Here is a 55,802-nt window from a genome sequence, read left to right as displayed (position 1 = left end):
CCAGTCTTCGCCAGTAGTGATTTCGGCACCGGCTTCGCGCAGTTTTTCCAGGACCGCTTCCAGGATGGTCGGATCGGTGTCCTTGACCTTGACGCGGCCACCGGTCACGGCGGCGGCAACCAGGTAGGTGCCGGTCTCGATGCGGTCCGGCATCACTTTGTAGGTTGCGGTGTGCAGGCGCTCTACACCATCGATGGTGATGGTGTCGGTGCCGGCACCGGAAACCTTGGCACCCATGGCGTTCAGGAAGTTGGCCAGGTCGACCACTTCCGGCTCGCGCGCGGCGTTCTGCAGCACGCTGCGGCCTTTGGCCAGGGCAGCGGCCATCATGATGTTCTCGGTACCGGTCACGCTGACGGTATCAAAGAAGAAGTTCGCGCCACGCAGGCCGCCTTCCGGCGCCTTGGCCTTGATGTAGCCGCCTTCGACGTCGATGACTGCGCCCATGGCTTCAAGGCCACGGATGTGCAGGTCCACCGGACGCGAGCCGATGGCGCAACCGCCAGGCAGGGCGACTTCGGCTTCACCGAAACGGGCAACCATAGGGCCCAGCACCAGGATCGACGCACGCATGGTTTTCACCAGTTCGTACGGGGCGATCAGGGTCTTGATGGTGCGCGGGTCGATTTCGACGGCCAACTTCTCGTCGATCACCGGCTCAATGCCCATTCGACCGAACAGCTCGATCATGGTAGTGATGTCGTGCAGGTGCGGCAGGTTGGCCACGGTGACCGGGCCATCGCACAGCAGGGTCGCTGCCAGGATCGGCAAGGCGGAGTTTTTTGCACCGGAGATGCGAATCTCGCCATCAAGGCGGGCACCGCCGGTAATAATCAATTTATCCATAAGAATCTCGACGCCTTGGGGGCTCAGGTGCGCTCGGCCCAGGCCGCGCGGCTGAAAAATTTCATAGTGACCGCATGGATGCTGCCATCGGTGATCCACGGGTTCAAATGGGCATAGATCTGCTGTTGACGCTTGACCGGGCTCAATGCCGCCAGTTCATCGCTAATCACGTTCAGCTGGAAGTTGCAGCCTTCGCCTTCAACTTCAACGGTCGTTTCCGGCAGCTTTCCTTCAAGAAAGCTCTTAACTTCTAGGGCCTGCATGCTCAACCTCTATCGGCGCCCAGTGCGCGCGGGTCGCACATCATACAAAAAAGCCCCGCGCCTGCGAACCCCGCATAGCAGGACTCTGACGGGGGGCCTCTCTAATAATGTGTATTAAGGATGCGCCAGCAGCTCGGTCAACCCGGAAACTTCGGCGATTTCACGCATGTCTTCGGGCATTGCACGAATGCTGACCGGCTTTTTGGCCGCCTCAGCATCGCGTAAGAAGCACAGCAGCAACGACAAACCCACGCTGCTGGACTTGGTCACCGCCGAACAATCCAGCACCAGCGCGGGGGCGGAGCTGGTCTTGATCAGTGCCTGACCCTGCTTGCGCAGGTCAGGCCCCGTGCGGTAATCCAGCACGCCGCTGATGAACAGCTCGCCGGCATCGCCTAGACGAACAGCCGCCTCGGTCATTGCGCAGGCTTCCCGGCAGCTTGTTTGTCGGTTTCTTCCTTGGCCTTGGCGACTTCACCGGCCCAACCATTGATGGTCTTGTCCAGGTCGTTGCCATTGCGCTGCATGGCGTCGGCGAACTGATCACGGAACAGCTTGCCGATGTTGATACCGTTGATGATCACGTTACGCAGCTTCCACTCGCCGTTGACCTTCTCCAGGGTGTACTGCACCGGGTAGACGGCGCCGTTGTTGCCCTTGACGCTCATGTTGACGCTGGTGCGATCACCGGACTCATCACCGGCGGGAGCGACGGTAATGCCCTGGTTGTTGTACTCAAGCAGCGCATTGCCATAGAACTGGAACAGGCCACGCTTGAAGTTTTCCTGGAAGGTCTGCATCTGCGCCGGGGTCGCCTTGCGCGAATACTTGACGGTCATGATACTGCGGGAAATGCCCTCGGCATCGACGACCGGGCCGACAATGGTGTTGAGCGCGTCATAGAACTTACTCGGATCTTGCTTGTACTGCTCTTTATTGGCAGTCAGGTCAGCCAGCATTTTGCTGGTCGTGTCCTGCACCAGGTCGTGGGCAGAACCTGCAGCGTTAGCCATCAGCGGCAGCGCTGCCAACAACACCAGCAGGCCACGTCGCAAGGTAGAGATCATGAACAGATTCCTCATTTGGCGTCTTTATTGACCGTATTAAGCAGGAATTTACCGATCAGGTCTTCAAGCACCAGCGACGACTGTGTGTCGTGGATTGTCGAGCCATCCTTGAGCAGGGCTGTTTCCCCACCCACGCTGACACCGATGTATTTTTCGCCCAGCAGACCCGCAGTGAGGATAGATGCAGTGGAGTCAGTCGGCAGATTATCTACCTTCTTGTCCAGTTGCATGGTCACTCGCCCGGTGAAGCTGTCGCGGTCCAGATCGATTGCCGTGACCTTGCCGATGGTCACACCGGCCATGGTCACTTTAGCTCTGACAGTCAAACCGGCGATATTGTCGAAGTAAGCGTAAAGTTTATAAGTATCGGCGGTGGGGCTCGCCGACAGGCCACTGACGCGCAGGGCCAACAACAATAAAGCCAGGATGCCAGCCAGCAAGAAAAGGCCGACACCGATTTCTACAGTGCGGTTTTGCATCAGAAATCTCCAAACATCAAGGCGGTCAAAATGAAGTCAAGGCCCAGTACCGCCAGCGAGGCGTACACAACGGTCTTGGTGGTGGCGCGACTGATCCCTTCTGAAGTGGGCTCACAGTCGTAGCCTTGGAATACGGCGATCCAGGTGACGACGAAGGCGAAGACGATGCTCTTTATGATGCCGTTGAGCACGTCACCGCTGAAGGTCACGCTGTTTTGCATGTTGGCCCAGTAGGAGCCGTCGTAGACGCCCAGCCAGTCCACCGCCACCCACGAACCGCCCCAGATACCCACCACGCTGAAGATCATCGCCAGCAGTGGCAGGGAAATGAAGCCGGCCCACAGGCGTGGGGCAACAATGTACTTGAGCGGGTCCACGCCGATCATTTCCAGGCTGGACAGCTGTTCGGTGGACTTCATGTTGCCGATTTCGGCAGTCAGCGCCGAACCCGCACGCCCGGCGAACAGCAAGGCGGTCACCACCGGCCCCAGTTCACGCAACAGCGTCAGGGCGACCATCTGCCCGACCGCTTGCTCCGAACCGTAGCTGGAAAGAATATTGAAGCCCTGCAACGCCAGCACCATGCCGATGAACACCCCGGAGACCACAATGATCACCAGGGACATCACGCCGACCGAATGCAGCTGCTTGATAAGCAGGCCAAAGCCGCCACCAATGCCGCCGCGACCGAGCAGGGCGTGGAACAGGAAAATCGTCGAACGGCCGAGCACTTCGACAATGTCGATACCCGAGCGACCGAAAAGGCGAACCTTCTCGATAAGAGATGTCTTGCGCATCAGCGCTTCCCCAGAAGATCTGAGCGGTAATCCGCTGCCGGAAAGTGAAAAGGCACCGGGCCATCGGGATCGCCGGTCATGAATTGGCGAATGCGCGGGTTGTCGGCGTTCATCAGCTCTTCAGGCGTGCCCTGCCCCAGCACCTGGCCATCGCCGACGACATAGAGGTAATCGGCAATGCTCGCGGTTTCTGCAAGGTCATGGGAGACCACGATGCTGGTGATACCCAGCGCATCATTGAGCAGGCGGATCAAGCGCACCAGCACGCCCATGGCGATGGGGTCCTGGCCGACAAAGGGCTCGTCATACATGAGGATTTGCGGGTCGAGGGCGATGGCGCGCGCCAGGGCCACACGGCGCTTCATGCCGCCGGACAGTTCGTCAGGCATCAGGTCGATGGCACCGCGAAGCCCTACGGCCTGCAGTTTCAGCAACACAATGTCACGAATCATTTCATCGGACAGTTGGGTATGCACCCGCAGCGGAAAAGCCACGTTCTCGAACACGTCGAGGTCGGTAAACAGCGCACCGCTCTGGAACAGCACGCCCATATGCTTGCGCGCATCGAACAGGTCGCTGCGCGACAGCGTCGGCAGGTTCTGGCCATTGACCCACACTTCGCCGGCACTGGGCCGCAATTGCATGCCCATCAGGCGCAACAGGGTGGTCTTGCCGCAACCGGAAGGCCCCATGATGCCCGTGACCTTGCCGCGCGGAATGCGGATATCGACGTTATTGAAGATGCTGCGCGTCCCGCGCTTGAAGGTCAGTCCCTTCAGCTCGACCGCGTAGGCGTTATCGGCACTCATCTAAACTCCTTGGGATGCAGCCTCTCACTCAGACACCACGCTTGCGACAAACGTTTGCAACCGTTGTGCAATAGTTGGCACGTGGGCTGGGCGGACCGAACTGGCGGCGAACTATATCACTGCTGGTACAAGGCGCCCAAGGCCGGAACAGCGCTTGTTCAGATTGGGGACAGGGAAAAATCGTTGCTTAGGATGAATCTCAGGCGCATTGCGAACAAACCCTGACGAACTAGCGTGAGGGAATTGATCATTACCGCTATAATCGCCGACTTTTCGTCAGGCTATACGATTTCAGACATGAGCCAATCCAGCGACCTTATTCAATCCGCACAACGCACCATCCGCCTCGAGCTTGAAGCCGTAGAAGGCTTGCTGGCGCATATCGACGCAGATTTCGTACGCGCCTGCGAGATGATTCTGGCCAGCAAAGGCCGCGTTGTCGTGGTCGGCATGGGCAAGTCGGGCCACGTCGGCAACAAGATCGCCGCCACCTTGGCCAGCACCGGGACCACCGCTTTTTTCGTGCACCCGGCCGAAGCCAGCCACGGCGACATGGGCATGATCACCAAGGATGACATTATCCTGGCGCTGTCCAACTCCGGCACAACCAACGAAATCGTGACCCTGCTGCCGCTGATCAAGCGCCTGGGCATCCAGATGATCAGCCTCACCGGCAATCCGGATTCGACGCTGGCCAAGGCCGCCGAAGTGAACCTGAATGTTCACGTGGCCCACGAAGCCTGCCCGCTGAACCTGGCACCTACCTCCTCCACCACCGCCGCACTGGTGATGGGCGACGCCCTGGCCGTGGCGCTGCTGGAAGCCCGCGGGTTTACCGCGGAAGACTTCGCGTTTTCCCATCCGGGTGGCGCCTTGGGCCGTCGCCTGCTGTTGAAAGTGGAAAACGTCATGCATTCCGGTGATGAATTGCCCCACGTCCAGCGCGGCACCTTGCTGAAGGACGCGCTGATGGAAATGACCCGCAAGGGCTTGGGCATGACCGTGATCCTGGAAGCCGACGGCCGCCTGGCCGGGGTCTTCACCGACGGCGACCTGCGTCGCACCCTGGACCGCACCATTGATATCCACACCGCCACCATCGACGCGGTGATGACCCCCCACGGCAAGACCGCCCGTCCCGAGATGCTGGCAGCCGAAGCCTTGAAAATCATGGAAGACCACAAGATCGGCGCACTGGTGGTGGTCGATGGCAATGACCACCCGATCGGCGCCCTGAACATGCACGACTTGCTGCGTGCGGGAGTGATGTAAATGACCAGCGACCTGCTGCAACGCGGCAAGAACATCAAACTGGCGATTTTCGACGTTGATGGCGTGCTGACCGATGGCCGCCTGTACTTCCTCGAAGACGGCAGCGAATTCAAGACGTTCAACACCCTCGACGGCCAGGGCATCAAGATGCTGATGGCGTCGGGCGTGCAAACGGCGATTATCAGCGGCCGGAAAACCCCCGTTGTGGAACGCCGCGCACAAAACCTGGGGATTCCTCACCTGTATCAGGGCCGCGAGGATAAACTGGTGGTTCTGGACGAGCTTCTTGGCCAACTCAACCTAAGCTATGAGCAGGTCGCCTATTTGGGCGATGACCTGCCAGACCTGCCGGTGATCCGTCGAGTGGGCTTGGGCATGGCCGTCGCCAATGCGGCGGCGTTTGTTCGCGAGCACGCCCATGGCATCACCACCGCCCGTGGCGGCGAAGGTGCCGCCCGCGAGTTCTGCGAGCTGATTCTGCGTGCCCAGGGCAGCCTTGAAGCGGCCCACGCCGCCTACTTATAGAGCGTTTTATGCTGAGCAAAAAGATTCGCAACTTCCTGCTATTCGGGGTCATCGCCGCGCTGTTCCTGGCGGTGGGCTACTGGAATATCAGCCCGGAGCGCTTTCTCGACCAGCCTGCTGCGCAGGTTGACGAGGGGGCTATCGACTATTACGCCACCAATGCCAAGAGCGTGCAGTTCCTGCCCGACGGCAAGGTGCAGTACGAGATGACCTCGGACAAGGTCGAGCACGTCAAGGCCAGCGAAATCACCCTGCTGACCAACCCGGACATGAATATTTACCGCGGCACCGAGTTCCCGTGGCACGTCACCAGCAAGCGTGGCGAGGTCAACCCGGACGGTACCGAGGTGGAACTGATCGACTCGGTGCGCGTTGCGCGCACTGACGATAAAAATCGTGAGACCGTGATTACCAGCAGTCGCATGACCGTATTCCCGCAGAAGCAATATGCGCAGACCGAGCAAGACGTTAGAATCGACGGCGCTGGCGGTGTATCGACTGGCAAGGGAATGAAAGCGTATTTGAAAGAAAGCAGGATACACCTGCTATCGAACGTAAGAGGACAGTATGAGGCTCGTTAAAACTCTCCCTATTTTGCTCGGCCTGGGCGCAGCACTGGGAAGCGTGAGCGCCTGGGCTCTGCCGAACGATAGCCAGCAGCCGATCCACATCTCGGCCGACGATGCGCAGCTGGATGACAAGCAAGGCGTTGCCACCTACACCGGCGGCGTGATCATCACCCAGGGTTCGATGAAAATCACCGGTAATACCGTGACGCTTACGCGCACCAAGACCGGCGATATCGATGTCGTGACCTCGGTAGGCAACCTGGCTTACTTCGAACAGAAGCAGTCGCCCACCGACACGGGCCCGATGAAAGGCTATGGCAAGACCATCCAGTACCACGCCCAGCAAAACCGCATCGTACTGATCGACCAGGCCAAGGTGCTCAGCCCCGATGGCAACTCCACGGAAGGTGAGAAAATCACCTATGACACCGTGAAACAGATCGCTAACGCCGGTCGTGCCAATGGCAACAAGGTCACCGCGCCTCGTCCACGCATCGACATGGTTATCCAGCCGAAGAAGAAGGCCGAGTAATGGCAACCCTGAAAGCCCAGCATCTGGCCAAGGCCTATAAAAGCCGTCAGGTCGTGCGCGACGTCAGCTTGTCGATCGACAGCGGCCAGATCGTCGGCTTGCTCGGCCCCAACGGCGCCGGCAAGACCACTTGCTTCTACATGATCGTCGGCCTGGTCCAGGCGGACCAGGGTCGCGTCCTGATCGACGACCTCGACGTGAGCCACCAGCCGATGCACGGCCGTGCGCGCGCCGGTATCGGCTATCTCCCGCAGGAGGCGTCAATCTTCCGCAAACTGTCGGTCGCCGATAACATCATGGCGATCCTCGAGACCCGCAAGGAGCTCGACCGTGATGGCCGTCGCAAGGAGCTGGAGAGCCTGCTGCAGGAATTCCACATCAACCACATCCGCGACAACCTCGGTATGAGCTTGTCTGGTGGTGAGCGTCGCCGTGTAGAAATCGCCCGCGCCCTGGCCACGGCACCCAAGTTCATCCTGCTGGACGAACCGTTTGCCGGCGTTGACCCGATCTCGGTCGGCGACATCAAGCAGATCATCCACCACCTCAAGGCCAAGGGCATTGGCGTGTTGATCACTGACCACAACGTCCGTGAGACCCTCGATATCTGCGAAACCGCGTATATCGTCAACGATGGTCAACTGATCGCCGAAGGTGATTCCGCTACCATCCTGGCCAACGAACTGGTCAAGGAAGTGTACCTGGGTCACGAGTTCCGCCTGTAAACACCGTGGTGTCACGGCCGTTTGCCGAGGTGCGCGGGAGTCAATGAAAACCTCCGGATTTTTATTGTTACCGCGCTCTAGGCAAAGCCCCCGACATCAGGCATATAATTTGCTTATGTTTGGCGCTCACGCGCCCTGTCGTGGATGGCGCATTGCGCCGGCGAATAAGGTGTTAAGCCCCTGCCATGAAACCATCGCTAGTCCTGAGAATGGGCCAGCAGCTGACGATGACACCGCAGCTGCAACAGGCCATCCGCCTGCTCCAATTGTCGACCTTGGACCTGCAACAGGAAATCCAGGAGGCCCTGGAGTCCAATCCGATGCTCGAACGCCAGGAAGAAGGCGACGACTTCGATAACGCAGACCCGCTGGCCGATAACATCGAGCAAAAACCCAATTCCGACGTGCAGGAACCCTCCTATCAGGAAACCGCCCCTACGGTGGATAACCTCGAGGAAGGCGAATGGAACGAACGCATCCCCAACGAGCTTCCTGTCGACACGGCCTGGGAAGACGTCTACCAGACCAGCGCCAGCAGCCTACCCAGCAACGACGATGACGAGTGGGACTTCACCACCCGCACCTCCGCCGGTGAAAGCCTGCAGAGCCATTTGCTGTGGCAACTGAACCTGGCGCCGATGTCGGACACCGACCGTCTGATCGCCGTGACCCTGATCGATTGCATCAACAACCAGGGTTATCTAGACGAGACGCTTGAAGAGATTCTTGAAGCCTTCGACCCGGAACTGGATATCGAGCTGGACGAGATTGAAGCCGTCCTGCACCGCATCCAGCAGTTCGAGCCTGCTGGAATCGGCGCGCGCACTCTCAGCGAATGCCTGCTGCTGCAATTGCGCCAACTGCCAGCCAAGACACCTTGGCTCGCCGAGGCCCAGCGTCTGGTCACCGATTACATCGACCTGCTGGGCAGCCGCGACTACAGCCAGTTGATGCGCCGCATGAAGCTCAAGGAAGACGACCTGCGCCAGGTCATCGAGCTGGTACAGAGCCTCAACCCGCGCCCAGGCTCGCAAATCGAGTCCAGCGAAGCCGAATACGTGGTGCCTGACGTGATCGTGCGCAAGGACAACGAGCGCTGGCTGGTGGAGCTGAACCAGGAGTCGGTGCCACGCCTGCGGGTCAATCCGCAATATGCCGGTTTCGTGCGTCGCGCCGACACCAGCGCCGACAACACCTTCATGCGCAACCAGTTGCAGGAAGCGCGCTGGTTCATCAAGAGCCTGCAAAGCCGCAACGAAACCCTGATGAAAGTGGCCACCCAGATCGTCGAGCACCAGCGCGGCTTCCTGGAGTACGGCGACGAAGCCATGAAACCGCTGGTGCTGCATGACATCGCCGAAGCGGTGGGCATGCATGAATCGACGATTTCCCGGGTCACCACGCAGAAATTCATGCATACCCCACGGGGTATTTATGAACTGAAATACTTTTTCTCAAGCCACGTCAGCACCTCCGAAGGCGGTGAATGCTCGTCCACGGCGATCCGCGCGATCATCAAAAAACTGGTTGCCGCGGAAAATCAGAAAAAGCCATTGAGTGACAGTAAGATCGCTGGTTTACTGGAGGCACAAGGCATTCAGGTCGCCCGTCGAACCGTCGCCAAGTACCGCGAGTCCCTCGGGATCGCGCCTTCCAGCGAGCGTAAGCGTTTGATGTGACGGGCGGGCCACAGCGTTCCAGTGGTGGGTATTCCTGCCCACCGCTTTATGCACTGGCAACGAAGGAGAAGCTGTATGCAAGTCAACATCAGTGGACACCAGCTGGAAGTCACCAAACCCCTGCGTGAATACACCGAAAGCAAGCTGAACAAGCTGGCAGGGCATTTTGACAAAATCACCAACGTGCAGGTCATCATGGAGGTCGATAAGCTCAAGCAGAAAATCGAGGCCACCCTGCACGTACCGAATGCAAAGCTGGTCGCCAATGCGGAGCATGAAGACATGTACGCGGCGATTGACTCGCTCTACGACAAGCTTGACCGCCAACTCATAAAGCATAAGGAAAAGAATCTGCACCTGATGCAAGGTACAGGTCGTTAACCCTCCCCCCATGATCCGACTTGAAACCATCCTGACCCCCGGCCGTTCCCTCGTGAACTTGCCGGGCGGCAGCAAGAAGAAAGCCCTCGAACAAATTGCCAACCTGATCGCGCGCGAAGTGCCGGATCTGGAGATGCAAGATGTCTTCGACGCGCTGATTGCCCGTGAAAAACTCGGTTCCACCGGTTTTGGCAACGGCATCGCCATTCCTCACTGCCGTCTCAAGGGCTGCGAAACCCCCGTCAGCGCCCTGCTGCACCTGGAAGCCCCCATTGATTTCGATGCGATCGACGGCGCCCCGGTTGACCTGCTGTTCGTTCTGCTGGTCCCGCAAGCCGCCACCGATGCGCACCTGGAACTGCTCCGGCAGATCGCCAGCATGCTCGACCGCAAGGAAGTACGTGACAAACTGCGCAGTGCCAGCAGCAACGAGGCGCTGTATCAGGTTGTCCTGGATGAACAGAACGGGCAGTAACCATGCGTTTGATCATCGTCAGCGGCCGCTCCGGCTCGGGTAAAAGTACCGCCCTCAATGTGCTTGAGGACAACGGTTTCTATTGCATCGACAACCTGCCCGCCGGCCTGCTGCCGGAACTGGCGGAACGCGCGTTGATCCACACCGAACTGGCGCAACCCCTGGTCGCCGTTTCGATTGATGCCCGCAACCTGCCCAGCCACCTTGAGCGATTCCCGCAATTGCTCGAGGAAGTACGGGCCAAGCACATTCATTGCGACGTGCTGTACTTGGACGCCGATGAAGAGACCCTGCTCAAGCGGTTCTCCGAAACCCGCCGGCGTCACCCCCTCAGCAGCCCTCACCGCTCCCTGGCCGAAGCCATCGAAGACGAAACCAAGCTGCTGGGCCCGATCATTGACCTCGCCGACCTCAAGATCAACACCACCAGCCTCAACCTGTACCAGTTGCGTGATGCCATCAAGCTGCGCCTGCTGAACCAGCCGGAGCCGGGTACGGCGTTTCTGGTGGAGTCGTTTGGGTTCAAGCGCGGCATGCCAGTGGACGCCGACCTGGTGTTCGATGTGCGCTGCCTGCCCAACCCTTACTGGAAGCCGGAACTGCGTGAACAGTCGGGGCTGGATCAGCCCGTGGCCGATTACCTGGCCGCGCAACCGGATGTGGAGGAGATGTTCCAGGACATCTCCAGCTACCTGCTCAAATGGCTACCGCGTTTTGCCGCAAGCAACCGCGCCTATGTCACCATTGCCATCGGCTGCACCGGCGGGCACCACCGCTCCGTCTACTTGACCGAGCGCCTGGGCCAGGTGTTGCAACAAACCCTCAAGAACGTCCAGGTCCGCCACCGCGACCTTAGCTGAAAGGAACACCTTCGCGATGCCCGCTCTGGAAATTGAAATCATCAACAAACTGGGCCTGCACGCCCGTGCCTCGGCCAAATTCGTCGGCGTGGCCGGGCAGTTTCCCTGCCAGATCCGCGCCGGTCGCACGCCAGAGTCCATGGTCGACGGTAAAAGCATCATGGCGATGATGATGTTGGCAGCCGGCAAGGGCACCAAGATTCATTTGAAGACAGAAGGTGAGCAGGAAGACGAAGCGATGGCCGCACTGGTAGCGCTGATCAATAACTTCTTTGATGAGGGTGAGTAAGCTCACCCTTTGAGACAGGCGTGAAGCCGCAACGGCTTCACCCCAACGCGGTATCCATCACCATCATCAAGCAGAACCCGATGCACAGCCCCAGGCTGGCGAGTTTTTCGTGGCCATTGCGTCGTGACTCGGGGATCACTTCGTGAGTCACCACCAACAGCATCGCGCCGGCTGCCAGGGCCAGCCCCAGCGGTAAGAGCACCTCGGCCAGGCTCACCAACCAGGCGCAGAGCACAGCAAATACCGGCTCCACCAGACCTGATGCCGCGCCGATCAGGAACGCCTTGACCCGCGACATCCCCGCCCCGGCCAACACCAACGCAATCACCAGCCCTTCGGGCACATCCTGCAAGGCAATGCCCATGGCCAGGCTGTCGGCATCCGGCATGCCACCGCCCGCCGAGACGCCGACCGCCATACCCTCCGGGATGTTGTGGGCGATGATGGCAAACACGAACAGCCAGATACGCGGCGGAATCACCGGTTTTTCCGGCGTGCCCACCAGCATTTCCGGGCTGGCGCCGGAGACCTTGCGATCCACCAGATACAGCCCGAAAGCACCCAACATGATGCCAAAACTGATCAAACCACTGGCGCCCCAGGGCGAAAGGCCCAGGCCTTCAGCCGCGGCAATGCCCGGCACGATCAGCGAAAACGCTGTCGCCGCCAGCATGACTCCAGCCCCAAACCCCAGCAGCGTATCGCTCAACGCCACCGGCATCCGTCGAATGACCAGCACCGGCACCGCACCGAGCGCCGTGCCGAGTGCGCAGATGGATCCGCCCTGCAGGGCGCGCAGAATGCGCGGTTCCAGGTTCAGCCAGGCCAGCCCATGGGCCACCAGCAATGCAGTACCTGCCAACAGCAGCAGCGAGCCAAACGCATAACGAAACATCCGCCCGCTGCTGATCGCCAGTGTTTCAGTGCCCATAGTCGGCCTTAGATCTTGTTATGAAGGTGAATATCAGGCCACGGCGGCCTGATAGCGTGCGGCGACTTCTGGCCAGTTGATAACACTGTAGAAGGCATTGATGTATTCCGGACGGCGGTTCTGGTACAGCAGGTAGTAGGCGTGCTCCCACACGTCCAGACCTAGTATCGGCGTGTTGCCGTTCATCAGCGGGCTGTCCTGGTTACCGCTGCTTTCCACCACCAAGGTCTTTTGCGGGGTGACGCTCAGCCAGGCCCAGCCGCTGCCGAAACGGGTCAACGCGGCCTTGGTGAAAGCCTCCTTGAAGCTGTCGAAGCCGCCCAGTTGTTCGTCGATGGCTTTGCCCAGTACGCCCTCGGGCTTGCCGCCGCCTTTAGGCGACATCACCGCCCAGAACAGCGAGTGGTTGGCATGCCCACCGCCCTGATTGATCACCGCTGCGCGCAGTTTTTCTGGCAGTTGCTGCACGCTGGAGACCAGCTTCTCGACCGGCCAGCCGGCGAACTCGGTGCCCTCGACGGCGGCGTTGAGGTTGTTGATGTAGGTCTGGTGATGCTTGGTGTAGTGGATTTCCATGGTTTGCGCATCGATATGCGGTTCCAGGGCGTCATAGGCGTAAGGCAATGCAGGCAGGGTATAAGTCATATCAATGTGCTCCGTAATGAGGAGTGGCGGGTTGCGCCGCAGCGCCACCCAACAGGCGATGAGTGCGCGGGTACTCGCCGTGATCGCTGATGAAATTCAATAGCTCGACGTAGGTCTTGCTGCTCTGACGCAACGCCGCTTCGCGCAATTGCGGGCTCAGACGCGAGTCCTGCATGGTCTGCAACAAGCGCTGATGGATAGCGCACAGGTACTCAGCGCTCTCCTCCGGCTGGTTCAGGCGCAGGTGCAGGTCCGCCAGGTTGTGATGGGAAATGACGCAAGCCGCCACTGCTTCGTCGGCATCCGCCCAGCGTTCGAACAACACTTGGGCCAGGGCCAGGGCTTGCAAATAGGCCTCGCGAGCGTCAACCAACTCGCCCGCCATAAAGCAGCGATTGGCCCGTTCGATCGTGCGTTTCCAGTGCTCCATGGTGAGCCTCCAAAGCAGGGTCGGTGATTACACACCGCCAGCGGTGAGCTTTTCCGGGTCCAGCAGGATCTCCAGTTGGCTGCGCGGCAAGTCCGTGTGTTCAAGGGCGACGTCAATCACCGGACGGCCTTGTTGATAGGCCTTCTTGGCGATTTCAGCAGCCTTTTGGTAACCGATGATCGGGTTGAGTGCGGTCACCAGGATCGGGTTGCGCGACAGCGCTTCCTTGAGCTTGGCTTCGTTGACCTTGAAGCTGGCGATGGCCTTGTCGGCCAGCAAACGGCTGGAATTGGCCAGCAATTCCAGGCTGCTGAGCAGGTTCTGCGCGATGATCGGCAGCATCACGTTCAGCTCGAAGTCGCCTGACTGACCGGCGACGGTGATCACCGTGTCATTGCCGATGACCTGAGCGGCAACCATTGCCGTGGCTTCCGGAATTACCGGGTTGACCTTGCCGGGCATGATCGAAGAGCCCGGCTGCAAGCCTTCCAGCTCGATTTCACCCAGGCCGGCGAGTGGGCCGGAGTTCATCCAGCGCAGGTCGTTGGCGATTTTCATCAGCGACACGGCGGTGGCTTTCAACTGGCCAGAGACTGCGACGGCTGTGTCCTGCGAGCCAATCAGGGCAAACAGGTTCTTGCCGGGTGTGAATTTCACGCCGGTCAGGCTGCTCAACTGCTGGCTGAACCGTGCAGCGAATTCCGGGTGTGCGTTGATCCCGGTGCCGACTGCCGTACCACCTTGGGCCAGTGCTTGCAGGCTCGGCAGAAGATCTTGCAGGTGACCGATATTGGCCTTGAGCTGCTGCGCCCAACCGTTGAGCACCTGGCTCATGCGTACGGGCATGGCGTCCATCAGGTGCGTACGGCCGGTCTTGATGAACGGGTGAACCTCTTCGGCTTTCCGCTCGATGACCTGTACCAGGTGCAGCAGGGCCGGGAGGGTTTGCTCATGCAGGACCAGCGCGGCACTGACGTGGATCGTGGTCGGGATGATGTCGTTGCTGCTCTGGCCGCAGTTCACGTGGTCGTTGGGGTTGACCGACTCGCCGAGCAAGCGCGTGGCCAGGGTGGCAATCACTTCGTTGGCGTTCATGTTGGAGCTGGTGCCGGAGCCAGTCTGGAAGATATCCACCGGAAAATGCGGCATGAAGTCGCCTTCCAGCAAACCTTGGGCGGCGTCGACGATGGCCTTGCCCTGCCCTTCGCTGATTTGCTTGAGGTCGACGTTGACCTTGGCGGCAGCCGCCTTGGCCAGGATCAGAGCGCGAATGAATTGCGCCGGCATGCGTTGATGACTGATCGGGAAATTGTTCACCGCGCGCTGGGTTTGCGCACCGTACAAGGCCTCGGCAGGTACTTGCAGTTCGCCCATGCTGTCGCGTTCGATACGGGTGTTACTCATCGTTAGATCCTTGCACCAGGTCAGAAACAGAAAGGGAGGGCAGCAATTCGCAGGTCGCCAATCGCCACGCAAAGGACTGCCAGCGCTTGAGGCGGCAGGCGCAGTGGGAGAGTTTTTCCAGGTCGCGCAGAGGGCGCCAGGCCTGGTCCAGGCACAGGGAGCGCCAATGCCAGGGCAGCGCGATGTCGCTGGCGGTATCGAGCAGCAGGCGGAATGAAGTTTCTGCGATCGTCCACGGATGGGTCGCCGTGCAGCACGCTAGGTATCGACCCTCATTGAGGTAATGTTCGATCAGGCGCGGCTCGTTGGGGTCGAGGCCGCAGCGAATCTGGCGACTCATCCAGCGCCAGCTCTCCAAGTAAGGATCCTCATGCAGGACAGAACTCATGATCCACGCTCATTCGGTAATGATATTTATTATTAAATGATATTGAGAATCAAAACAATAGCGGCAGATTGATCCGCTTGCAAAACGCCCACAAAAAAAGGCGCGCCACCTGATAGATGGCGCGCCTTTTTGGCTTACGCGTTAGAGGGATTAGCTGCCGGCGACAGTCATCCGCTCTATCAACACCGAACCTGTGCGAATGTTGCTGCGCAATTCCAGATCATTACCCACGGCGACGATCTGCTTGAACATGTCGCGCATATTGCCGGCGATGGTCACTTCCTGGACGGCAAACTGGATCTCGCCATTTTCCACCCAGAAACCCGCCGCGCCGCGGGAGTAATCACCGGTGACCATGTTCAGGCCATGGCCCATCAGCTCAGTCACCAGCAAGCCGCGCCCCATGCGCCGCAGCAGCGCCGCCTGGTCTTCATCGCCATGGGTAACGAACAGGTTGTGTACACCACCGGAGTTTGCGGTGCTTGGCAGGCCCAGCTTGCGACCGGCGTAGGTGCCCAACACGTAAGACACCAACTCGCCCTTCTCGACGAACGGCTTGGCATAGGTCGCCAAACCATCACCGTCGAACGACGTACTGCCCATGGCGCGCATCAAGTGCGGGCGCTCATCAATGGTCAGCCATTCCGGGAACAGCTTCTGGCCAATCGCCCCCTCCAGGAACGAAGATTTGCGGTACAAGTTGCCACCGGAAATCGCCCCCAGGAAACTGCCAAACAGCCCACCGGCCAGTTCTGCCGAAAACAGCACCGGCACTTCACAGGTCGGTACCGGGCGTGCGCCCAGACGGCTCGCCGCACGCTGCGCGGCGCGCTGGCCAATACTGACCGGGTCCGCCAGCAACTCGCCCTGGCGGTTCACGTCATACCAGTAATCGCGTTGCATCTGGCCATCAGCCTCGGCGATCATCACGCAGCTCAAGCTATGGCGGGTGGACGCATAACCACCGATAAAGCCATGGCTGTTGCCATACACACGGCAACCTTGATGCGTACTCAACGTGGTGCCATCCGCATTCTTGATGCGGGCATCGGCGTCGAACGCGGCGGCTTCGCAGATCAGCGCCTTTTCAATGGCCTGTTCGGGGGTGATGTCCCAGGCGTGAAACAGATCGAAGTCCTTCAGGTCCTTGGCCATCAGCGCCTTGTCGGCCAGGCCCGAGCTTTCGTCCTCGGAGGTGTGCTTGGCGATTGCCAACGCAGCCGCCACCGTCTCGCGAATCGCCTCCGGACCGCTGGCCGAGGTACTGGCCGAACCTTTGCGTTGCCCGACATACAAGGTGATACCAAAACCCTGGTCGCGGTTGAACTCAACGGTTTCCACTTCCCGCTGGCGCACCGACGTCGACAGCCCCTGCTCCAGCGACACCGCCACTTCACAGGCACTGGCCCCCTGGCGCTTGGCCTCGGCAAGGATCTGCTCGACTTGTTCCTGCAGTGCCGGTAACGCTTGCGGACCGACGCTTTGGGCTGCACTCATGGTTTTCTCCACTCAAATTCTGCTTTCGGTTAAGGCCATCGAGCGACCGGGCCGGACAAGCGGCCCCCGACTGGTTATCATGGCGGCGTTTCTTTGCGGACTGCCACCATGGTTGATTCTTACGACGACTCCCTCGATGGGGAGAAAAGCAAAACCCAGGTCAAACGTGAGCTGCATGCTCTGGTTGACCTCGGCGAGCGCCTTACAACGCTCAAAAAAGACTTGATTGCAAAACTGCCACTGACCGACGAAATGCGTCGTGCCCTGGCCGATGCGCCCAAGCACACCGCGAATATCGCGCGTAAACGGCACATCTCGTTTATCGGCAAACTCATGCGCGATCAGGACATCGACGCCATTCTGACCTTGCTCGATCAAACCGATGCCTCGACTCGCCAGTACAACGAACGCTTCCATAACCTGGAACGTTGGCGTGACCGCCTGATCTCGGGCGATGACGCGGTGCTGGAGAAATTCGTGGTGGACTACCCGGACGCGGACCGCCAGCAACTGCGCTCCCTGATCCGTCAGGCCCAGCACGAACTGGCGCATAACAAGGCGCCGGCCACCAGCCGTAAAATCTTCAAGTACATCCGTGAGCTGGACGAGACTCAACGCGGCCTGCGCTGATCCTCTTCCCCGGGTGGCGGTTTTCGCCACCCGAAGCTCCACCTTTCTTACGACCCCGTGCCACCCACGGTGATCGCATCAATCTTCAGCGTTGGCTGGCCGACACCCACCGGTACCGACTGCCCGTCTTTCCCGCAGGTGCCTACGCCACTGTCCAGCGACAGGTCGTTACCGACCATCGACACCTTGCTCATGGCTTCCGGACCGTTACCGATCAACGTCGCACCTTTGACCGGCGCGGTGATCTTGCCGTCTTCGATCAGGTACGCCTCGCTGGTGGAGAACACGAACTTGCCGCTGGTGATATCCACCTGGCCACCACCGAGGTTGGCACAGTAGATACCGCGCTTCACCGAAGCGATGATCTCGGCCGGGTCGCTTTCGCCACCGAGCATGTAGGTGTTGGTCATGCGCGGCATCGGCAGGTGCGCATAGGATTCACGGCGTCCGTTACCGGTGCGCGCCACGCCCATCAGGCGGGCGTTGAGCTTGTCTTGCATGTAGCCCTTGAGCACGCCGTTTTCAATCAGGGTGGTGCACTCGGTCGGGGTGCCTTCGTCGTCGACGCTCAGCGAGCCCCGGCGACCGGCCAGGGTGCCGTCATCGACGATGGTGCAGAGTTTGGACGCAACCATTTCACCCATGCGCCCGCTGTAGGCCGAACTGCCCTTACGGTTGAAGTCACCTTCCAGGCCATGGCCGACCGCTTCGTGCAGCAGCACGCCGGACCAGCCCGAACCCAACACCACCGGTAAAGTGCCGGCCGGCGCTGGAATGGCTTCCAGATTGACCAGCGCCTGGCGCAACGCTTCACGGGCGTACCCCATGGCACGGTCGTCGGTGAGGAAATAACGGTAGTCGGTACGCCCGCCGCCGCCATGACCACCGCGCTCGCGGCGACCGTTCTGTTCGACGATCACACTGACATTGAAACGCACCAACGGGCGTACATCCGCCGCCAGGCCGCCGTCGGTGGAGGCCACCAAAATGCGCTCCCACACACCGGCCATGCTCACGGTGACCTGCTGGATACGCGGGTCCAGCGCACGGGTGGCGGCGTCGATACGCTTGAGCAGCTCGACCTTTTCGGCCCGGCTGATCACTTCCAGAGGGTTATCCGGCGCGTACAACTGCGCCACGTCCTGGGTGCTGAACGCCTGCACCGTGCCATTTTGCCCGGCCCGGGAGATCGAGCGCGCGGCACGCGCCGCCAGGCCCAAGGCCTCCAAGGTGATCGCGTTGCTGTAGGCAAAGCCGGTTTTTTCACCGGATTGCGCGCGCACGCCCACTCCCTGATCGAGGTTGAAACTGCCTTCCTTGACGATGCCGTCTTCCAGGGCCCAGGACTCGGAAATCTGCCCCTGGAAATACAGGTCGGCCGCGTCGATGCCCGGCCCGGCCAGGTCGCCGAGTACGGTTTGCAAGCTTTCGATGGTCACGCCACCGGGTGCCAGGAGGTGATCACTGACTGAGGACAACAACTCGCTCATAGGTATGGCCTTAAATTCATCGTTCCGAAGCAGGTCGCTGTGCGCCCTGCGAGAAAAAGCGCCGATGGTTGACCACCGGCATGCGCGCCCTTATCGACGCTTGTTCAGTGCTATCGCGTGCGGCCAGCAACACCGCTTCGCCTTGATCCTGTTGTGCCAGCACCCGCCCCCAGGGGTCGACAATCGCCGCATGACCATGGGTTTCCCGTGGCCCCGGATGCACACCGCCTTGAGCGGCCGCCAGCAGGTAGCACTGGGTCTCGATGGCGCGTGCGCGAATCAGCACATCCCAGTGCGCCGCGCCGGTCACCGCCGTAAACGCCGACGGCGCGGTAATCAATTCAGCCCCTGCCGCGCGCAACTCGCTGTACAGCTCAGGGAAGCGCAGGTCGTAACACACCGTCAGGCCCAAGCGGCCGACGGGCGTGTCCGCCACCACCACATTGCCTCCGAAAGCATAGTCGTCGGATTCGCGATAACGGCCACGGGCATCGGCGACATCCACATCGAACAGGTGCAACTTGTCGTAACGGGCAACGATTTCACCCTGATCATCGACCAGCAATGAGCAGGCATTGGACTTGGCGTTTGGCTGGTCCTTTGGCGGCAGCGGCAAAGTGCCTGCCACTATCCATAAGGTGAGGTCGCGGGCGGTCTGTTTCAACCACGGCAGGATCGGGCCTTCGCCCAGTGCTTCGGCGCGACCGATGTCGGCCACATCGCGGCGGCCCATGGCGGCGAAGTTTTCCGGCAATACTGCCAGCTTCGCACCGCCCGCGGCCGCTTGCTCCAGCAGACGCCGGGCCTGGGCCAGGTTGGCCAGCACATCGCTTTGGCTGACCATTTGAATTACCGCAAAGGACATGGGCCGTCTCTCCGTCAAGGGCATGCGGCCATGCTACTCCACAGGCCCTCAGTTTGGCTTTTCAAATGGCTTGTCGAAGGTGATTTTCGGGTCCTTCCACGGGCCTTCCACCTTGTATTGCACACTGGCGAAGCGCGCAACACGGTCACCAATCAGCTTGTCGATCAGGAACAACGCACCGCCGATAGCAGGCGCGCCTACGATCAGCGCGGCGATCGGCAGGTTATTGGTCACCGGCAAGGTGACCAGCAGCTTGGCGTCGACACGGTCTGCGACCAGGTCCAGGGTGCCGTTGAGTTCCAGGTTCGTCGAAGGCCCGGTCATGGTGATCGGCTCACGGGTCACGAACACGCCGTTGCTCGCCGCCAGCAACCCTTTGACCCGGTCATAGCTCAAGCCCTTGCCGAGCAAGTCCGAAAAGTCCAGGCGCAGACGGCGCCCAATGGAGTTGAAGTTCAGCAGGCCAAACACCCGCAGCGCCTGGGCGCCACCTTCCACTTCGACGAACTGGCCATTGCGGAACGCTGCATCCAGGCTGCCGGAAAAACGCTTGGGCCCGACATAGGCCGGCGAACCGGGCCAGCGACCATCGACATCCAGGTGAAAATCCTGGCTGGTGACAGTGGGCGCATAACCCCAACCCTTGAGTACATCACCGATATTCTTGCCATCCAGGCGACCCTTGTACCAACTACTGCTGTCGACTGCCGTTCCTTCCCAACCGCCCGCGCCCTTGAGCTGCATGCCCTTGAGGCCGAGGTCCAGGTTATTGAAGGCCAGGCCTTTGGCTGTCGGGCGGATTTTCAGCGACCAGGCGCCTATCAGATCCGGTCCTTGGAACAGTTGATCAATGCCGATATCCAGCGCCGGAATGTCCTTGGGGTCGATGCCCGCCAAGGGGTCCGGCGCGTTTTCGTCAGCCTGCACCGTCGGATCCACCGCCGGCAGCTTCACATATTGCAGGTTGACCGCAATCGGTGCGCCCTTGGCGTCCGGCAGGTTGACCGTGCCCTTGGCCTGCTGACTGTCGAGTTGCAGGCCCCACGCCGCAGGCTTGCGGTCCAGCTGTAGATTGACCTGATCAAACTGGGTGCCGAAACCGGTCAGCTTGCCCACCTTGAAGTCAGCGCCGCTGAGCAACTGCTTGGCGCTGCCGCCCGGATCGTTGCCCGCGTAGCGGTCAACCAACTTCTTCCAGGGATCGATATCGAGTTCAGACAGCACGCCGCGAATGCGCAAGCCCTTCGCCCCAGGCAACACGGCATCGCCATCACCCAGGAAAAGCTCACCGCGCCCTTCATTGAATTTGTCCGGCGGCGCCGCAAAGGTGAAGTTGGCCAGCTCGCCATAGTCGAACCAATAACGACGCTCGGCGCCCTGCAAGGTCATGCGGAACACACTGTCACGTCCCTGGCTGGCGGGCATGCCGAACGGTGCTGGCAGGTCCACGGCAACACCCTTCAGGTTGGAGCTGACCATCAGTTGGCTATCGGCGCCGTCGAGGGTCAGTTGCAGTTGGTAGGGAATATCGCCGGACACCGGCAACGGCTGGCTGATTTTCAACCAGTCCGTCAGCCGCTTGACCGTCACCTGGCCCCTGGCATTCACACGCGTGCTGATATTGCCCGGCTTGCCATCGGCAACGATCTGCGCCGTGATCGGCCGGTCAAACGCCTGGGCCGTGATGTTCTGGCCACTGAGGCCTTTGGCGCTGTCGAAGCGGAAATCGCCCTTGAGCTGAGTGAGGTCCAGAGTCGGCTCGGCCAGTTGCAGGCGCGCTTTATCCGTCTTGAAGTCCACCACGATTTTCGGCTCGGTGCCCTTCGCCAACGGCACATCCAGGTCAAGGCTGCCTTGCAGGTCGCCCTCCCCCTTCCAGCCGGCAAAGGTCGATGCGGTGCCGATCGGCGCTTCCTGGAGGATTTTCAAACCATCGCCCAAACCACCGGCAAACCCGCCGGTCAGCAACAGATGACTGTCCTTGCCCTCCGGCGCGTGGGGGATATTGACGTAGACGTCCCTGACCTTGGTGTCGAGCAACTGGCCCTTGCTGGCCAGGATGCGTACGCCGCTTTCCTCGACAAACACTTCGCCATTGACCTTGCTCACATGCGGCCAGCCCGGCTGGAACGCCAGTTCGGCGTCATGCACCTTGAAGAACAGACTGATATTGCGAGAGGCCGGCAGTGCGTCGTGGTTCAGCGAACCCTGGTACTGGAAGAAGCCCTGGTCCACCGCGCCCTTGAGAATCGCCGTGCGCAGCCACTCATCCAACGCAGGACTTAACACCGCCGGCAGGTATTTGGGGGTGAATCGCCCATCGCCATCGACCATGCCGACCCGTAGGTCCATATAGTCTTCCTGGTTGTGGTCAAAGTGCAGGCGAATCAAGAAATCCGCAGCGACTTTGCCCTCCTCACCCAACACCTTGATGTAGGGCGCGATCAGGGTGAAGCCTTCCTTGTCGAGCTTCCATGTCAGGCGTGCGTTGGCCTGGATGTACTGCCACGGCTTGGCAAAGATCGGGTCGAGGTGCAGGGAAAAGTCCTTGCTGTCCATGCGCAACTCGCCGTGCCCCAGGTCACCGCTGATGCTGCCGGACACGTTGCGCGCGGCCGGCGCGCCAAAGTAGGCATCAAAACCGATGCGCTCGAGGTTGGCGGCGAAGCTGACTTTTTGATCGGTGGTGTCTTGAGGGCGAAAATCCACCAGCACATTACGCAGCAGGCCCGTGGCCTTGAGGTGCTGAATGGTCTTGGCAAAACCTTCCGGCAGCGGCGCCAGGGCATTGAGCAGTGGCGTGATCGGCGTCAGGTCCAGGCGGTCGGCCTGGAGCTTCCAGACTTCCTGATCCTTGTCGGTGGCCAGGGCTTGCTGAAGTTGCAGGCGCGACTCCCAGCGGGTTTCCCCCAGGTTCATCGCTAGCGAGTCGAACAGCACCTTGAGACCGCTATCGCTGCGTTGCAGGTAGGCGGTGAGCGCCAGATTCTCGATATGCACAGGTTTGCGATCGGCGTAGCTGCCTTTTACCTGCGGCGAGTTGAGGCGCACTACTGCGCTCTGCACAGTACCTTTGGCCCAGGTCAGCCAGAATTCACCGCCGGCCTTGAATTGGCTGAGCTTCCATTGCTGGGTCAGCTTGGCCGGAATCCACTTGGCCCAGTCGCTTTGCGGCAGGCTCAGGTAAGCCTGGACCTCGCCGTCCTTCCACTGGCTGGCGCGGATACGCGTGCGCAGGCTCACCGCCAAGGGCTGGCCGTCGGGCAGGGTCAGACGCGCATCCAGGCGTTGGCGGGTGACGCCGGTGTGCAGGCTCAGGCCTACATACGTCAGGGTCACAGGCGCTTGGTCAAACGGCTGCAAGGTCACTTGGCTGTCGAGCAGCGACACGCGCTTGACCTTTTGCATGTTCTTGAGCAGTTGCTCAGGGTCGACGGGTTGGTCGTCCTGCACAGGGAGGCCTTGCAAGGCCCATTTGCCGTCCTTGTCTTCCTTGACGCTGAGCTGCAAGCCACTGACCTGCAGATGAGCAATACGCACTTCGCGGGCCATCAGGCTGGCCCACATGTCCGGCACCACTTCGACCTGGTCCAGGCGCAAGGCACTGCTGCCCTCGCCTACCATCACATCATGGGCCCGCAATACCGGCGCGAAGCCGCTCCAGCGGCCCTCAAGACTGCCAATGTGCAACGGCATGTCCACCGCAGCCTGGGCCTTGGCTTCAATCTCCGCACGGTACTCGGCCACCAGTGGCGTCAACTCTCGACCCAGGCTCACATACACTGCTGCCAATACCAGCAGCAAGGCACAGAGGCCCAGGCCCCAACGGGTCAAAGCGGCAAAAAAGCGTATCAGACGCTCCATGTCAGGCGACCCTCAAGGCAGTAGTCGGACGGCAGATCAAAGCCTGCCTGTCTCATAAAAGGTAAGCGAATGGGGATCAGAGCAGCACCACGTCGTATTGTTCCTGGGAATACATGGTTTCGACCTGGAAGCGTATCGTGCGCCCGATAAACCCCTCCAGTTCGGCAACGTTACCGGATTCTTCGTCCAGCAGCCGGTCGACCACTTTCTGGTTGGCGAGCACTCTGTAACCCTCGGCCTGGTAGGCTCGCGCCTCTCGCAGGATTTCGCGGAAAATCTCGTAGCAAACGGTTTCCGGGGTCTTCAATTTACCGCGGCCCTGGCAACTGCTGCACGGCTCGCACAGCACCTGCTCCAGGCTTTCGCGGGTGCGCTTGCGCGTCATCTGTACAAGGCCCAGCTCGGTGATGCCAATGATGTTGGTCTTGGCGTGGTCGCGCTCCAGCTGTTTCTCCAGGGTACGCAGCACCTGGCGCTGGTGTTCTTCATCTTCCATGTCGATGAAGTCGATGATGATGATGCCGCCCAGGTTACGCAGGCGCAGTTGGCGCGCGATCGCGGTGGCCGCTTCGAGGTTGGTCTTGAAGATGGTTTCTTCGAGGTTGCGATGGCCGACGAACGCGCCGGTGTTGACGTCGATGGTGGTCATGGCTTCCGCCGGGTCCACCACCAGGTAGCCACCGGACTTGAGCGGCACCTTGCGTTCCAGGGCTTTCTGGATTTCGTCTTCGACGCCATACAGGTCGAAGATCGGTCGCTCGCCGGGATAGTGTTCCAGGCGGTCGGCAATTTCCGGCATCAACTCGGCAACAAACTGCGTGGTGCGCTGGAAGGTTTCCCGCGAGTCGATGCGAATTTTCTCAATCTTCGGGCTGACCAGGTCGCGCAGCGTGCGCAGGGCCAGGCCGAGGTCTTCATAGATCACGCTGGGCGCGCCGATGGTCTTGATCTGGGCACCGATCTGATCCCACAGGCGCCGCAGGTAGCGGATGTCCATGAGGATCTCATCGGCACCGGCGCCTTCTGCGGCAGTGCGCAGGATAAAACCGCCCGCCTCCTTGATACCTTCGGCCGCCACGCAGTCGCTGACCACCTTTTTCAGGCGCTCGCGCTCGGCTTCGTCTTCGATCTTCAGGGAAATGCCAACATGGGCAGTGCGTGGCATGTACACCAGGTAACGCGACGGAATCGACAGTTGCGTGGTCAGGCGCGCGCCTTTGGAGCCGATGGGGTCCTTGGTGACTTGCACCACCAGGCTCTGCCCTTCGTGTACCAGGGCGCTGATGCTTTCTACCGCTGGCCCTTCGCGCAGGGAAATTTCCGAAGCATGGATAAACGCGGCACGGTCCAGGCCGATGTCGACGAAGGCCGCCTGCATGCCTGGCAAAACCCGCACCACCTTGCCTTTGTAGATATTGCCGACGATCCCACGCTTCTGGGTGCGCTCCACGTGCACCTCTTGCAGAACACCGTTCTCTACCACCGCCACGCGCGATTCCATCGGCGTGATATTGATCAGAATCTCTTCACTCATGGCTGGGTCTCGTTCAGGCGTTTTCACAATAGTGACCGATCGCTTAAGGCTGGGCGCTGGAGTACGGCGTTCAGCGCGCGGTAAGGTTTTGCCAACAGGGTATGCCGAATTGGCCGAGCAGTTGCGCGGTTTCGCACACCGGCAGGCCTACCACGGCGGAATAACTGCCATTGAGCCCTGCGACGAACACCGAGCCCAACCCTTGGATAGCATAGCCGCCCGCTTTGTCCTGGGGCTCGCCACTGTGCCAGTAGGTGGTTGCTTCCTCGACGGAAATCTCGCGAAACCGTACACGACTGCTTACACAAACAGTCTCGCAGCGCTGGCCATCGGTGAGGGCAATGGCAGTGAGTACTTCATGCTCACGCCCCGCCAGCGCCATCAACATGGCCAGGGCATCGGCCTGATCGACGGGCTTACCGAGGATTTTTCCATCGACGATTACGGCGGTATCGGCACCCAACACACAGGCGTCGTAGGTGTTTTCGAGCACAGCCAGACCCGCCGTCGCCTTGCCACGCGCAAGGCGCTCGACGTAGGAAACGGCGGATTCGCTTGTAAGAGGAGTTTCATCGATAGCGGCACTGACCACGGTGAAAGGCACACCGATCTGGGTCAGCAGTTCACGCCGCCTCGGGGAGCCCGAGGCCAGGTAAAGCGAATTCATTGCAGACTCTCCCTGTAGGGTTCGATAACCAGGCAGAGCCTCGCAATCCATTCAATTGATTTTATAGCGACGACGCAATCCACGCAGACCGAAGCTGATCCATGGCCACAGCAAGGCACTGACCAACGCCGGCAATACCAGTGCCAGGGTTGGCTGGCGGTTACCGGTCAACGCACTCAGCCATAGCTGAACCAACTGCGCCAGGCCGAAGATCACAAGGATCACCAGGCATTGCTGCCACATCGGGAACATGCGCAGGCGTTGTTGCAACGACAGCACCAGGAAGGTGATCAGCGTCAGGATCAACGCGTTCTGACCCAGCAAGGTGCCATAGAGCACATCCTCCGCCAAGCCCAGGAACATCGCTGTGACCATGCCGACTTTGTGCGGCAGGTTCAGCGACCAGAACGCCAGCAACAGCGCCAGCCAAAGCGGGCGCAGAATTTCCATGAACTGCGGCAAGGGCGAAACGCTCAGCAGCATACCGATAGCAAAGGTGAGCCAGACGATCCAGCCGTTGCGCGAATGAGTACTGGCCATTATTCCTCCCTCTGCCGCGTGGTTGCCGGAGCAGTTGCCGGTGGCTTGGCAGCCGGGGTCGCGGCCGGTGGTTTAGTCACGGCGGGCTTGGCGGGGCGCGTGTTGTGAGCGGCCGGCTTGACCGGGGTGGCGACGGGCGCTGCCGGAGCCGCCGTCGGTGCAGGCGGCCCGACGAATGCCGGCTTGGGCACAGTCGCCGGAACAATCGGCGCTGTACCGTTTTGCTTGTCTTCCGCTTCCTGGGCCTGCGCGGCGTCGTTGGCGCGCTCTTCCGGCGTACGGTTGTCGCTGAACACCAGCAGCAGGTAGCGACTGCGGTTCAACGCAGCCGTCGGCACGGCACGCACAATGGCGAACGGCTGACCGGAATCGTGGATCACTTCCTTCACCGTCGCCACCGGGTAACCCGCCGGGAAACGCTGACCCAGGCCGGAGCTGACCAGCAGGTCGCCTTCCTTGATGTCAGCGGTGTCCGCCACATGGCGCAATTCCAGGCGCTCCGGGTTACCGGTGCCGCTGGCAATTGCGCGCAGGCCGTTGCGGTTCACCTGCACCGGAATGCTGTGGGTGGTGTCCGTCAGCAACAACACCCGCGAGGTGTAGGGCATCAGCTCAACCACCTGGCCCATCAGGCCACGGGCGTCGAGCACCGGCTGGCCCAGGACCACACCGTCGCGCTCACCCTTGTTGATGATGATGCGATGGGTGAAGGGGTTGGGGTCCATGCCGATCAACTCGGCCACTTCGACCTTTTCATTGACCAGCGCAGAAGAGTTGAGCAACTCGCGCAGCCGAACGTTCTGCTCGGTGAGGGCCGCGAGCTTTTGCATGCGCCCCTGCAACAGCAGGTTTTCGGTCTTGAGTTTTTCGTTTTCGGCGACCAGTTCGGTGCGGCTGCCAAATTGGCTGGCCACGCCCTGGTACAGACGTTGCGGCAGGTCGGTGATCCAGTATGTCTGCATCAACACCAGCGACATCTGGCTGCGCACGGGCTTGAGCAGTGCAAAGCGGGCATCGACCACCATCAGCGCGACCGAAAGCACGACCAGCACCAACAGGCGCACGCCCAATGAGGGGCCTTTGGCGAAAAGCGGTTTAATAAGCCGCTCCTCCCAGGCAAATGTTCTCTTTATTCATACGGCATCTAACCGGCCTGGATGCAGATTGAAGAAGATAAACGCCAACAGGCAGCACTGCAAAGTGCTGCCTGCGGGCGAAACATGGGCTAATCAGCAAATGCTTATTCGCTGGAAAGCAGGTCCATGGTGTGTTTATCCATCATTTCCAGTGCACGACCACCGCCACGGGCAACGCAAGTCAGCGGGTCTTCGGCGACGATCACCGGCAGGCCAGTCTCTTGGGCCAGCAGCTTGTCGAGGTCGCGCAGCAAGGCGCCACCACCGGTGAGCACCAGGCCACGCTCGGCGATGTCGGAAGCCAGTTCCGGCGGCGATTGCTCCAGGGCGCTTTTCACCGCCTGAACGATGGTAGCCAGGGACTCTTGCAGAGCTTCCAGCACTTCATTGGAGTTCAGGGTGAAGGCACGTGGAACGCCTTCGGCCAGGTTGCGACCGCGCACGTCAACTTCGCGCACTTCGCCGCCTGGGTAGGCAGTGCCGATTTCCTGCTTGATACGCTCAGCGGTGGACTCACCAATCAGGCTGCCGTAGTTACGACGTACATAAGTGATGATCGCTTCGTCGAAGCGGTCGCCGCCGACGCGGACGGATTCGGCATACACCACGCCGTTCAGGGAGATCAGGGCGATTTCAGTGGTACCACCACCGATATCCACCACCATCGAGCCGCGTGCTTCTTCAACCGGCAGGCCGGCACCGATCGCAGCAGCCATCGGCTCTTCGATCAGGAACACTTCACGGGCACCGGCACCAAGGGCCGATTCACGGATGGCACGACGCTCAACCTGGGTGGACTTGCACGGAACGCAGATCAGCACACGAGGGCTGGGCTGCAGGAAACTGTTTTCGTGAACCTTGTTGATGAAGTACTGCAGCATCTTCTCGCAGACGCTGAAGTCGGCGATCACGCCGTCTTTCATCGGACGGATGGCGGCAATATTGCCCGGTGTACGGCCGAGCATGCGCTTGGCCTCGGTGCCGACGGCAACGACACTTTTCTGGTTACCGTGCGTCCGAATAGCCACAACCGATGGCTCATTCAGGACGATACCGCGCTCGCGCACGTAAATAAGGGTGTTGGCAGTGCCCAGGTCAATGGAAAGATCGCTGGAAAACATGCCACGCAGTTTCTTGAACATGGGAAAGGGACCCTAGGCAACGCGTGGGTAAAAAAGTGCGGCAAACTCTAACAACGACAGGGATTTTGGGCAAGGCGCCAATGTGCTAAATTGGCCGACTTTCTGTGCACCTAACCCCACAATCGCGGCCGTAAGACCGTAGAAATGCGGTAGTGTTCCGACAATCTAACACACGGACAGCCTCCGTTCTGTTTTCCACTGGAGATTCCCATGACGCTTGAACGCTCCGACGTGGAAAAAATCGCGCACCTGGCCTCGCTGGGCCTCAATGATGCCGATCTTCCACAGACCACCGCAGCCCTGAACAGCATTCTCGGGCTGGTCGACCAAATGCAGGCCGTGAATACCGACGGTATCGAGCCCCTGGCTCACCCGCTGGAAGCCAGCCAGCGCCTGCGTGCAGACGTCGTGACCGAGAGTAATAATCGCGAGGCCTACCAGTCCATCGCGCCAGCGGTCGAAAACGGCCTGTACCTGGTTCCGAAAGTCATCGACTAAAGGGAAAGAGCCTGCAATGCATCACATGACTCTGGCCGAGATCGCCCGCGGTCTCGCCGACAAAAAGTTTTCTTCCGAAGAGCTGACCAAGACCCTGCTGGCGCGCATCGCCGAGCACGATCCAAAGGTCAACAGCTTCATCAGCCTCACCGAAGAGCTGGCCCTGAGCCAGGCCAAGGCCGCCGACGCACGTCGCGCCAACGGTGAAAATGGCGCGCTGCTGGGCGCTCCAATCGCCCACAAAGACCTGTTCTGCACCCAGGGCATTCGCACCAGCTGCGGCTCGAAGATGCTCGACAACTTTAAAGCACCCTACGACGCCACCGTGGTGTCCAAGCTGGCCGCCGCCGGGGCCGTGACCCTGGGCAAGACCAACATGGACGAATTCGCCATGGGTTCGGCCAACGAGTCGAGCTACTACGGCGCGGTGAAAAACCCGTGGAACCTGGAGCACGTGCCCGGCGGTTCGTCGGGTGGTTCGGCGGCCGCGGTTGCCGCGCGCTTCCTGCCGGCGGCTACGGCCACCGACACGGGCGGTTCGATCCGCCAGCCAGCAGCCTTCACCAACCTCACCGGCCTGAAGCCGACCTACGGTCGCGTTTCCCGTTGGGGCATGATCGCCTACGCCTCCAGCCTCGATCAGGGTGGCCCTTTGGCGCGCACCGCCGAAGACTGCGCAATTTTGTTACAAGGCATGGCAGGCTTCGATAAACAGGACTCCACCAGCATCGATGAGCCCGTGCCGGATTACAGCGCCAGCCTGAACACCTCGCTCAAGGGCCTGCGCATCGGCGTGCCGAAGGAATACTTCAGTGCCGGTCTCGACCCGCGCATTGCTGAGCTGGTGCACAACAGCGTCAAGACGCTGGAAAGCCTCGGTGCCGTGATCAAGGAAATCAGCCTGCCGAACAACCAGCACGCGATTCCTGCGTACTACGTGATCGCACCGGCAGAAGCTTCCTCGAACCTGTCGCGTTTCGACGGCGTGCGTTTCGGCTACCGCTGCGAAAACCCGAAAGACCTCACCGACCTTTATAAGCGCTCTCGTGGCGAAGGCTTCGGTGCCGAAGTCCAACGCCGGATCATGGTCGGTGCCTACGCCCTGTCGGCCGGCTACTACGACGCTTACTACCTCAAGGCGCAGAAGATCCGTCGCCTGGTGAAGAACGACTTCATGGCCGCCTTTGAACAGGTCGACGTGATCCTCGGCCCAACCACGCCGAACCCGGCCTGGAAGCTCGGCGCCAAGAACGGCGACCCGGTGGCTGCGTACCTCGAAGACCTGTACACCATCACCGCCAACCTCGCGGGCCTGCCGGGCTTGTCCATGCCAGCCGGTTTCGTCGATGGCCTGCCGGTCGGCGTGCAATTGCTCGCCCCGTATTTCCAGGAAGGCCGCCTGCTCAATGTGGCGCACCAGTACCAGTTGAACACCGACTGGCACACTCGCACCCCTACCGGCTTCTGAGGAGAACACTATGCAATGGGAAGTTGTGATCGGGCTGGAGATTCATACCCAGCTCGCCACCCAATCGAAGATTTTCTCCGGTAGCGCCACCACGTTTGGCTCCGAGCCCAACACCCAGGCCAGCCTGGTCGACCTGGGCATGCCCGGCGTTTTGCCAGTGCTGAACCAGGAAGCGGTGCGCATGGCGGTGATGTTCGGCCTGGCGATTGACGCCGAGATCGGCCAGCACAACGTGTTCGCGCGCAAGAACTACTTCTACCCGGACCTGCCCAAGGGCTACCAGATCAGCCAGATGGAACTGCCGATCGTCGGCAAGGGCCACCTGGACATCCCCCTGGAAGACGGCACCATCAAGCGCGTCGGCGTGACCCGTGCGCACCTTGAAGAAGACGCCGGCAAGAGCCTGCACGAAGAATTCCCAGGCGCCACCGGTATCGACTTGAACCGCGCCGGTACACCGCTGCTGGAAATCGTCTCCGAGCCGGACATGCGCAGCGCCAAGGAAGCCGTGGCCTACGTCAAGACCATCCACGCGCTGGTGCGTTACCTGGGCATTTGCGACGGCAACATGGCCGAAGGCTCGCTGCGTTGCGACTGCAACGTGTCGATCCGTCCAAAGGGCCAAGCCGAGTACGGCACTCGCTGCGAGATCAAGAACGTCAACTCGTTCCGCTTCATCGAGAAGGCGATCAACAGCGAAGTACGCCGCCAGATCGAGCTGATCGAAGACGGCGGCAAGGTCATCCAGCAAACGCGCCTGTACGACCCGAACAAAGACGAAACCCGCGCCATGCGCAGCAAAGAGGAAGCCAACGACTACCGTTACTTCCCCGACCCGGACTTGTTGCCGGTGGTCATCGAGGACTCGTTCCTCAATGACGTGCGCGCCACCCTGCCGGAACTGCCGCAGCAGAAACGCGAGCGCTTCCAGGCGCAGTTCGGCCTGTCGGTCTACGATGCCAGCGTCTTGGCCTCCAGCCGTGAACAAGCCAACTACTTCGAAAAAGTCGTGAGCATTGCCGGCGACGCCAAACTGGCGGCCAACTGGGTGATGGTTGAGCTGGGCAGCCTGTTGAACAAACAGGGCCTGGAAATCGACGAAGCCCCGGTCACCGCAGAGCAATTGGGCGGCATGCTGTTGCGCATCAAGGACAACACCATCTCCGGCAAGATCGCCAAGACCGTGTTCGAAGCCATGGCCGCAGGCGAAGGCAGCGCGGACGAGATCATCGAGCAGCGTGGCCTCAAGCAAGTCACCGACAGCGGCGCAATTTCGGCCGTATTGGATGAAATGCTCGCAGCCAACGCCGAGCAGGTCGAGCAATACCGTGCGGCAGACGAGGCCAAGCGCGGCAAGATGTTCGGCTTCTTTGTGGGTCAGGCGATGAAAGCCTCCAAGGGCAAGGCCAACCCGCAACAGGTGAACGAATTGCTGAAAAGCAAGCTCGAAGGCTGACCAGCGACACGCGCCCCTTCGGGGGCGCACTTTTTCGGGGACACCTTGCATGAAGCGTCTACTCGGCCTCCTGGCCTTGTTCTCCCTGTTGGCCGGCTGCGCCAGCGGCGTCATCAACCCCAACGGCTACGACGAAACCGGCACCGCCTCCTATTACGGCGCCCGGCACCATGGCAAAAAGACCGCCAGCGGTGAACCCTTCAACCAGAACGCCCTGACCGCTGCCCACCGGCAATTGCCGTTCGGCACCCAGGTCAAGGTCACCAATCTCGACAACGACAAATCCGTGGTTGTCCGCATCAATGATCGCGGCCCGCATACCCGTGGGCGCCTGATCGATCTTTCACGCAAGGCGGCCGAGCAGCTGGGTATGATCAGCAGCGGTACGGCGCGAGTGCGCGTACAAGCGCTAAGCAATTAAACGGAGCCCTGGCCATTTTCGGATTAACCGCCCTCTCGCCCTGGAGCCTGCTGGAATTGGTCAGCGGCCTGGTGCTGCTGATCATCGGCGCCGAAATCCTGGTGCGCGCCGCCGTGCGCCTGGCCGCGAGCCTCAAGGTGCGACCGCTGATCATCGGCCTGACGATCGTGGCCTTCGGCAGCAGCGCGCCGCAGATGACCGTCAGCCTGCAAGCCACCCTGGCCGGCAACACCGATATCGCCGTGGGCAGTGTGATCGGCAGCAGCATCTTCAACATCCTCGTGACCCTCGGGCTGTCGGCGCTGATCATTCCGTTGCGGGTCTCACGCCAACTGGTGCGCCTGGATATTCCGGTGATGATCCTGGCCGGGCTGCTGGTGTTCACCCTCGCCGCCAACGAAGAACTCACGCCGCTTGATGGCTTGCTGTTGCTGGTTGCCTTGGTCGCCTACCTCGGCGTGCTGCATTACCAAACGCGCCATTCCCGCCGCCCACGCACACTGGACACCGTAGCCCGCGCGCCCTGGCTGAGCAGCGTGTTGCTGATGCTCGGCGGGCTGCTGATCCTGGTGCTGGCCGGCCATTTGTTGTTGGGCGCGGCGGTGGATGTGGCGAGCGACCTGGGCCTGTCGGAACGTGTGATCGGCCTGACCTTGATCGGCGTCGGCACCTCGCTGCCATGCCTGGCGACCTCGCTGATTGCCGCCCTGCGCGGCGAGCGGGACATCGCCGTGGGCAACGTGATTGGCAGCAACCTGTTCAACCTGCTGGGCGTATTGGGCCTGACCGCGCTGCTCGCGCCCTCGCCGCTGTCGGTATCGCCCAATGCCCTGGACTTCGACCTGCCGGTGATGCTCGGCGTGGTGGTGCTGTGCCTGCCGGTGTTCTACACCGGGTACCGGGTGACCCGCGCCGAAGGCCTGGTGTTGCTGGGCCTGTACCTGGCGTATGGGTTGCACGTGATGGCCTTTACTACGGGCATGCCCCTGGCCACCCAGCTTGAACACCTGATGCTGTATTACGTCCTGCCAGTGCTGGTGGCTTTTCTGTTGTTCAGCACGCTGCGAGCCTGGCGCCGCCAACACAAGAGGGAATCGCAATGACCGATCAGAAAAAGCCCGGGGTTGAGATGCGTCGCCAGGTCATGGGCGATGTGTTCGTCGACCGCGCCCTGGGCAATGCCACCGAGTTCACCCAGCCGCTGCAGGATTTCGTCAACGAGCACGCCTGGGGCAGTGTATGGAACCGCGAAGGCTTGCCGCTGAAAACCCGCAGCCTGATCACCCTCGCCGCCCTGACCGCGCTCAAGTGCCCGCAGGAGCTCAAAGGCCATGTGCGCGGCGCGCTGAACAATGGCTGTACCGTGGAGGAGATTCGCGAGGCGCTGCTGCATTGTGCGGTGTATGCCGGTGTGCCGGCGGCGATTGATGCGTTCCGCGCCGCCCAGGAAGTGATCGACACCTACCAGAAAGAAGGCTAGATCCAGCCGCCGGCCTGCAACACGAAGATCCCGATATTCGTGGTCACCGCCGCCATCAAGGTGGTGATCACGATAATCGCCGCCGCCAGCTCATGATTACCCTCGGCCGCCCTGGCCATCACAAAACTGGCGGCTGCGGTCGGCGCACCGAAGTACAGGAACAGAATCCCCAACTCTGGCCCGCGAAAGCCCAGCAACCACGCGCCCAAGGTCGCCGCCACCGGCAGCCAGACCATCTTCATCAAACTCGCGCTCAGCGCCCTATTGCCGCTCTTGCGCAACGCTGCCAGGGACAAGGTGCCGCCAATGCAGATCAAGGCCAACGGCAAGGTGGTATCGGCCAGATACTGCATGGATTTTTCCAACCAGCCCGGCAGGCCAATCTGAAAATAAGCGAACGGTGCCGCCACGATCACGCTGATGATCAACGGGTTGGCCACCACACTTTTGCAGATGCTCCACGGATCGGACTTGATCACCGGGCTGTACACCGCCAGCACGATGGTCGACAGCGTGTTGTAGAACAGGATCACCAGCGCCGCGAGAATCGCACCAAGGGAAATCCCATAGTCACCGTACATGCTGGCCGCCAGCGCCAAGCCAATCACACCGTTATTGCCGCGAAACGCGCCCTGGGTGTAGATGCCCCGGTCTTCACGCGGGCAACGAAAGATCGCCCAGCCCCAGGCCAGGGCGAAGCTGAGCAAGGTCGCAACCGCAAAGTAGATCAGCAGCCCCGGCTTGAGCGCCGAGTGCAGGTCGGCATGCAAGATACCGAGGAACAGCAGCGCCGGCATGGTGACGTTGAACACCAGGGACGAGGCCGTGTGGATGAAATTGTCGTTGATCCAGTTGATGCGCTTGAGCAGCACCCCCAGAAACAGCATGGCAAACACCGGCGCGGTGATGGTCAGGGTCGTGAGGAAAATTGCCAGCATGCCGGGGAGAACCTTGGTGAGCGTCGTTAGGTGGCTAATGATAAGCCAGTGTAGGCCGCTTCGTCTGGTCTAGCGCTTGTGGCGAGGGAGCTTGCTCGCGCTGGGGCGCGCAGCGGCCCTAAAAACAGGCCTGCTGCGCAGTCCAGCGGGAGCAAGCTCCCTCGCCACAGGTTATTGCGGGTTCAGGTAATCGGCGCCGGGTTAAACAACGTGATGTCGTTGTGCAGCTTGTGATGCTCCGCCCACGTCTGCTTCTTGCCACTGGCCACATCCAGGTAAAAGTGAAACAACTCCCAGCCCAGTTCCTCGATGCTCGCCCGTCCCGTGGCAATACGCCCAGCATCGATATCGATCAGGTCCGGCCAGCGCTGCGCCAGCTCCGTACGCGTCGACACCTTCACCACCGGCGCCATCGCCAGCCCATACGGCGTACCACGCCCGGTGGTGAACACATGCAGGTTCATCCCCGCCGCCAGTTGCAAGGTGCCGCACACAAAGTCACTGGCCGGCGTGGCGCAAAAAATCAGGCCCTTGCCCTTGAAACGCTCGCCTGGGCCGAGCACGCCATTGATCGCGCTGCTGCCAGACTTGACGATGGAGCCCAGGGACTTCTCGACAATGTTCGATAACCCGCCCTTCTTGTTGCCGGGCGTGGTGTTGGCGCTGCGATCCGCTTCGCCCTTGGCCAGGTAACGGTCGTACCAGTCCATTTCCCGGACCAGCTCCTGGGCAACTTCCTTGCTTTGCGCGCGAGACGTCAGCAGGTAGATGGCATCGCGGACTTCAGTGACTTCGGAAAACATCACCGTCGCGCCGGCCCGCAACAGCAAATCCGAGGCATAGCCCAGCGCCGGGTTGGCGGTGATGCCGGAAAACGCATCACTGCCGCCACACTGCATGCCCAGGATCAGCTCGGACGCCGGCACGGTTTCCCGGCGGCGCTGGTCGAGTTTCTTCAAGCGCGTCTCGGCCAGTTCCATGATCTGCTCGATCATCTCGGTAAAGCCGTGGCTGGAATCCTGCAGCCGGTAGAGCCAGGGCTCACTCAGGTCAACCGAGTTGTCGTTGTCGTGCATCACCTGCCCGGCCTGCAATTTCTCGCAACCCAGACTGATCACCAGGGCTTCGCCGCCCAGGTTCGGGTTGCGCGCCAGGTTGCGCACCGTGCGGATCGGAATGTAGGCATCGGTGGCGGTGATCGCCACGCCGCAGCCGTAGCTGTGGGTCAGCGCCACCACGTCGTCGACGTGTGGGTACTTGGGCAGCAATTCGTCCTTGATGCGCTTGACCGCATGGTCCAGCACGCCGGTGACGCACTGCACCGTGGTGGTGATGCCAAGGATATTGCGCGTGCCCACCGTGCCATCCGCGTTGCGGTAACCCTCAAAGGTGAACCCTTCCAACGATGCCTGGGCCTCAGGCACCTCGGTGGACAGCGGCAAGCTGTCCAACGGCGGCGCAGTGGGCATGCGCAGTTGATCCTCCTGCACCCAACTGCCGCGCGGGATGGGTGCCAGGGCGTAACCGATGGTCTGGCCGTAGCGAATAATCTGACCGCCTTCGGGGATGTCTTCCAGGGTCACCTTGTGGCTCTGCGGGATGAAATCCACGGTCACCAGGCCGTCCGGGAATTCGGTCCCGGCCGGAACGCCCTGGTCATTGACCACGATCACCACGTTGTCGCGTTCGTGCAAACGAATGGAGCGCGGCGAGTCGGCATGTTCAATCAACTGCATCACACGGCCCCTCAGGAATGCGCTTCGGTTAGGTTGGTCAACTCAGGCCCTTTGGTCGGCGGCTCTTTGAGTACTACACGTTTGATCGGCCCAACGATGACCAGGTAGCTGAACACCGCCACCAGCGCATTGGCGCCGACGAACACCAAGGCCCATTTGAACGAACCGGTGGTGCTGATGATGTAGCCAATAACGATCGGCGTGGTAATCGACGCGAGGTTACCGAAGGTGTTGAAAAGGCCACCACTGAGGCCGGCGATTTGTTTCGGCGAGGTGTCAGACACCACCGCCCAACCCAGTGCGCCAACGCCTTTACCGAAGAAGGCCAAGGCCATGAAGCCCACCACCATCCATTCGATATCCACGTAGTTACAGGCCACGATGCTGCTGGAGATCAGCAGGCCACCAATGATCGGCGCTTTACGGGCGAAGGTCAGGGAATGGCCCTTGCGCAGCAGGTAATCGGAAATCACCCCGCCGAGCACGCCGCCGATAAACCCGCAGATCGCCGGCAACGAGGCGATGAAACCGGCCTTGAGGATGGTCATGCCACGGTCCTGCACCAGGTACACCGGGAACCAGGTGAGGAAGAAGTAAGTGATACCGTTGATGCAATACTGGCCCAGGTACACGCCGAGCATCATGCGGTTGGTCAGCAACTGGCGGATGTAATCCCACTTCGGTCCGTCGGTTTTCTTACCCTTACCTTTGTCCTGATCCATATCGACCATCGCGCCATTGGCGGCGATGTGATTGAACTCAGCTTCGTTGATCAGCGGGTGCTGGCGCGGGCTGTGGATAACTTTCAGCCAGATCAGCGAAAACACGATGCCGATCACACCCATCACGATAAACACGTGCTGCCAGCCGAAGCGATAGACGATCCAGCCCATCAGCGGTGCAAACAACACCGTGGCGAAGTATTGGGCCGAGTTGAAGATCGCCGAAGCCGTACCGCGCTCAGCCGTCGGAAACCACGCCGCCACAATACGGGCATTTCCGGGAAACGATGGCGCTTCTGCCAGGCCGACCATAAAGCGCAGCATAAACAGCGCAACCACGGCGGTGGAGACACCAAACTCACCGACATAGCCTTGCAGCACAGTGAACAGTGACCAGGTGAAGATGCTCAGGGCATAGACTTTTTTCGAGCCAAACCGGTCCAGCAGCCAGCCGCCGGGGATTTGCCCGGCCACGTAGGCCCAACCGAATGCAGAGAAGATATAACCGAGGGTGACCGCGTCGATGCCGAGGTCTTTTTGCAGGCTGGAGCCCGCGATGGCGATGGTGGCCCGGTCGGCGTAGTTGATCGTGGTCACCAGGAACAGCATGAGCAGGATCAAATAGCGGACGTGGGTCGGCTTGGTCGCTTGCATGTAGAAGTACTCCCACTAATTATTTTTTTTGCGGGTAATGGTTTTCTGTTTTCAGTGTGGGGACCGGTAGGCATCCGGCCCCACAAGGTGTTGCGCGTTACGAACCGATGTAGCTGGTCTTCACCACGGTGTAGAACTCTTGCGCATAGCGACCTTGCTCACGCGAACCATAGGATGAGCCCTTACGGCCACCGAACGGAACGTGGTAATCCACACCGGCGGTCGGCAGGTTGACCATCACCATCCCGGCCTGGGAGTGGCGCTTGAAGTGGTTGGCGTACTTGAGCGAGGTGGTGGCAATGCCCGCCGACAAACCGAACTCGGTGTCGTTGGCCATGGCCAGCGCCGCTTCGTAATCCGCCACGCGCACCACGTTGGCCACCGGCCCGAAGATCTCTTCACGGCTGATGCGCATGGCCGCTTCGCTGTCGGCAAACAGCGTTGGGGCCAGGTAGTAGCCTTCGGTGTCACAAGTCACCAGGCCGCCACCGCTGACCAACCGCGCACCTTCGCTTTGGCCAATGTCGATGTACTTGAGGTCCTGGTCCAATTGCGCCTGGGAAACCACCGGGCCAATGTCGGTGCCGCTTTTCAGCGCGTGGCCGACTTTGATCGACTTCATGCGTTCGGCCATGGCCGTGACGAACTGGTCGTGAATCCCGGCGGTGACGATCAAGCGGCTGGAAGCGGTGCAACGCTGGCCGGTGGAGTAGAACGCGCTCTGCACCGACAGCTCGACGGCCTGCTTGAGGTCGGCGTCGTCGAGGATGATCTGCGGGTTCTTGCCGCCCATTTCCAACTGCACTTTGGCCTGGCGCGACACGCAGCTGACGGCGATCTGACGACCGACACCCACAGAACCGGTGAAGCTGATGCCGTCGACTTTCGGGCTATTGACCAGCACGTCGCCGACCACGCGGCCGCTGCCCATCACCAGGTTGAACACACCCGCCGGGAAGCCAGCGCGGGAGATGATCTCTGCCAGGGCCCAGGCACAGCCCGGCACCAGCTCGGCGGGCTTGATCACCACGCAGTTGCCGTAGGCCAGGGCCGGGGCGATTTTCCAGGCGGGGATGGCGATCGGGAAGTTCCACGGCGTGATCAGGCCGACCACACCCAAAGCTTCACGGGTGACTTCGACGTTCACGCCCGGTCGAACCGACGGCACGTAGTCGCCGGACAGGCGCAGGCATTCACCCGCAAAGAACTTGAAGATGTTACCGGCGCGGGTCACTTCACCGATGGCTTCAGGCAGGGTCTTGCCCTCTTCACGGGCCAGTAGAGTGCCGAGTTCTTCGCGGCGGGCGAGGATTTCGCTGCCGACTTTATCCAAAGAATCATGGCGAGCCTGGATCCCGGAAGTGGACCAGGCCGGGAATGCCGCGCGGGCTGCATCGATGGCGGCGTTGACCTGGGCAACATCCGCCTTGGCGTATTCGCCAATGACATCGGGCAACTCTGACGGGTTGAGGTTGACGCAATAGTCGGCACCGGCCACCCATTGGCCATTGATGTAGTTGTCAAAACGTTGAGCTTGGGACACGAATCTTCTCCTGACGCAAAAGGCCGCTGATCTCTCAGCGGCCTTGTAGATGGGTTATTGCGCGCCTTGCTTGTCGATCAGCGCGGCCAGGGCTTCATATTCTTCCGGCAACAGGTCGGTCAGCGGCGTGCGCACCGGGCCTGCGTCGTAGCCGGCGATTTTTGCACCGGCCTTGACGATGCTCACGGCATACCCGGCCTTGCGGTTGCGGATGTCCAGGTAAGGCAGGAAGAAGTCGTCGATGATCTTGGAAACGGTGGCGTGATCGTCCTTGGCAATCGCGTGGTAGAAGTCCATCGCGGTTTTCGGGATGAAGTTGAACACCGCCGAGGAGTACACCGGAACCCCCAAGGCCTTGTAGGCAGCGGCGTAAACCTCTGCCGTCGGCAGGCCGCCGAGGTAGCTGAAGCGATCACCGAGGCGGCGACGGATCGACACCATCAACTCGATATCGCCCAGGCCATCCTTGTAGCCGATCAGGTTCGGGCAGCGCTCGGCCAGGCGTTCCAGCAGCGGCGCGGTCAGGCGGCAGACGTTGCGGTTGTAGACCACCACACCGATCTTGACCGATTTGCACACGGCTTCAACGTGGGCGGCAACGCCGTCCTGACTGGCTTCGGTGAGGTAGTGCGGCAGCAGCAGCAGGCCTTTGGCGCCGAGGCGCTCGGCTTCCTGGGCGTATTCAATGGCTTGGCGGGTCGAACCGCCGACACCGGCCAGGATCGGCACGCTGGTGGCGCAGGTATCCACGGCGGTTTTCACCACTTGGGAATATTCGCTGGCGGCGAGGGAGAAAAACTCACCGGTGCCGCCGGCCGCGAACAAGGCGGTGGCGCCGTACGGGGCCAGCCACTCCAGGCGCTTGATGTAACCCGCCTGGTGGAAGTCACCCTGGGCGTTGAAATCGGTCACCGGGAAAGACAGCAGACCGTGGGAAAGGATGGACTTCAGTTCTTGTGGATTCATTATTCGAACACCCTGGGCGAAGACTTTCTATCGAAAGGTTGTTGTTGGTTTTGATGATGTCGTACGTCATCGTACAACTATAAAAAGATTCGTCAACTGCAATTCATCAGACTTCATTGTGGGCGCTGTGGATGTACGCCTGCTTGACGTAGGAATTTTTTCCTCTATGCTCGATTTAACTGTATATGCATACAGTTATTACGGAAGATTCCTACGGCATAGCAAGGAGCTAACATGTCAGGTCTTGAACTCGCGGCACCCGAAAAAAAACCACCGACTCTGCGCTTCGAAGGCGGTGAACACACTGCCATCGGCGATGAAACTCTGTTGCGCTTCGCCAAGGACGCCCCGGCGATTCCCGCACATCAGGTCGAGCTGCACCTGCCCAACGGGCTGGCGCTGACCTATGGCCAGGTGATCGCCCTGGGCGGCGACTTCTATGGCATCCCCGGCCAACCGATCAGCGATGGCGCCTCCCCTGCCGACCGCGTGCAACGCTTTACCGCCGCCTTCAACAGCCTGGCAGTACTGCCCGCCTCACGGGAAGAAGCGCACAAGATCCTCGCGGTGATGCAAAAGGAGATCACTGCGGTCAAGCAGGCGATCAAGGACGGCAAACAAGCCCATGAAGCCTACGACGCCTTGGGTGATACGTTGTCCGAGGAATGGAACCGCATCACTGGCGGCGGCAGCGCAGTCTCGGCGCTGATTCCATTGGGACGTTATCTGAAACTGGCGGCGGACAATGCCGACCATTTCGGTGAATGGGCGCTGTCAGCCTACCTGGCGGGGCACACGGCGGCACTGCAACAAGCCGTCGTGGCGCACCAGACCGGCACCGACCAGGCGCTGGAACTGGCGTATGCGATGAACAGTTTTGCTGATCACTTTTTGACCGACCTGTTCTCGGCCGGCCATCTGCGCGTACCGCGCAAACAACTCGCCGCCGTGGTGACACCCGGTGAGCTTGGCTCGCTGATCAGCCGCTTCATGCACGACGAAGACAGCAAGTTCGGGCTCAAGGTGCGTAACGCCATGGGCGATCAGTGGCACGCCTATGGGGACAAGCGCTACTTCGACGCGATTGATGCGGACAATCGGCTGCAGGTCAAACGTGCGGTGCAGGCTTCGGCGGATGAAATTTTCGAAACTTTCATCAGCGGTGTCGCGCCGTCCCCGGCCAACTTCAAGGCGCCGTTGTATGTGCCGGACCTGAATGCAGCGCAGAACCCGGCGAATAATTTTTCGCCGCTGTTCAAGACGGAGGGAGACAAGGTGCTGCGTCGCAAGGATGTGAATGACCTGAACGACAAGCACTGGACGAATGACTGGTGGGGGTGGAGTACGTATTTGTTGTTGCAGGACTACAAGCCGAATACGCCGAAGTCTTAATAGAGTCTGTTTACCCCCAGCGTGCAATTAAGAAAAAAATACGCTGGGGGCCATTCGTCGCAACTGTCAATTCTGACAGTATCGCCCCATCTGAGATCACCCTAACGTTGCCACGGACTCCCCCGCGCTCTGCCGAGTATGGTTAAACACGGTAAGCATCGGGAGAGGCAAACATTATTCTGGTAGTCAATGAGGTGCAAAAATGGCGAACAAACCGAAGCTCACTTTTAAAGTCAATGGCATCAACCAGCCCCAAGCCCAGGAGGGTTGCGTTGACATCAGCGAGGTCATCGCGGTAGGTGATTATGTTGTTCAAGACGGCAGCAAGTTCCGTGTAATCGGCAAAACGTTTGTCATGGAGGCTGATGTCGTCGTCGGCCTCGAATACGACATGGAGCCCGCCTGAAGCCATCGCGTTACTGTCGCTGCGCCTGCGCCTCTTCATGGGCATGGCGCAGCCGCTCCCGGCTATTGGTCAAATGCAACCGCATCGCCGCCCGCGCCGCGTCCGAATCCTGACGCGCAATCGCCTCATAAATCTCTTCATGCTCACGACTCAAGCGCCCCATGTAGTGCTGCTGGTCATCATGGGCCAGGCGCGCCGAATTCAGGCGAGTACGTGGAATGATGCTGGTGCCCAGGTGCGTCATGATATCGGTGAAGTAGCGGTTGCCGGTGGACAGGGCAATTTCCAGGTGGAATGCAAAGTCGGAGGCCACCGCATCGCCGGCGTGGGCCGCGCTTTCATTCAGGGCATCGAGCGCTGCACGCATGGCGGCCAGTTGTTCGTCGCTGCGGCGTAACGCGGCCAGGCCTGCGGATTCGACTTCCAGGCTGATCCGCAGCTCCAGGATCGCCAGCACATCACGCAGGGTCACCACGGTGGCCGGGTCGATGCGGAAACCGCTCGGGCTTGGCGTATCCAGCACAAAGGTGCCGATACCATGCCGGGTTTCAACCTGCCCCGCCGCCTGCAAGCGTGAAATGGCTTCACGCACCACCGTGCGACTGACCCCATGGGCTTCCATGATCGCCGACTCGGTGGGTAATTTGTCGCCCCGCTTGAGCTGGCCATCGCGGATCTGCTCGGACAACACCGTGACCAATTCCTGGGCAAGGCTGCGGCGCTTGCGGGGAAGACGAGGGGCGGTGTTGGCGTTTTCCATGATGGATCATCTTTCTCGGTGAGCTTGAGCACGCATCATAGCCCATGGTGGTTGTACGATCACCGTCCAGGCACGACTTTCATCCTTATCCTTCGCGCAAAAAAATACCCCGACACAGGTCGAGGCATTTTCTCAGCGCATCCCGAGAGGGACGCGCGTTATTTCACCACTTTCAGGCTCGGCCGGCCGCTGGGGCGCGGTGGCTCGGAATCCGGTGGCGGCAGGTCATCGCCATCTTCGTTTTCGATCGTTTCGTCATCCTCGAAAGGCGACTCCAGATCGAACACCATGCCTTGGCCGTTCTCCCTGGCATAGATGCCGAGGATGGCGCCAATCGGCACGAACAGCGTATGCGGCACGCCGCCGAAACGCCCTTCGAAGCTCACGGCTTCGTTGTCCATGTGCAGGTGGCGCACGGCACTCGGCGATACGTTCAACACAATCTGCCCATCACTGGCAAAACCATCCGGCACCTGAACCGCAGGAAATTCGGAATTGACCAGCATGTGCGGGGTGCAATCGTTGTCCACAATCCACTCATAGAGCGCGCGGACCAAGTAGGGTCGACTGGAGTTCATCAGCGGCTCCTTAAGCCTTAGCGCATATCGCGTTCGACACCAGACAGACTCGCCTGGAAAGCCTCACGCGCAAACTGGCGCTCCATGTAATCAAGCAGCGGCTTGGCAGGCCGCGGCAGTTCAATACCGAGAATCGGCAAACGCCAGAGTATCGGTAATAGGCAGCAATCCACCAAGCTTTGTTCCTCACTGAGGAAAAAAGGCTTATCGGCGAACAACGGCGAAACGCCGGTCAGGCTCTCGCGCAATTCCTTACGCGCCTGTACCCGAACGGCTTCTTTTGTACGCGAATCCAGAATCACATCCACCAGCCCGCACCAGTCACGCTGGATCCGATGGATCAGCAGGCGGCTGTTGGCACGAGCCACCGGGTACACCGGCAGCAAAGGCGGATGCGGGTAACGCTCATCCAGGTATTCCATCACCACGGTCGACTCCCACAACGCCAGGTCACGATCGACCAGGGTGGGCAAGCTGCCGTAAGGGTTCACTTCGATCAGTTTCGGTGGGTGACGACCCGCCTCCACACTGATGATCTCGGCGCTGACACCCTTCTCTGCGAGCACGATGCGCACTCGGTGGGAATAGTGGTCGGCGGGGTCGGAGTAACAGGCCAACCGATTGGTCACGCCCATGGCGGTCCTCCTCGCTTGTTGAAATTATCGAAAGCTCAAAAACGAGCGCGCCCAGAGAGCATCCCTGTAACAACCGGTTAAACCAGGTCGCTACGTATTCAGAGATGCCGCTGGGCGCGCAAGATTAACAGCAATTGCTTACGGTTGGATCAATGCACATCCTTCCAGTATTCGCGTTTGAGCAGGTAGGCGAATACGAAGAAGAACGCCAGGTACAGCAGCACATAGGTACCAATGCGCTGATGCTCCAGTTTGACCGGGTTGGCCGAGTAGGCCAGGAAGGTCACGAGGTTCTTGACCTTCTCGTCGAACTGCTCGTCTGTCAACGAACCTGGGGCTTCTATCTTCAGTTGATCGCACGCTTCATGAGTCAAAGGCGTGCCGGTCAACGGATCGTATTGCTTCTTGCCGTCTTCAACGACCTGGATCTGCTTGCATCCTACCACTTGCTTGCCTTGCAGGCCGACCAGAACGTTAGGCATGCCGACGTTCGGGAACACACGGTTGTTCACGCCATACGGGCGTGCCGGGTCTTCGTAGAAGGATTTCAGGTAACCATAGAGCCAGTCGGTGCCGCGTACACGGGCGACCAAGGTCAAGTCAGGCGGTGCGGCGCCGAACCAGGTCTTGGCGTCTGCAGGCTTCATGCCGATGGTCATGTGGTCGCCGATCTTGGCGCCGGTGAACACCAGTTTTTCCAGCATCATTTCATGGGGGATACCGAGGTCATCGGCCACCCGCTCGTAACGCTGGAACTTGGCGCTGTGGCAGCCCATGCAGTAGTTGGCGAAGGTGCGTGCGCCGTCCTGCATGGCAGCCTTGTCCGACACGTCGATATCGACTTTTTCCAGTTCCGGTCCGCCGTGCTCGGCAGCGAAGGACAGTAGCGGCAAGGCCGCAAGCATCAATGCAACGAATAACTTTTTCATCAGCCAGTCACCCTTTCCGGAACCGGTTTGGTCTTCTCGAGCCGGGTGTAGAACGGCATCAGAATGAAGTAGGCGAAGTACAGGAAGGTGCAGACCTGCGACAGCAACGTACGCTCAGGAGTCGGCGCCAATACGCCCAGCACACCCAGGATCACGAAGGAGATGCAGAACACCCACAGCCAGATCTTGCTCAGCCAGCCCTTGTAGCGCATGGACTTGACCGGGCTTCGGTCGAGCCAAGGCAACACGAACAGCACTGCAATGGCCGCCCCCATGGCGATCACACCCATGAGCTTGTCCGGGATCGCCCGCAAGATTGCGTAGAACGGCGTGAAGTACCAGACCGGGGCAATGTGCTCAGGGGTCTTGAAGGCGTTGGCCTGTTCGAAGTTGGGTTTCTCCAGGAAATAACCGCCCATCTCCGGGAAAAAGAACACGATCGAGCAGAACACGAACAGGAACACCACCACGCCGACAATGTCTTTCACGGTGTAGTAAGGGTGGAACGGAATGCCATCCAGCGGGATGCCGTTTTCGTCTTTGTGCTTCTTGATGTCCACGCCATCCGGGTTGTTGGAACCCACTTCGTGCAGCGCCAGGATGTGCAGCACCACAAGGCCCAGGATCACGATCGGCAAGGCCACCACGTGCAGGGCGAAGAAGCGGTTCAGGGTGATGCCCGAGATCAGGTAGTCACCCCGGATCCACTGGGTCAGGTCGTTGCCGATCACCGGAATGGCACCGAACAGCGAGATGATCACCTGGGCGCCCCAGTACGACATCTGGCCCCACGGCAGCAGGTAACCCATGAAGGCTTCGGCCATCAGCGCCAGGTAGATCAGCATGCCAAACACCCACACCAGCTCGCGGGGCTTCTGGTACGAGCCGTAGAGCAGGCCACGGAACATGTGCAGGTAGACGACGATAAAGAACGCTGACGCGCCGGTGGAGTGCAGCAGACGCAGGATCGAGCCGTACTCGACGTCACGCATGATGTACTCGACGGAGGCGAATGCCTCTTCCGCCGACGGGGTGTAGCTCATGGTCAGCCACACACCGGTGACGATCTGGTTGACCAGCACCAGCAATGCCAGGGAGCCAAAGAAGTAGAAGAAGTTGAAGTTTTTTGGCGCGTAATATTTGCTGAGATGGTCTTCCCACATTTTAGTGGCGGGGAAGCGTGCATCCACCCAATCCATGAACTTGCTCATCACGCGTTCTCCTTATCGAGGCCAATGACAATGAGGTCGTCAGTTTCGTAGGTGTGCGGAGGAACCGGCAGGTTCAAAGGAGCAGGCTGGGACTTGTAGACGCGGCCAGCAAGATCGTAGTGGGAGCCGTGGCAGGGGCAGAAATAACCGCCGACCCAATCCTTGCCCAGATCGACTGGAGCCACTTCCGGGCGGAAGGTAGGCGAGCAACCCAAGTGGGTACACAGACCGACCAGCAGCAGGATCTCTGGCTTGATCGAACGCACTTCGTTCTTGGCGTAGGCGGGTTGGTCGGACTTCTCGGATTTAGGGTCAGACAGCTGGCCTTCGATCTTTTTGAGATTCCCCAGGATTTCCTCGGTACGACGAACAATGAAGACCGGCTGGCCGCGCCATTCAGCAATCATCTGCTGCCCTGGCTCGATCTTGCTGATATTCACCTTCACCGGTGCACCTGCGGCTTTCGCCTTGGCACTGGGAAACCATGACCCCACGAACGGGACCGCAGCCCCCACCGCTCCTGCAGCACCCACCACGGATGTGGCTGCTACCAAGAAGCGACGCCGGCCTGCATTCACGCCGTCATTGCTCATTCAGTCCTCTCCCATCAGCTTTTTGGCCTGTTAAATCAGGCGTCTACTAAGTGTTGAATCTTTACTTATAAAAATTTTGCCGAATGGTAATGAAAAGCCCCACGTCTGACAAGGGAATTGCCGGGAGCTCAGCCTCCAGGCCTTGTAGTATAGGGGGTCTACGGATGTGGCAAGTTGTCACGGCGATTTTTATGCATAAATCGCAGGCAATAAAAAACGCCCAGCTCCGTGAGGAGGCTGGGCGTTTTTGTGGAACGTAAAGCGAATTAACGCTTCGAGTACTGCGGACGCTTACGCGCTTTACGCAGACCGACTTTCTTACGTTCAACTTCACGAGCATCGCGAGTCACGAAGCCAGCTTTGCGCAGAGCGCCACGCAGGGTTTCGTCGTACTGCATCAGAGCGCGAGTGATACCGTGGCGGATTGCGCCAGCTTGACCACTTACACCGCCACCGATAACGGTGACGTAGATGTCGAACTTTTCAACGGTCTCGGTCAGTTCCAGCGGCTGACGAACTACCATGCGGGCAGTTTCGCGGCCGAAGAAGTTGTCCAGGGAGCGGTTGTTGATCGAGATGTTACCAGTACCCGGACGCAGGAAAACGCGAGCGGTTGCGGTTTTGCGACGGCCAGTGCCGTAATTTTGAGTCGCCGACATAATGAACTATTCCGTTAAAACTTCAGTTCTTGGGGCTGCTGAGCAGCATGAGGGTGTACAGCGCCCGCATAGACTTTCAGCTTGCGAAACATATCGCGACCCAGTGGGCCCTTAGGCAGCATGCCTTTGACCGCGATTTCGATCGGGGCTTCAGGCTTCTTGGCAATCAGGCCTTCGAAGTTGGAAGACTTGATACCGCCTGGGAAACCGGAGTGACGGTAGTACATTTTGTCGCTTGCTTTGTTGCCGGTTACACGAACCTGCTCAGCGTTGATGATGACAATGTAGTCACCAGTGTCAACGTGAGGGGTGTACTCAGGCTTGTGCTTGCCACGCAGACGGCTGGCGACTTCAGTGGCCAGACGACCCAGGGTCTGACCAGCGGCGTCGACGACAAACCAGTCGCGCTGAACTGTTTCCGGTTTTGCAGTAAAAGTTGTCATTCTTTAATAGCCTCAGGGGCCGCCCTGTAAATTAGACGGCGGATCTTACTGAATAGTGCGTACTTTGACAAGTCAAAGGCAGCCGGATACAGACGCTATCGGGGGCTCGGGTCGGCGCGTCCGTTCAACGGCAAGATTCTTCGGCAGGCGGCGCATCACTTCCACTGCAGAAAGAGGTGGGCAATTATGCAGATTGCGAAAAAAAATTCAACCTGCTTTTATGATTGTTTTCCCTGAAGGAGTACCCGATGGATTATCGACAGCTGGGCCGTACGGATCTGAACGTGAGCGCGATAGCCTTGGGCACCATGACCTGGGGCGAGCAGAACAGCGAGGCAGAGGCCTTCGCGCAGATCGAGCGGGCCAAGGGCGCGGGGATCAACTTCCTCGACACGGCCGAAATGTACCCGGTGCCGCCCAAGGCCGACACCTATGCCACCACCGAACGCTACATCGGTAATTACTTCAAAAGCCGTGGCGACCGTGCCGACTGGATCCTGGCCAGCAAGATCGCCGGCCCCGGCAACACCATCGACTACATCCGCGATGGCCACCTGCGCCACAACCGCAAGCACATCGTCGACGCCCTGGATGCCAGCCTCAAACGCCTGCAGACCGACTGGATCGACCTCTACCAGTTGCACTGGCCGGAACGCAGCACCAACTTCTTCGGCCAACTGAGCTACAAGCACAAGGACGAAGACAACCTCACCCCACTGGAAGAAACCCTCGAAGCGCTGGACGAGCAAGTGAAAGCCGGCAAGATCCGCCACATCGGCCTGTCCAACGAAACCCCTTGGGGCACCATGAAATTCCTGGCCCTGGCCGAAGCCCGCGGCTGGACCCGCGCGGTGTCGATCCAGAACCCCTACAACCTGTTCAACCGCAGCTTTGAGGTGGGCCTGGCGGAAGTTGCGATTCGTGAACAGTGCGGCCTGCTGGCCTACTCGCCGCTGGCGTTTGGCATGCTCAGTGGCAAGTACGAGAACGGCGCACGCCCAGCCAAGGCGCGCCTGACCGAGTACAGCCGCTTCAGCCGCTACTTCAACCCGCAGTCGGAAGCGGCGTGCAGCCGTTATGTGGCATTGGCGCGGGAGCATGGGCTGGACCCGGCGCAGATGGCATTGGCGTTTGTGACGCAGCAGCCGTTTGTGACCAGCAATATCATTGGTGCCACGTCGCTGGAGCAACTGGATAGCAACATTGCCAGTGCCGACCTGACGTTATCGAAGGAAGTGCTGGAAGGCATCGAGGCGATTCAGAAGGATCATCCGAATCCAGCGCCTTGATTGACCTGTAGGCCTCATCGGGGGGCAGGCCCCCGATGAGACCCTCAGCAGCACACCATCACAGCGCCCGCGCAATAATCTCCTTCATGATCTCATTGGTCCCCGCATAAATGCGCTGCACCCGCGCATCCGCCCACGCCCGTGCAATCGGGTATTCCCACATAAAGCCGTAACCGCCATGCAACTGCACGCACTCATCGAGCACCTTGCATTGCAGGTCCGTGGCCCAGTACTTGGCCATCGCCGCCGTGGGCACATCCAGCTTGCCTTCCAGGTGCAACGCCATGCAGTGGTCGACAAATACCCGACCGATCTGAATCTCGGTGGCCATCTCCGCCAGCTTGAACCGGGTGTTCTGGAAGTCCGCAATCGCCTTGCCGAACGCCTTGCGTTCACGGGTGTATTCCAGGGTCCATTCCAGCGCCGCCTCGGCGGATGACAGCGCGCCAATGGCTACCGTCAGTCGCTCCTGAGGCAACTCCTGCATCAGATAGGCGAAGCCCATGCCGGCCTGGCCCAGCAGGTTTTCCTTGGGCACCCGCACATCCTGGAAGAACAGCTCCGACGTATCCTGGGCCTTCATACCGACCTTCTCCAGGCGCTTGCCCTTGTCAAAGCCCGGCGTGTCGGCCTCCACCAGAAACAGGCTGGTGCCCTTGGCGCCGGCCTTGGGATCGGTCTTGGCGACGACAATCACCAACTCGGCCAGATAACCGTTGGTGATAAAAGTCTTGGAGCCGTTGATCACATACTCATCACCGTCCAGCACGGCGCTGGTCTTGACCCCTTGCAGGTCGGAACCGGCGCCCGGTTCGGTCATCGCAATGGCCGTGACCATCTCCCCAGAGATCAACTTGGGCAGGTACTTATGCTTCAGCGCCTCACTACCGTAATGCAGGATATACGGCGCAACAATATCCGAGTGCAGGGAAAAACCGATGCCGGTCAGGCCCAGCCGGCTGATCTCTTCGATCACCACCGCGCTGTACAAAAAGTCCGCGCCCAGCCCGCCATATTCTTCCGGCAGATGGGAACACAGCATCCCCGCCTCCCCCGCCTTGCTCCACAAGCCACGATCGATATAGCCCTGTTTTTCCCATTGCCCATGAAACGGCGCGGCGTCTTTTTCGAGGAAGGTGCGCACGCTCTCGCGAAAGAGTTCGTGCTCCGGGCTGAACAAGGTTCTGGGAATCATGGGTCACCTGCGTGGATTGTCGGACAAGGACGAGCCCACAGAGACTATGCCGCGAAGGCAGCACGGGACACTGGACACATGCGACAAAAAATAAGACGATCCAGCCGTCTGGTGACCACTTTCCCCTATAAGAATAAATGAAATTATGTCTAACCAAATCTCCACGCCGTTGCGGCGCGTCAGCATTTTGGCCATTGATCGGGTATTCGCTTCAACCCTCATGCAAGCCAAGGATTTCTTCCACCTCGCCAGCCTGCGTTACGGCAAACAGCAAGGCCTGGGCCTGACGCCCGCCTTCGAATCGCGCCTGGTCAGCCCCGATGGGCAATCGGTACGCAGCTTCAGTGATGTGATCATGCCGGTGGACGGCGGCCTGGAAGACGCCGACATCATCGTGCTACCGGCCTTCTGGGATGACTTCGACGCCCTGTGCACCCGCTACCCGCAAGTGCTGCCCTGGTTGCGTGAGCAACATGCACGCGGCGCCGTATTGTGCGGCGAAGCCACCGGGGTGTTCTGGCTGGCTGAAGCCGGCTTGCTCGATGGCAAGGAAGCGACCACCTACTGGCGTTTCTTCAATGCGTTCAGCGAACGCTTTCCCAAGGTTCAGCTCAACCAGGACAAACACCTTACCGACGCCGACAACCTGTATTGCGCCGGCGGCACCACCTCGGCGTGCGACCTCTATATCTACCTGATCGAACGCTTCTGCGGCGCCAACATCGCCCAGGCTGTGGCCCGCGACATCCTCTACGAGGTGCAGCGCAGCTATTCACCGGGTCGCATCGGGTTTGGCGGACAGAAGCTGCACCAGGATGTGATCATCCTGCAGATCCAGCATTGGCTCGAAGAGCACTTCGCCGACAAATTCCGATTCGAAGACGTGGCCCGGGAACACGGCATGAGCATCCGCAACTTCATGCGCCGCTTCCAGACCGCTACCGGTGACAAACCGCTGCATTACTTGCAACGGCTGCGTATCGAGACGGCCAAGGGACTGCTCTCGGGCAGCCGCAAGAGCATCAAGACCATCAGTTATGAGGTGGGGTATGACGATGCGAGTTTCTTTGCCAGGCTGTTCAGGCAGCACACGGAGCTGTCGCCGAACCAGTATCGGCAGCAGTTTCAGCAGGCTGCCTGACCCGAGGCAAACACAAATCTAATGTGGGAGCTGGCTTGCCTGCTCCCACATTTTGATCTCCACTTTTCTGGAGATTTGCTTACGGTTTGTGCCCGCGTGACAGGAACTCATGCGACTGCATTTCCAGCAAGCGGCTCAGCGTGCGCTGGAATTCGAAGTTCAAGCGCCCGCCGGTGTACAGGTCCTTCAACTCGACTTCCGCCGAGATGATCAGCTTCACGTTACGGTCGTAGAACTCGTCGACCATGTTGATGAAACGGCGCGCGATGTCGTCGGTGGTGACGCTCATCTGCTCGACGCCGCTGAGGATCACGGCGTGGAAGATCTTGCCCAGTTCGATGTAGTCGTTCTGGCTACGCGGGCCGTCGCACAGCTGGCGGAACTCGAACCAGGCCACGTCATCGCAGGTACGCAGCGCGATGATTTCGCGGTTCTCGATCATCAGCTTGTCGTTTTCCACCGCCTGGGTGCATTCCGGCGTGAGGGCGCGGAAGCTCTTTTTCAGGCTTTCGTGGGCCGCTTCGTTCAGCGGGAAGTGGAACAGCTCCGCTTGCTCCAGGTGACGCAGGCGGTAGTCGACGCCGCTGTCGACGTTGACGATTTCGGTGTTCTGCTTGATCAGCGCAATGGCCGGGAGGAAGCGCGCACGTTGCAGGCCGTCCTTGTACAAGCCGTCGGGCACGATGTTCGAGGTGGCCACCAGGGTCACGCCGTTCTTGAACAGTTCTTCCATCAGGGTGCCGAGGATCATGGCGTCGGTGATGTCGGACACGAAGAATTCATCGAAGCAAATCACCCGCGCTTCTTCGGAGAAACGCTTGGCGATGATGGTCAGCGGGTTTTTCTCGCCCGGCAGAGTCTTCATCTCTTCGTGCACGCGCTTCATAAAGCGGTGGAAGTGCGTCCGCACCTTTTCCTTGAACGGCAGCGCCTCAAAGAAGGTATCGACCAGGTAAGTCTTGCCCCGCCCCACGCCGCCCCAGAAGTACAGGCCTTTGACCGGCGTGTGGTCTTTCTTGCCAAACAGCTTGCTGAACATCCCTGGTTTGCTTTGCGAGGCCGCGACCAGGTCTTCATACAGACGTTGCAAATGACGCACCGCGTTTTCCTGGGCCGCGTCATGGAAGAATTCAGGGCGTTTCAGATCAGCTTGATATCGTTCTAGGGGCGTCATAATTTCGTTAGCAAGGCAACAAAAACGGGCCGTCACTGTAACGACGGCCCTGGATAATGGCAATCAACCCTTGGTCGGGTTAATCCTCGAGGGGGGTCAACGCAACGCGCAAGGCTTCGATGGCCGCGTCGCGCGACGCTTCGTCGGCGAACTCGGCACTGTCGGCCACCACGACACCGTCCAGCCATACGCTGAAGCCCAGGGCTTCGGTGCGTACGTCCAGCGCGTCGCCGCTTTGCAGCTGCTTGGTCACCGCGCCCGCCGCCTTGCCGTCGGCAAAATTGCGCGACAACAGCAGTTGCTCGCCATCGGCGGCGAGCAGGCGGAAGCGGAAGCTGCCGTCGTCCTCGCGGAAGCTCACGAAGCGCGCGGCTTTGGCGGCTTTCTTCTTGGCGGCGACCGGCGCCGCAGCCTGGTTGACGAACGAACGCAGGCCCACGGCTTCACGCAGCTCAGCCAGGAACGGTGCAGCCACGGCGCGGGCTTTCTTGGCGCCGATCAGCAGCAAGTCTTCCATGTCCGAAGGGCGCGACATCAACTGGTGATAGCGTTCGCGGGCTTCACCCAGTTGGCCATCCAGCAGTTGGAACAGACGGTTCTTCGCCTCGCCCCAGCCCAGCCCTTGCAACAGGTCGGCGCGGAACTCTTCCTCCTGGGCCTTGCTGGCAAATGCCTGGTACAGGGTAAACAGGTGCGAGTTGTCCGGGTCCTTGGCTTCGCCCGGCGCGCGGGAGTCGGTGACGATCCGCGAGATCGCGTCCTTCATGTCCTTGGCGCTGGTGAACAATGGGATGGTGTTGTCGTAGCTTTTCGACATCTTGCGGCCATCCAGGCCCGGCAAGGTGGCGACGCTTTCTTCGATCAGCGCCTCGGGCATGGTGAAGAATTCTTTACCGTTGCCGAACAGGTGGTTGAAGCGCTGGCCGATATCACGGGCCATTTCCACGTGCTGGATCTGGTCGCGACCGACCGGCACCTTGTGCGCATTGAACATCAGGATGTCCGCCGCCATCAGCACCGGGTAGCTGTACAGGCCCATGCTGATGCCCGCGTCCGGGTCTTCGCCGGCTTCCACGTTCTTGTCCACCGAGGCCTTGTACGCATGGGCGCGGTTGAGCAGGCCCTTGGCGGCCACGCAGGTGAGCAGCCAGGTCAGCTCGGGGATTTCCGGGATGTCGGACTGGCGGTAGAAGGTCACCCGGTTCACATCCAGGCCACCGGCCAGCCAGGTCGCGGCGATTTCCATGCGCGAGCGCTGGATGCGCTGCGGGTCATCGCACTTGATCAGGGCGTGGTAGTCGGCCAGGAAGTAGAAGGAGTCGGCATTGGCGTCCTGGCTGGCGAGGATCGCCGGGCGGATCGCACCGGCGTAGTTGCCCAGGTGCGGCGTGCCGGTGGTGGTGATGCCGGTGAGGATACGGGTACGAGTCGTCATGGGTAATCGCTTATCAGACTGCTATCAATTCGAAAGTCGCGGCAGCACCAGATCCTTCAGATCGGTGAGCTTGCCGTGAAAAAAGTGTCCGCATTCTGCCACTTTCAGCAGCTCATGGGGGCGATTCAGGGCGGCAGACCAGTCGTAGACGGTCTGTGGGTCGACCACTTCGTCGGTTTCCGGCTGGATCAGGGTCAATGGGCAACCCAGTGGCAGCGCATCGGTATCGCGCAGACGCATCACCGCTGCGGCAACCATGAACAAATGTGACAGTTTTTCACCCTTGGCTTCCAGGCGACCGCCGAGGCTGGCAGCCACATAGCCACCGAACGAAAAGCCAAGCAAGGTGATCGGCAGGTCCGGGTGTTTTTCCCGCAGCCAGGTGGCGGCCGCTTCGGCGTCATCCACTTCACCGGTGCTCATGTCGTGGGTGCCGGCACTGGCGCCGACGCCACGGTAATTGAAACGCAAGGTAATCAAACCGGCATCGCGGGCGGTGCGTTGCAGGGTCGATACGACTTTATTGAGCATGGTCCCACCCTGCACCGGGTTGGGGTGGCAGATCAGCGCCAGGCCACGTGGCTCGGGGTGATCCAGGTACAGGGCTTCCAATTGGCCTACCGGGCCATCGATCAAAACGGGGGTTTCACGCATGAGCAAGAGATGAACTCCGTGACCTCTCAATGGGTCGACTCGTCTAGCTAAAAGTCTGTGCTTGGCATCATTGCGAGCTTAATCGCGGTATACAGCGCAGGTTTGAGCCGTTAACGTAAAGCAAAGCCGTTTATAGAGGAAGGACTCGTGGAACACTCGCTCTTAGTTTGGTTGTTGCCGACTCTTGCCCTGGTTGCCGGTGTCGCCATTGGTTTCCTGGTTGCTCGCTTGCTGCCGAATGCCGCGCCTAACCGCACGCAGCGTCAGTTGGATGACATTCAGGAACGTTTTGACAGTTATCAGAACGAGGTTGTTACCCACTTCAACAGCACCGCGACCCTGGTCAAGAAGCTCACCCAGAGCTACCAGGAAGTACAGGATCATCTCGCCGATGGCGCAAACCGCCTGGCCCTCGACGACATCACCCGCCAGCGCCTGCTGGCCGCGTTGCATTCCGATGCACCGCAAACCCCACGGGAGCGCCTGACCCCACCACGGGAAAACCAGGAGCCACCACGGGACTACGCGCCAAAAACGCCGAACGCCCCAGGCATGCTGGATGAGCATTACGGTTTGAAGAAGTAACTTAATCTTCAAGCACTAAAAAGCCCGGTTGATCGATGATCAGCCGGGCTTTTTGTTGGCTGGTGTCCCGTCCTGAATAAGGTTTACGCCTTCTGACCTATCTTCAGGAG

60 protein-coding genes (1 of these 60 running past the window's edge) are annotated in these 55,802 nt (G+C 60.1%); 22 read left to right on the top strand and 38 right to left on the bottom strand.

Annotation, left to right across the window (positions count from 1 at the left end; all coding sequences use genetic code 11):
• The 7 genes from murA to H096_RS14700 all read right to left on the bottom strand — a co-directional run.
• A protein-coding gene (gene murA, locus H096_RS14730; protein ID WP_010213103.1) for a UDP-N-acetylglucosamine 1-carboxyvinyltransferase crosses the window boundary here: on the bottom strand, window positions 1-846 show its 5' portion. 420 nt of this gene lie to the left of the window's left edge; the window shows 846 of its 1,266 coding nt (coding positions 1-846); the start codon lies at window positions 844-846; the stop codon falls past the left edge of the window.
• Window positions 847-869: 23 nt separating this feature from the next.
• Window positions 870-1,109 (bottom strand): BolA family protein, encoded by a 240-nt coding sequence (locus H096_RS14725; RefSeq protein WP_003188597.1) that lies wholly within the window; start codon window positions 1,107-1,109, stop codon window positions 870-872.
• A 114-nt stretch (window positions 1,110-1,223) separates the two neighbouring features.
• Window positions 1,224-1,529, bottom strand: a complete 306-nt coding sequence (locus H096_RS14720) for an STAS domain-containing protein (RefSeq protein WP_033899385.1) — start codon at window positions 1,527-1,529, stop codon at window positions 1,224-1,226.
• Window positions 1,526-2,176, bottom strand: coding sequence for an ABC transporter substrate-binding protein (locus H096_RS14715; RefSeq protein WP_033899382.1), 651 nt, complete (start codon window positions 2,174-2,176; stop codon window positions 1,526-1,528). Before H096_RS14715 ends, H096_RS14720 begins: the two co-directional genes overlap by 4 nt.
• A gap of 11 nt (window positions 2,177-2,187) precedes the next feature.
• Entirely contained in the window at window positions 2,188-2,655 is a 468-nt protein-coding gene (gene mlaD / locus H096_RS14710) for an outer membrane lipid asymmetry maintenance protein MlaD (RefSeq protein ID WP_003171814.1), read from the bottom strand.
• On the bottom strand, window positions 2,655-3,452 hold the full coding sequence (mlaE, locus tag H096_RS14705; RefSeq protein WP_010213107.1) for a lipid asymmetry maintenance ABC transporter permease subunit MlaE: 798 nt from the start codon (window positions 3,450-3,452) through the stop codon (window positions 2,655-2,657). Before mlaE ends, mlaD begins: the two co-directional genes overlap by 1 nt.
• Window positions 3,452-4,261: an ATP-binding cassette domain-containing protein gene (locus tag H096_RS14700; RefSeq protein ID WP_003171811.1), complete on the bottom strand. Its 810-nt coding sequence runs from the start codon at window positions 4,259-4,261 to the stop codon at window positions 3,452-3,454. The genes mlaE and H096_RS14700 overlap by 1 nt, the downstream gene beginning before the upstream one ends.
• A 297-nt stretch (window positions 4,262-4,558) precedes the next feature.
• Between H096_RS14700 and H096_RS14695 the strand changes: the two genes are divergently transcribed.
• The 10 genes from H096_RS14695 to H096_RS14650 all read left to right on the top strand — a co-directional run bounded on the left by H096_RS14695 (window position 4,559) and on the right by H096_RS14650 (window position 11,568).
• The gene (locus H096_RS14695; protein ID WP_033899378.1) at window positions 4,559-5,533 is read left to right on the top strand and encodes a KpsF/GutQ family sugar-phosphate isomerase; all 975 of its coding nucleotides are present in this window, start codon (window positions 4,559-4,561) and stop codon (window positions 5,531-5,533) included.
• Window positions 5,534-6,058: an HAD family hydrolase gene (locus H096_RS14690; protein ID WP_010213109.1), complete on the top strand. Its 525-nt coding sequence runs from the start codon at window positions 5,534-5,536 to the stop codon at window positions 6,056-6,058.
• 8 nt (window positions 6,059-6,066) lie between these two features.
• The gene (gene lptC / locus H096_RS14685) at window positions 6,067-6,639 is read left to right on the top strand and encodes an LPS export ABC transporter periplasmic protein LptC (RefSeq protein ID WP_033899375.1); all 573 of its coding nucleotides are present in this window, start codon (window positions 6,067-6,069) and stop codon (window positions 6,637-6,639) included.
• The gene (gene lptA / locus H096_RS14680; protein ID WP_033899372.1) at window positions 6,626-7,159 is read left to right on the top strand and encodes a lipopolysaccharide transport periplasmic protein LptA; all 534 of its coding nucleotides are present in this window, start codon (window positions 6,626-6,628) and stop codon (window positions 7,157-7,159) included. The genes lptC and lptA overlap by 14 nt, the downstream gene beginning before the upstream one ends.
• Window positions 7,159-7,884 carry an LPS export ABC transporter ATP-binding protein gene (gene lptB, locus H096_RS14675; RefSeq protein WP_003171806.1) on the top strand — a complete coding sequence of 242 codons (726 nt, stop codon included), beginning with the start codon at window positions 7,159-7,161 and terminating at the stop codon, window positions 7,882-7,884. The genes lptA and lptB overlap by 1 nt, the downstream gene beginning before the upstream one ends.
• A 185-nt stretch (window positions 7,885-8,069) precedes the next feature.
• Entirely contained in the window at window positions 8,070-9,563 is a 1,494-nt protein-coding gene (locus H096_RS14670) for an RNA polymerase factor sigma-54 (protein ID WP_016974289.1), read from the top strand.
• A gap of 75 nt (window positions 9,564-9,638) precedes the next feature.
• Window positions 9,639-9,944 (top strand): ribosome-associated translation inhibitor RaiA, encoded by a 306-nt coding sequence (gene raiA / locus H096_RS14665; RefSeq protein ID WP_003171804.1) that lies wholly within the window; start codon window positions 9,639-9,641, stop codon window positions 9,942-9,944.
• A gap of 10 nt (window positions 9,945-9,954) precedes the next feature.
• Window positions 9,955-10,419 (top strand): PTS IIA-like nitrogen regulatory protein PtsN, encoded by a 465-nt coding sequence (gene ptsN / locus H096_RS14660; RefSeq protein WP_033899368.1) that lies wholly within the window; start codon window positions 9,955-9,957, stop codon window positions 10,417-10,419.
• Between the two features lie 2 nt (window positions 10,420-10,421).
• Window positions 10,422-11,279 carry an RNase adapter RapZ gene (gene rapZ, locus H096_RS14655; RefSeq protein ID WP_028618857.1) on the top strand — a complete coding sequence of 286 codons (858 nt, stop codon included), beginning with the start codon at window positions 10,422-10,424 and terminating at the stop codon, window positions 11,277-11,279.
• Window positions 11,280-11,295: 16 nt separating this feature from the next.
• Window positions 11,296-11,568 (top strand): HPr family phosphocarrier protein, encoded by a 273-nt coding sequence (locus H096_RS14650; RefSeq protein WP_016974292.1) that lies wholly within the window; start codon window positions 11,296-11,298, stop codon window positions 11,566-11,568.
• 37 nt (window positions 11,569-11,605) lie between these two features.
• Here the strand turns inward: H096_RS14650 and H096_RS14645 are convergent, their stop codons facing one another.
• The 6 genes from H096_RS14645 to pmbA form a co-directional block, all read right to left on the bottom strand.
• Window positions 11,606-12,499: a ZIP family metal transporter gene (locus tag H096_RS14645; protein ID WP_016976208.1), complete on the bottom strand. Its 894-nt coding sequence runs from the start codon at window positions 12,497-12,499 to the stop codon at window positions 11,606-11,608.
• 33 nt (window positions 12,500-12,532) lie between these two features.
• On the bottom strand, window positions 12,533-13,144 hold the full coding sequence (locus tag H096_RS14640) for a superoxide dismutase (protein ID WP_033899365.1): 612 nt from the start codon (window positions 13,142-13,144) through the stop codon (window positions 12,533-12,535).
• A gap of 1 nt (window position 13,145) precedes the next feature.
• Window positions 13,146-13,574, bottom strand: a complete 429-nt coding sequence (locus H096_RS14635) for a hypothetical protein (protein WP_016976210.1) — start codon at window positions 13,572-13,574, stop codon at window positions 13,146-13,148.
• Window positions 13,575-13,601: 27 nt separating this feature from the next.
• Entirely contained in the window at window positions 13,602-14,978 is a 1,377-nt protein-coding gene (locus H096_RS14630) for a class II fumarate hydratase (RefSeq protein ID WP_033899358.1), read from the bottom strand.
• Window positions 14,971-15,366 carry a hypothetical protein gene (locus tag H096_RS14625; RefSeq protein ID WP_033899355.1) on the bottom strand — a complete coding sequence of 132 codons (396 nt, stop codon included), beginning with the start codon at window positions 15,364-15,366 and terminating at the stop codon, window positions 14,971-14,973. Before H096_RS14625 ends, H096_RS14630 begins: the two co-directional genes overlap by 8 nt.
• Before the next feature lie 150 nt (window positions 15,367-15,516).
• Entirely contained in the window at window positions 15,517-16,863 is a 1,347-nt protein-coding gene (pmbA, locus tag H096_RS14620) for a metalloprotease PmbA (RefSeq protein WP_033899352.1), read from the bottom strand.
• Window positions 16,864-16,971: 108 nt separating this feature from the next.
• On the opposite strand from pmbA, the gene yjgA reads away from it, so the two are divergent.
• A complete protein-coding gene (gene yjgA, locus H096_RS14615) occupies window positions 16,972-17,493 on the top strand; it encodes a ribosome biogenesis factor YjgA (protein WP_033899348.1) in 522 nt (173 codons plus the stop codon).
• Between the two features lie 47 nt (window positions 17,494-17,540).
• Here the strand turns inward: yjgA and tldD are convergent, their stop codons facing one another.
• The 8 genes from tldD to mreB form a co-directional block, all read right to left on the bottom strand.
• On the bottom strand, window positions 17,541-18,983 hold the full coding sequence (gene tldD, locus H096_RS14610) for a metalloprotease TldD (protein ID WP_010213129.1): 1,443 nt from the start codon (window positions 18,981-18,983) through the stop codon (window positions 17,541-17,543).
• A gap of 16 nt (window positions 18,984-18,999) precedes the next feature.
• Complete coding sequence (locus H096_RS14605) at window positions 19,000-19,848, bottom strand: carbon-nitrogen hydrolase family protein (RefSeq protein ID WP_033899341.1); 849 nt, start codon at window positions 19,846-19,848, stop codon at window positions 19,000-19,002.
• A gap of 48 nt (window positions 19,849-19,896) precedes the next feature.
• Complete coding sequence (locus H096_RS14600) at window positions 19,897-23,712, bottom strand: YhdP family protein (RefSeq protein WP_033899339.1); 3,816 nt, start codon at window positions 23,710-23,712, stop codon at window positions 19,897-19,899.
• 76 nt (window positions 23,713-23,788) lie between these two features.
• Complete coding sequence (gene rng, locus H096_RS14595; RefSeq protein ID WP_010213134.1) at window positions 23,789-25,246, bottom strand: ribonuclease G; 1,458 nt, start codon at window positions 25,244-25,246, stop codon at window positions 23,789-23,791.
• Window positions 25,247-25,316: 70 nt separating this feature from the next.
• Window positions 25,317-25,913 carry a Maf family protein gene (locus H096_RS14590; protein ID WP_033899337.1) on the bottom strand — a complete coding sequence of 199 codons (597 nt, stop codon included), beginning with the start codon at window positions 25,911-25,913 and terminating at the stop codon, window positions 25,317-25,319.
• Between the two features lie 51 nt (window positions 25,914-25,964).
• Window positions 25,965-26,453, bottom strand: a complete 489-nt coding sequence (mreD, locus tag H096_RS14585; protein WP_016976217.1) for a rod shape-determining protein MreD — start codon at window positions 26,451-26,453, stop codon at window positions 25,965-25,967.
• Window positions 26,453-27,553: a rod shape-determining protein MreC gene (gene mreC, locus H096_RS14580; RefSeq protein WP_080642464.1), complete on the bottom strand. Its 1,101-nt coding sequence runs from the start codon at window positions 27,551-27,553 to the stop codon at window positions 26,453-26,455. The genes mreD and mreC overlap by 1 nt, the downstream gene beginning before the upstream one ends.
• A 140-nt stretch (window positions 27,554-27,693) precedes the next feature.
• Window positions 27,694-28,731, bottom strand: a complete 1,038-nt coding sequence (gene mreB, locus H096_RS14575; protein ID WP_002555108.1) for a rod shape-determining protein MreB — start codon at window positions 28,729-28,731, stop codon at window positions 27,694-27,696.
• Window positions 28,732-28,941: 210 nt separating this feature from the next.
• On the opposite strand from mreB, the gene gatC reads away from it, so the two are divergent.
• From gatC to H096_RS14545, 6 genes are read left to right on the top strand one after another with little or no spacing between them, the layout of a single operon-like run.
• The gene (gene gatC / locus H096_RS14570; protein WP_010213142.1) at window positions 28,942-29,229 is read left to right on the top strand and encodes an Asp-tRNA(Asn)/Glu-tRNA(Gln) amidotransferase subunit GatC; all 288 of its coding nucleotides are present in this window, start codon (window positions 28,942-28,944) and stop codon (window positions 29,227-29,229) included.
• A gap of 16 nt (window positions 29,230-29,245) precedes the next feature.
• Window positions 29,246-30,697, top strand: coding sequence for an Asp-tRNA(Asn)/Glu-tRNA(Gln) amidotransferase subunit GatA (gatA, locus tag H096_RS14565; RefSeq protein WP_033899331.1), 1,452 nt, complete (start codon window positions 29,246-29,248; stop codon window positions 30,695-30,697).
• Window positions 30,698-30,707: 10 nt separating this feature from the next.
• Window positions 30,708-32,153, top strand: a complete 1,446-nt coding sequence (gene gatB, locus H096_RS14560; protein WP_033899327.1) for an Asp-tRNA(Asn)/Glu-tRNA(Gln) amidotransferase subunit GatB — start codon at window positions 30,708-30,710, stop codon at window positions 32,151-32,153.
• A 49-nt stretch (window positions 32,154-32,202) separates the two neighbouring features.
• Window positions 32,203-32,574 (top strand): septal ring lytic transglycosylase RlpA family protein, encoded by a 372-nt coding sequence (locus tag H096_RS14555; RefSeq protein WP_016976221.1) that lies wholly within the window; start codon window positions 32,203-32,205, stop codon window positions 32,572-32,574.
• Between the two features lie 56 nt (window positions 32,575-32,630).
• Window positions 32,631-33,677 carry a calcium/sodium antiporter gene (locus tag H096_RS14550; protein ID WP_033899324.1) on the top strand — a complete coding sequence of 349 codons (1,047 nt, stop codon included), beginning with the start codon at window positions 32,631-32,633 and terminating at the stop codon, window positions 33,675-33,677.
• Window positions 33,674-34,054 carry a carboxymuconolactone decarboxylase family protein gene (locus H096_RS14545; RefSeq protein WP_017530104.1) on the top strand — a complete coding sequence of 127 codons (381 nt, stop codon included), beginning with the start codon at window positions 33,674-33,676 and terminating at the stop codon, window positions 34,052-34,054. Before H096_RS14550 ends, H096_RS14545 begins: the two co-directional genes overlap by 4 nt.
• Here H096_RS14545 and H096_RS14540 read toward each other — a convergent pair.
• The 5 genes from H096_RS14540 to kdgD form a co-directional block, all read right to left on the bottom strand.
• Complete coding sequence (locus H096_RS14540) at window positions 34,051-34,992, bottom strand: AEC family transporter (protein ID WP_033899317.1); 942 nt, start codon at window positions 34,990-34,992, stop codon at window positions 34,051-34,053. The two genes, H096_RS14545 and H096_RS14540, sit on opposite strands and share 4 nt — an antisense overlap.
• A 182-nt stretch (window positions 34,993-35,174) precedes the next feature.
• Window positions 35,175-36,728, bottom strand: coding sequence for a galactarate dehydratase (gene garD / locus H096_RS14535; RefSeq protein WP_033899313.1), 1,554 nt, complete (start codon window positions 36,726-36,728; stop codon window positions 35,175-35,177).
• 11 nt (window positions 36,729-36,739) lie between these two features.
• Window positions 36,740-38,104: an MFS transporter gene (locus tag H096_RS14530; RefSeq protein WP_033899310.1), complete on the bottom strand. Its 1,365-nt coding sequence runs from the start codon at window positions 38,102-38,104 to the stop codon at window positions 36,740-36,742.
• Window positions 38,105-38,201: 97 nt separating this feature from the next.
• Window positions 38,202-39,647, bottom strand: a complete 1,446-nt coding sequence (locus H096_RS14525) for an aldehyde dehydrogenase family protein (RefSeq protein WP_033899308.1) — start codon at window positions 39,645-39,647, stop codon at window positions 38,202-38,204.
• Between the two features lie 54 nt (window positions 39,648-39,701).
• Entirely contained in the window at window positions 39,702-40,613 is a 912-nt protein-coding gene (gene kdgD, locus H096_RS14520) for a 5-dehydro-4-deoxyglucarate dehydratase (RefSeq protein WP_016976228.1), read from the bottom strand.
• 234 nt (window positions 40,614-40,847) lie between these two features.
• On the opposite strand from kdgD, the gene H096_RS14515 reads away from it, so the two are divergent.
• Both H096_RS14515 and H096_RS14510 read left to right on the top strand, forming a co-directional pair.
• A complete protein-coding gene (locus H096_RS14515) occupies window positions 40,848-42,005 on the top strand; it encodes a phosphatidylcholine-hydrolyzing phospholipase (RefSeq protein WP_033899306.1) in 1,158 nt (385 codons plus the stop codon).
• Window positions 42,006-42,207: 202 nt separating this feature from the next.
• Window positions 42,208-42,411 carry a hypothetical protein gene (locus tag H096_RS14510; protein ID WP_033899303.1) on the top strand — a complete coding sequence of 68 codons (204 nt, stop codon included), beginning with the start codon at window positions 42,208-42,210 and terminating at the stop codon, window positions 42,409-42,411.
• Window positions 42,412-42,421: 10 nt separating this feature from the next.
• Here H096_RS14510 and H096_RS14505 read toward each other — a convergent pair whose 3' ends face one another.
• The 8 genes from H096_RS14505 to rplM form a co-directional block, all read right to left on the bottom strand.
• Window positions 42,422-43,171, bottom strand: a complete 750-nt coding sequence (locus tag H096_RS14505; RefSeq protein WP_033899302.1) for a FadR/GntR family transcriptional regulator — start codon at window positions 43,169-43,171, stop codon at window positions 42,422-42,424.
• A 158-nt stretch (window positions 43,172-43,329) separates the two neighbouring features.
• Entirely contained in the window at window positions 43,330-43,749 is a 420-nt protein-coding gene (locus tag H096_RS14500) for a ClpXP protease specificity-enhancing factor (protein ID WP_033899300.1), read from the bottom strand.
• A gap of 17 nt (window positions 43,750-43,766) precedes the next feature.
• Window positions 43,767-44,384 carry a glutathione S-transferase N-terminal domain-containing protein gene (locus tag H096_RS14495; RefSeq protein ID WP_033899297.1) on the bottom strand — a complete coding sequence of 206 codons (618 nt, stop codon included), beginning with the start codon at window positions 44,382-44,384 and terminating at the stop codon, window positions 43,767-43,769.
• Window positions 44,385-44,533: 149 nt separating this feature from the next.
• Window positions 44,534-45,313: a cytochrome c1 gene (locus tag H096_RS14490; protein WP_033899295.1), complete on the bottom strand. Its 780-nt coding sequence runs from the start codon at window positions 45,311-45,313 to the stop codon at window positions 44,534-44,536.
• Complete coding sequence (locus tag H096_RS14485; protein ID WP_003188526.1) at window positions 45,313-46,524, bottom strand: cytochrome bc complex cytochrome b subunit; 1,212 nt, start codon at window positions 46,522-46,524, stop codon at window positions 45,313-45,315. The genes H096_RS14490 and H096_RS14485 overlap by 1 nt, the downstream gene beginning before the upstream one ends.
• Window positions 46,524-47,117 carry a ubiquinol-cytochrome c reductase iron-sulfur subunit gene (petA, locus tag H096_RS14480; protein WP_016976232.1) on the bottom strand — a complete coding sequence of 198 codons (594 nt, stop codon included), beginning with the start codon at window positions 47,115-47,117 and terminating at the stop codon, window positions 46,524-46,526. Before petA ends, H096_RS14485 begins: the two co-directional genes overlap by 1 nt.
• Before the next feature lie 266 nt (window positions 47,118-47,383).
• Window positions 47,384-47,776: a 30S ribosomal protein S9 gene (gene rpsI, locus H096_RS14475; protein ID WP_002555064.1), complete on the bottom strand. Its 393-nt coding sequence runs from the start codon at window positions 47,774-47,776 to the stop codon at window positions 47,384-47,386.
• Between the two features lie 14 nt (window positions 47,777-47,790).
• Complete coding sequence (rplM, locus tag H096_RS14470; protein WP_003188508.1) at window positions 47,791-48,219, bottom strand: 50S ribosomal protein L13; 429 nt, start codon at window positions 48,217-48,219, stop codon at window positions 47,791-47,793.
• Window positions 48,220-48,467: 248 nt separating this feature from the next.
• On the opposite strand from rplM, the gene H096_RS14465 reads away from it, so the two are divergent.
• Window positions 48,468-49,508: an NADP(H)-dependent aldo-keto reductase gene (locus H096_RS14465; RefSeq protein ID WP_033899290.1), complete on the top strand. Its 1,041-nt coding sequence runs from the start codon at window positions 48,468-48,470 to the stop codon at window positions 49,506-49,508.
• A 58-nt stretch (window positions 49,509-49,566) separates the two neighbouring features.
• On the opposite strand, the gene H096_RS14460 is transcribed toward H096_RS14465, so the two are convergent.
• Window positions 49,567-50,703 (bottom strand): acyl-CoA dehydrogenase family protein, encoded by a 1,137-nt coding sequence (locus H096_RS14460; protein WP_033899288.1) that lies wholly within the window; start codon window positions 50,701-50,703, stop codon window positions 49,567-49,569.
• A 220-nt stretch (window positions 50,704-50,923) separates the two neighbouring features.
• Here H096_RS14460 and H096_RS14455 point away from each other — a divergent pair, with 220 nt between their 5' ends.
• Window positions 50,924-51,844 (top strand): GlxA family transcriptional regulator, encoded by a 921-nt coding sequence (locus tag H096_RS14455; RefSeq protein WP_174890977.1) that lies wholly within the window; start codon window positions 50,924-50,926, stop codon window positions 51,842-51,844.
• A 79-nt stretch (window positions 51,845-51,923) separates the two neighbouring features.
• Here H096_RS14455 and zapE read toward each other — a convergent pair whose 3' ends face one another.
• The 3 genes from zapE to H096_RS14440 all read right to left on the bottom strand — a co-directional run bounded on the left by zapE (window position 51,924) and on the right by H096_RS14440 (window position 55,107).
• Window positions 51,924-53,018, bottom strand: a complete 1,095-nt coding sequence (gene zapE, locus H096_RS14450) for a cell division protein ZapE (protein ID WP_033899285.1) — start codon at window positions 53,016-53,018, stop codon at window positions 51,924-51,926.
• A gap of 79 nt (window positions 53,019-53,097) precedes the next feature.
• Window positions 53,098-54,453 (bottom strand): tryptophan--tRNA ligase, encoded by a 1,356-nt coding sequence (locus H096_RS14445; protein WP_033899283.1) that lies wholly within the window; start codon window positions 54,451-54,453, stop codon window positions 53,098-53,100.
• Between the two features lie 24 nt (window positions 54,454-54,477).
• Window positions 54,478-55,107, bottom strand: coding sequence for an alpha/beta fold hydrolase (locus tag H096_RS14440; protein ID WP_033899280.1), 630 nt, complete (start codon window positions 55,105-55,107; stop codon window positions 54,478-54,480).
• 147 nt (window positions 55,108-55,254) lie between these two features.
• Here H096_RS14440 and H096_RS14435 point away from each other — a divergent pair, with 147 nt between their 5' ends.
• Window positions 55,255-55,692, top strand: a complete 438-nt coding sequence (locus H096_RS14435; protein WP_003171734.1) for a DUF1043 family protein — start codon at window positions 55,255-55,257, stop codon at window positions 55,690-55,692.
• Window positions 55,693-55,802: the final 110 nt, after the last annotated feature.

Source organism: Pseudomonas sp. FH1 (genome assembly GCF_000510895.2).
In the GTDB taxonomy this organism is placed as follows: Bacteria; Pseudomonadota; Gammaproteobacteria; order Pseudomonadales; family Pseudomonadaceae; genus Aquipseudomonas; species Aquipseudomonas azotoformans_A.
This window is presented reverse-complemented; position numbering and strand designations above follow the sequence as displayed.

Coding starts and splice junctions, on each gene's coding strand:
- H096_RS14725 (WP_003188597.1), bottom strand. CDS start 1,109: ATGCAGGCCCTAGAAGTTAAGAGCTTTCTTGAAGGAAAGCTGCCGGAA.
- H096_RS14720 (WP_033899385.1), bottom strand. CDS start 1,529: ATGACCGAGGCGGCTGTTCGTCTAGGCGATGCCGGCGAGCTGTTCATC.
- H096_RS14715 (WP_033899382.1), bottom strand. CDS start 2,176: ATGATCTCTACCTTGCGACGTGGCCTGCTGGTGTTGTTGGCAGCGCTG.
- mlaD (WP_003171814.1), bottom strand. CDS start 2,655: ATGCAAAACCGCACTGTAGAAATCGGTGTCGGCCTTTTCTTGCTGGCT.
- mlaE (WP_010213107.1), bottom strand. CDS start 3,452: ATGCGCAAGACATCTCTTATCGAGAAGGTTCGCCTTTTCGGTCGCTCG.
- H096_RS14700 (WP_003171811.1), bottom strand. CDS start 4,261: ATGAGTGCCGATAACGCCTACGCGGTCGAGCTGAAGGGACTGACCTTC.
- H096_RS14695 (WP_033899378.1), top strand. CDS start 4,559: ATGAGCCAATCCAGCGACCTTATTCAATCCGCACAACGCACCATCCGC.
- H096_RS14690 (WP_010213109.1), top strand. CDS start 5,534: ATGACCAGCGACCTGCTGCAACGCGGCAAGAACATCAAACTGGCGATT.
- lptC (WP_033899375.1), top strand. CDS start 6,067: ATGCTGAGCAAAAAGATTCGCAACTTCCTGCTATTCGGGGTCATCGCC.
- lptA (WP_033899372.1), top strand. CDS start 6,626: ATGAGGCTCGTTAAAACTCTCCCTATTTTGCTCGGCCTGGGCGCAGCA.
- lptB (WP_003171806.1), top strand. CDS start 7,159: ATGGCAACCCTGAAAGCCCAGCATCTGGCCAAGGCCTATAAAAGCCGT.
- H096_RS14670 (WP_016974289.1), top strand. CDS start 8,070: ATGAAACCATCGCTAGTCCTGAGAATGGGCCAGCAGCTGACGATGACA.
- raiA (WP_003171804.1), top strand. CDS start 9,639: ATGCAAGTCAACATCAGTGGACACCAGCTGGAAGTCACCAAACCCCTG.
- ptsN (WP_033899368.1), top strand. CDS start 9,955: ATGATCCGACTTGAAACCATCCTGACCCCCGGCCGTTCCCTCGTGAAC.
- rapZ (WP_028618857.1), top strand. CDS start 10,422: ATGCGTTTGATCATCGTCAGCGGCCGCTCCGGCTCGGGTAAAAGTACC.
- H096_RS14650 (WP_016974292.1), top strand. CDS start 11,296: ATGCCCGCTCTGGAAATTGAAATCATCAACAAACTGGGCCTGCACGCC.
- H096_RS14645 (WP_016976208.1), bottom strand. CDS start 12,499: ATGGGCACTGAAACACTGGCGATCAGCAGCGGGCGGATGTTTCGTTAT.
- H096_RS14640 (WP_033899365.1), bottom strand. CDS start 13,144: ATGACTTATACCCTGCCTGCATTGCCTTACGCCTATGACGCCCTGGAA.
- H096_RS14635 (WP_016976210.1), bottom strand. CDS start 13,574: ATGGAGCACTGGAAACGCACGATCGAACGGGCCAATCGCTGCTTTATG.
- H096_RS14630 (WP_033899358.1), bottom strand. CDS start 14,978: ATGAGTAACACCCGTATCGAACGCGACAGCATGGGCGAACTGCAAGTA.
- H096_RS14625 (WP_033899355.1), bottom strand. CDS start 15,366: ATGAGTTCTGTCCTGCATGAGGATCCTTACTTGGAGAGCTGGCGCTGG.
- pmbA (WP_033899352.1), bottom strand. CDS start 16,863: ATGAGTGCAGCCCAAAGCGTCGGTCCGCAAGCGTTACCGGCACTGCAG.
- yjgA (WP_033899348.1), top strand. CDS start 16,972: ATGGTTGATTCTTACGACGACTCCCTCGATGGGGAGAAAAGCAAAACC.
- tldD (WP_010213129.1), bottom strand. CDS start 18,983: ATGAGCGAGTTGTTGTCCTCAGTCAGTGATCACCTCCTGGCACCCGGT.
- H096_RS14605 (WP_033899341.1), bottom strand. CDS start 19,848: ATGTCCTTTGCGGTAATTCAAATGGTCAGCCAAAGCGATGTGCTGGCC.
- H096_RS14600 (WP_033899339.1), bottom strand. CDS start 23,712: ATGGAGCGTCTGATACGCTTTTTTGCCGCTTTGACCCGTTGGGGCCTG.
- rng (WP_010213134.1), bottom strand. CDS start 25,246: ATGAGTGAAGAGATTCTGATCAATATCACGCCGATGGAATCGCGCGTG.
- H096_RS14590 (WP_033899337.1), bottom strand. CDS start 25,913: ATGAATTCGCTTTACCTGGCCTCGGGCTCCCCGAGGCGGCGTGAACTG.
- mreD (WP_016976217.1), bottom strand. CDS start 26,453: ATGGCCAGTACTCATTCGCGCAACGGCTGGATCGTCTGGCTCACCTTT.
- mreB (WP_002555108.1), bottom strand. CDS start 28,731: ATGTTCAAGAAACTGCGTGGCATGTTTTCCAGCGATCTTTCCATTGAC.
- gatC (WP_010213142.1), top strand. CDS start 28,942: ATGACGCTTGAACGCTCCGACGTGGAAAAAATCGCGCACCTGGCCTCG.
- gatA (WP_033899331.1), top strand. CDS start 29,246: ATGCATCACATGACTCTGGCCGAGATCGCCCGCGGTCTCGCCGACAAA.
- gatB (WP_033899327.1), top strand. CDS start 30,708: ATGCAATGGGAAGTTGTGATCGGGCTGGAGATTCATACCCAGCTCGCC.
- H096_RS14555 (WP_016976221.1), top strand. CDS start 32,203: ATGAAGCGTCTACTCGGCCTCCTGGCCTTGTTCTCCCTGTTGGCCGGC.
- H096_RS14545 (WP_017530104.1), top strand. CDS start 33,674: ATGACCGATCAGAAAAAGCCCGGGGTTGAGATGCGTCGCCAGGTCATG.
- H096_RS14540 (WP_033899317.1), bottom strand. CDS start 34,992: ATGCTGGCAATTTTCCTCACGACCCTGACCATCACCGCGCCGGTGTTT.
- garD (WP_033899313.1), bottom strand. CDS start 36,728: ATGCAGTTGATTGAACATGCCGACTCGCCGCGCTCCATTCGTTTGCAC.
- H096_RS14530 (WP_033899310.1), bottom strand. CDS start 38,104: ATGCAAGCGACCAAGCCGACCCACGTCCGCTATTTGATCCTGCTCATG.
- kdgD (WP_016976228.1), bottom strand. CDS start 40,613: ATGAATCCACAAGAACTGAAGTCCATCCTTTCCCACGGTCTGCTGTCT.
- H096_RS14515 (WP_033899306.1), top strand. CDS start 40,848: ATGTCAGGTCTTGAACTCGCGGCACCCGAAAAAAAACCACCGACTCTG.
- H096_RS14510 (WP_033899303.1), top strand. CDS start 42,208: ATGGCGAACAAACCGAAGCTCACTTTTAAAGTCAATGGCATCAACCAG.
- H096_RS14505 (WP_033899302.1), bottom strand. CDS start 43,171: ATGGAAAACGCCAACACCGCCCCTCGTCTTCCCCGCAAGCGCCGCAGC.
- H096_RS14500 (WP_033899300.1), bottom strand. CDS start 43,749: ATGAACTCCAGTCGACCCTACTTGGTCCGCGCGCTCTATGAGTGGATT.
- H096_RS14495 (WP_033899297.1), bottom strand. CDS start 44,384: ATGGGCGTGACCAATCGGTTGGCCTGTTACTCCGACCCCGCCGACCAC.
- H096_RS14490 (WP_033899295.1), bottom strand. CDS start 45,313: ATGAAAAAGTTATTCGTTGCATTGATGCTTGCGGCCTTGCCGCTACTG.
- H096_RS14485 (WP_003188526.1), bottom strand. CDS start 46,524: ATGAGCAAGTTCATGGATTGGGTGGATGCACGCTTCCCCGCCACTAAA.
- petA (WP_016976232.1), bottom strand. CDS start 47,117: ATGAGCAATGACGGCGTGAATGCAGGCCGGCGTCGCTTCTTGGTAGCA.
- rpsI (WP_002555064.1), bottom strand. CDS start 47,776: ATGTCGGCGACTCAAAATTACGGCACTGGCCGTCGCAAAACCGCAACC.
- rplM (WP_003188508.1), bottom strand. CDS start 48,219: ATGACAACTTTTACTGCAAAACCGGAAACAGTTCAGCGCGACTGGTTT.
- H096_RS14465 (WP_033899290.1), top strand. CDS start 48,468: ATGGATTATCGACAGCTGGGCCGTACGGATCTGAACGTGAGCGCGATA.
- H096_RS14460 (WP_033899288.1), bottom strand. CDS start 50,703: ATGATTCCCAGAACCTTGTTCAGCCCGGAGCACGAACTCTTTCGCGAG.
- H096_RS14455 (WP_174890977.1), top strand. CDS start 50,924: ATGCAAGCCAAGGATTTCTTCCACCTCGCCAGCCTGCGTTACGGCAAA.
- zapE (WP_033899285.1), bottom strand. CDS start 53,018: ATGACGCCCCTAGAACGATATCAAGCTGATCTGAAACGCCCTGAATTC.
- H096_RS14445 (WP_033899283.1), bottom strand. CDS start 54,453: ATGACGACTCGTACCCGTATCCTCACCGGCATCACCACCACCGGCACG.
- H096_RS14440 (WP_033899280.1), bottom strand. CDS start 55,107: ATGCGTGAAACCCCCGTTTTGATCGATGGCCCGGTAGGCCAATTGGAA.